At 72.0% G+C, this 55,516-nt stretch carries 58 protein-coding genes (1 of these 58 cut by a window edge); 31 read left to right on the top strand and 27 right to left on the bottom strand.

Going from position 1 to position 55,516, the window contains the following annotated elements:
* On the bottom strand, positions 1–3,053 hold the 5' portion of the coding sequence (locus MT346_RS12695) for a bifunctional proline dehydrogenase/L-glutamate gamma-semialdehyde dehydrogenase (RefSeq protein ID WP_243563443.1). 505 nt of this gene lie to the left of the window's left edge; 3,053 of the gene's 3,558 nt are visible here — the first part of the coding sequence; it begins with the start codon at positions 3,051–3,053; its stop codon lies beyond the left edge, outside the window.
* 115 nt (positions 3,054–3,168) lie between these two features.
* Here MT346_RS12695 and MT346_RS12690 point away from each other — a divergent pair, with 115 nt between their 5' ends.
* Complete coding sequence (locus tag MT346_RS12690) at positions 3,169–3,633, top strand: MarR family winged helix-turn-helix transcriptional regulator (protein ID WP_243563442.1); 465 nt, start codon at positions 3,169–3,171, stop codon at positions 3,631–3,633.
* A 122-nt stretch (positions 3,634–3,755) separates the two neighbouring features.
* Here the strand turns inward: MT346_RS12690 and MT346_RS12685 are convergent, their stop codons facing one another.
* From MT346_RS12685 to MT346_RS12675, 3 genes are all read right to left on the bottom strand, one after another.
* On the bottom strand, positions 3,756–3,935 hold the full coding sequence (locus tag MT346_RS12685; protein WP_243563441.1) for a hypothetical protein: 180 nt from the start codon (positions 3,933–3,935) through the stop codon (positions 3,756–3,758).
* A 34-nt stretch (positions 3,936–3,969) separates the two neighbouring features.
* Positions 3,970–4,713 carry a M23 family metallopeptidase gene (locus tag MT346_RS12680; RefSeq protein WP_243563440.1) on the bottom strand — a complete coding sequence of 248 codons (744 nt, stop codon included), beginning with the start codon at positions 4,711–4,713 and terminating at the stop codon, positions 3,970–3,972.
* Between the two features lie 116 nt (positions 4,714–4,829).
* Positions 4,830–5,780: a DNA-3-methyladenine glycosylase gene (locus MT346_RS12675; protein WP_243563439.1), complete on the bottom strand. Its 951-nt coding sequence runs from the start codon at positions 5,778–5,780 to the stop codon at positions 4,830–4,832.
* 73 nt (positions 5,781–5,853) lie between these two features.
* Between MT346_RS12675 and MT346_RS12670 the strand changes: the two genes are divergently transcribed.
* The 6 genes from MT346_RS12670 (at position 5,854) to MT346_RS12645 (ending at position 12,155) form a co-directional block, all read left to right on the top strand.
* Positions 5,854–6,882, top strand: a complete 1,029-nt coding sequence (locus tag MT346_RS12670; RefSeq protein WP_243563438.1) for a 6-phosphofructokinase — start codon at positions 5,854–5,856, stop codon at positions 6,880–6,882.
* A gap of 65 nt (positions 6,883–6,947) precedes the next feature.
* A complete protein-coding gene (locus MT346_RS12665) occupies positions 6,948–7,925 on the top strand; it encodes an acryloyl-CoA reductase (RefSeq protein WP_243563437.1) in 978 nt (325 codons plus the stop codon).
* Between the two features lie 87 nt (positions 7,926–8,012).
* Positions 8,013–8,681, top strand: coding sequence for a GntR family transcriptional regulator (locus MT346_RS12660; RefSeq protein WP_243563436.1), 669 nt, complete (start codon positions 8,013–8,015; stop codon positions 8,679–8,681).
* 2 nt (positions 8,682–8,683) lie between these two features.
* A complete protein-coding gene (locus MT346_RS12655) occupies positions 8,684–10,045 on the top strand; it encodes a hypothetical protein (RefSeq protein ID WP_243563435.1) in 1,362 nt (453 codons plus the stop codon).
* Complete coding sequence (locus MT346_RS12650; protein WP_243563434.1) at positions 10,042–10,836, top strand: ABC transporter ATP-binding protein; 795 nt, start codon at positions 10,042–10,044, stop codon at positions 10,834–10,836. The genes MT346_RS12655 and MT346_RS12650 overlap by 4 nt, the downstream gene beginning before the upstream one ends.
* Positions 10,837–10,931: 95 nt before the next feature.
* Positions 10,932–12,155, top strand: coding sequence for a hypothetical protein (locus MT346_RS12645; RefSeq protein ID WP_243563433.1), 1,224 nt, complete (start codon positions 10,932–10,934; stop codon positions 12,153–12,155).
* Positions 12,156–12,248: 93 nt separating this feature from the next.
* Here the strand turns inward: MT346_RS12645 and hemL are convergent, their stop codons facing one another.
* From hemL to hemE, 11 genes are all read right to left on the bottom strand, one after another.
* Positions 12,249–13,592 (bottom strand): glutamate-1-semialdehyde 2,1-aminomutase, encoded by a 1,344-nt coding sequence (gene hemL, locus MT346_RS12640; RefSeq protein ID WP_243563432.1) that lies wholly within the window; start codon positions 13,590–13,592, stop codon positions 12,249–12,251.
* Positions 13,589–14,644: a porphobilinogen synthase gene (gene hemB / locus MT346_RS12635; RefSeq protein ID WP_308221900.1), complete on the bottom strand. Its 1,056-nt coding sequence runs from the start codon at positions 14,642–14,644 to the stop codon at positions 13,589–13,591. The genes hemL and hemB overlap by 4 nt, the downstream gene beginning before the upstream one ends.
* The gene (locus tag MT346_RS12630) at positions 14,641–15,300 is read right to left on the bottom strand and encodes a uroporphyrinogen-III synthase (RefSeq protein WP_243563528.1); all 660 of its coding nucleotides are present in this window, start codon (positions 15,298–15,300) and stop codon (positions 14,641–14,643) included. Before MT346_RS12630 ends, hemB begins: the two co-directional genes overlap by 4 nt.
* A 114-nt stretch (positions 15,301–15,414) precedes the next feature.
* Positions 15,415–16,392 (bottom strand): hydroxymethylbilane synthase, encoded by a 978-nt coding sequence (gene hemC, locus MT346_RS12625; protein ID WP_243563431.1) that lies wholly within the window; start codon positions 16,390–16,392, stop codon positions 15,415–15,417.
* On the bottom strand, positions 16,389–17,624 hold the full coding sequence (locus MT346_RS12620) for a ferrochelatase (protein WP_243563430.1): 1,236 nt from the start codon (positions 17,622–17,624) through the stop codon (positions 16,389–16,391). The genes hemC and MT346_RS12620 overlap by 4 nt, the downstream gene beginning before the upstream one ends.
* Positions 17,621–18,364 (bottom strand): hydrogen peroxide-dependent heme synthase, encoded by a 744-nt coding sequence (hemQ, locus tag MT346_RS12615; protein ID WP_243563429.1) that lies wholly within the window; start codon positions 18,362–18,364, stop codon positions 17,621–17,623. The genes MT346_RS12620 and hemQ overlap by 4 nt, the downstream gene beginning before the upstream one ends.
* 90 nt (positions 18,365–18,454) lie before the next feature.
* Positions 18,455–18,691: a DUF3618 domain-containing protein gene (locus tag MT346_RS12610; protein ID WP_243563428.1), complete on the bottom strand. Its 237-nt coding sequence runs from the start codon at positions 18,689–18,691 to the stop codon at positions 18,455–18,457.
* A gap of 41 nt (positions 18,692–18,732) precedes the next feature.
* Complete coding sequence (locus MT346_RS12605; protein WP_243563427.1) at positions 18,733–19,191, bottom strand: phage holin family protein; 459 nt, start codon at positions 19,189–19,191, stop codon at positions 18,733–18,735.
* The gene (locus MT346_RS12600) at positions 19,188–19,442 is read right to left on the bottom strand and encodes a hypothetical protein (protein ID WP_243563426.1); all 255 of its coding nucleotides are present in this window, start codon (positions 19,440–19,442) and stop codon (positions 19,188–19,190) included. The genes MT346_RS12605 and MT346_RS12600 overlap by 4 nt, the downstream gene beginning before the upstream one ends.
* 95 nt (positions 19,443–19,537) lie before the next feature.
* Positions 19,538–20,854 carry an NAD(P)/FAD-dependent oxidoreductase gene (locus tag MT346_RS12595; RefSeq protein WP_243563425.1) on the bottom strand — a complete coding sequence of 439 codons (1,317 nt, stop codon included), beginning with the start codon at positions 20,852–20,854 and terminating at the stop codon, positions 19,538–19,540.
* Positions 20,851–21,996, bottom strand: coding sequence for a uroporphyrinogen decarboxylase (hemE, locus tag MT346_RS12590; RefSeq protein ID WP_279397033.1), 1,146 nt, complete (start codon positions 21,994–21,996; stop codon positions 20,851–20,853). Before hemE ends, MT346_RS12595 begins: the two co-directional genes overlap by 4 nt.
* On the opposite strand from hemE, the gene MT346_RS12585 reads away from it, so the two are divergent.
* Positions 21,995–23,332 (top strand): glutamyl-tRNA reductase, encoded by a 1,338-nt coding sequence (locus MT346_RS12585; protein WP_243563423.1) that lies wholly within the window; start codon positions 21,995–21,997, stop codon positions 23,330–23,332. The two genes, hemE and MT346_RS12585, sit on opposite strands and share 2 nt — an antisense overlap.
* Positions 23,329–23,766: an NUDIX domain-containing protein gene (locus MT346_RS12580; RefSeq protein ID WP_279397038.1), complete on the top strand. Its 438-nt coding sequence runs from the start codon at positions 23,329–23,331 to the stop codon at positions 23,764–23,766. Before MT346_RS12585 ends, MT346_RS12580 begins: the two co-directional genes overlap by 4 nt.
* Here the strand turns inward: MT346_RS12580 and MT346_RS12575 are convergent.
* Complete coding sequence (locus tag MT346_RS12575) at positions 23,763–24,059, bottom strand: hypothetical protein (protein ID WP_243563421.1); 297 nt, start codon at positions 24,057–24,059, stop codon at positions 23,763–23,765. The genes MT346_RS12580 and MT346_RS12575 overlap by 4 nt on opposite strands.
* Before the next feature lie 111 nt (positions 24,060–24,170).
* Here MT346_RS12575 and MT346_RS12570 point away from each other — a divergent pair, with 111 nt between their 5' ends.
* From MT346_RS12570 to MT346_RS12520, 11 genes are all read left to right on the top strand, one after another.
* On the top strand, positions 24,171–24,866 hold the full coding sequence (locus MT346_RS12570; protein WP_243563420.1) for a DUF4232 domain-containing protein: 696 nt from the start codon (positions 24,171–24,173) through the stop codon (positions 24,864–24,866).
* Positions 24,867–24,890: 24 nt separating this feature from the next.
* Positions 24,891–26,087: an AraC family transcriptional regulator gene (locus tag MT346_RS18445; protein ID WP_243563419.1), complete on the top strand. Its 1,197-nt coding sequence runs from the start codon at positions 24,891–24,893 to the stop codon at positions 26,085–26,087.
* A 160-nt stretch (positions 26,088–26,247) separates the two neighbouring features.
* Positions 26,248–26,703 (top strand): Asp23/Gls24 family envelope stress response protein, encoded by a 456-nt coding sequence (locus tag MT346_RS12560; protein ID WP_243563418.1) that lies wholly within the window; start codon positions 26,248–26,250, stop codon positions 26,701–26,703.
* Positions 26,700–26,891, top strand: coding sequence for a DUF2273 domain-containing protein (locus MT346_RS12555; protein ID WP_243563417.1), 192 nt, complete (start codon positions 26,700–26,702; stop codon positions 26,889–26,891). The genes MT346_RS12560 and MT346_RS12555 overlap by 4 nt, the downstream gene beginning before the upstream one ends.
* Positions 26,888–27,235, top strand: coding sequence for a hypothetical protein (locus tag MT346_RS12550; protein ID WP_243563416.1), 348 nt, complete (start codon positions 26,888–26,890; stop codon positions 27,233–27,235). Before MT346_RS12555 ends, MT346_RS12550 begins: the two co-directional genes overlap by 4 nt.
* Before the next feature lie 8 nt (positions 27,236–27,243).
* Positions 27,244–27,819: a DUF6286 domain-containing protein gene (locus tag MT346_RS12545; protein WP_243563415.1), complete on the top strand. Its 576-nt coding sequence runs from the start codon at positions 27,244–27,246 to the stop codon at positions 27,817–27,819.
* Positions 27,816–28,379: a hypothetical protein gene (locus MT346_RS12540; protein ID WP_243563414.1), complete on the top strand. Its 564-nt coding sequence runs from the start codon at positions 27,816–27,818 to the stop codon at positions 28,377–28,379. Before MT346_RS12545 ends, MT346_RS12540 begins: the two co-directional genes overlap by 4 nt.
* A 93-nt stretch (positions 28,380–28,472) precedes the next feature.
* Positions 28,473–28,646, top strand: a complete 174-nt coding sequence (locus MT346_RS12535) for a CsbD family protein (protein WP_243563413.1) — start codon at positions 28,473–28,475, stop codon at positions 28,644–28,646.
* 75 nt (positions 28,647–28,721) lie between these two features.
* Positions 28,722–29,897 (top strand): Asp23/Gls24 family envelope stress response protein, encoded by a 1,176-nt coding sequence (locus MT346_RS12530; RefSeq protein ID WP_243563412.1) that lies wholly within the window; start codon positions 28,722–28,724, stop codon positions 29,895–29,897.
* Positions 29,894–30,316 carry an MFS transporter permease gene (locus MT346_RS12525; protein ID WP_243563411.1) on the top strand — a complete coding sequence of 141 codons (423 nt, stop codon included), beginning with the start codon at positions 29,894–29,896 and terminating at the stop codon, positions 30,314–30,316. Before MT346_RS12530 ends, MT346_RS12525 begins: the two co-directional genes overlap by 4 nt.
* A gap of 32 nt (positions 30,317–30,348) precedes the next feature.
* Complete coding sequence (locus MT346_RS12520) at positions 30,349–30,540, top strand: hypothetical protein (RefSeq protein WP_243563410.1); 192 nt, start codon at positions 30,349–30,351, stop codon at positions 30,538–30,540.
* Between the two features lie 83 nt (positions 30,541–30,623).
* On the opposite strand, the gene MT346_RS12515 is transcribed toward MT346_RS12520, so the two are convergent.
* Positions 30,624–31,580, bottom strand: coding sequence for a serine hydrolase (locus MT346_RS12515; RefSeq protein ID WP_243563409.1), 957 nt, complete (start codon positions 31,578–31,580; stop codon positions 30,624–30,626).
* Positions 31,580–33,544: a M13 family metallopeptidase gene (locus MT346_RS12510; RefSeq protein WP_243563408.1), complete on the bottom strand. Its 1,965-nt coding sequence runs from the start codon at positions 33,542–33,544 to the stop codon at positions 31,580–31,582. The genes MT346_RS12515 and MT346_RS12510 overlap by 1 nt, the downstream gene beginning before the upstream one ends.
* Positions 33,545–33,602: 58 nt before the next feature.
* Between MT346_RS12510 and MT346_RS12505 the strand changes: the two genes are divergently transcribed.
* Together MT346_RS12505 and MT346_RS12500 are read left to right on the top strand one after the other, a co-directional pair.
* On the top strand, positions 33,603–34,940 hold the full coding sequence (locus MT346_RS12505) for a uracil-xanthine permease family protein (protein ID WP_243563407.1): 1,338 nt from the start codon (positions 33,603–33,605) through the stop codon (positions 34,938–34,940).
* Positions 34,941–35,036: 96 nt separating this feature from the next.
* Complete coding sequence (locus tag MT346_RS12500) at positions 35,037–36,347, top strand: MATE family efflux transporter (protein ID WP_243563406.1); 1,311 nt, start codon at positions 35,037–35,039, stop codon at positions 36,345–36,347.
* Positions 36,348–36,541: 194 nt separating this feature from the next.
* Here MT346_RS12500 and MT346_RS12495 read toward each other — a convergent pair whose 3' ends face one another.
* Positions 36,542–37,717, bottom strand: a complete 1,176-nt coding sequence (locus MT346_RS12495; protein WP_243563405.1) for a LacI family DNA-binding transcriptional regulator — start codon at positions 37,715–37,717, stop codon at positions 36,542–36,544.
* Between the two features lie 55 nt (positions 37,718–37,772).
* On the opposite strand from MT346_RS12495, the gene MT346_RS12490 reads away from it, so the two are divergent.
* From MT346_RS12490 to MT346_RS12475, 4 genes are all read left to right on the top strand, one after another.
* The gene (locus tag MT346_RS12490) at positions 37,773–39,023 is read left to right on the top strand and encodes an MFS transporter (protein ID WP_243563404.1); all 1,251 of its coding nucleotides are present in this window, start codon (positions 37,773–37,775) and stop codon (positions 39,021–39,023) included.
* A 9-nt stretch (positions 39,024–39,032) separates the two neighbouring features.
* A complete protein-coding gene (gene nucS / locus MT346_RS12485; RefSeq protein ID WP_243563403.1) occupies positions 39,033–39,728 on the top strand; it encodes an endonuclease NucS in 696 nt (231 codons plus the stop codon).
* A 101-nt stretch (positions 39,729–39,829) separates the two neighbouring features.
* A complete protein-coding gene (locus MT346_RS12480) occupies positions 39,830–40,570 on the top strand; it encodes an HAD hydrolase-like protein (RefSeq protein ID WP_243563402.1) in 741 nt (246 codons plus the stop codon).
* Entirely contained in the window at positions 40,567–41,835 is a 1,269-nt protein-coding gene (locus MT346_RS12475; protein ID WP_243563401.1) for a CynX/NimT family MFS transporter, read from the top strand. Before MT346_RS12480 ends, MT346_RS12475 begins: the two co-directional genes overlap by 4 nt.
* A 12-nt stretch (positions 41,836–41,847) precedes the next feature.
* Here the strand turns inward: MT346_RS12475 and MT346_RS12470 are convergent, their stop codons facing one another.
* The 3 genes from MT346_RS12470 to MT346_RS12460 all read right to left on the bottom strand — a co-directional run bounded on the left by MT346_RS12470 (position 41,848) and on the right by MT346_RS12460 (position 44,904).
* The gene (locus tag MT346_RS12470; protein WP_243563400.1) at positions 41,848–43,275 is read right to left on the bottom strand and encodes an ATP-binding protein; all 1,428 of its coding nucleotides are present in this window, start codon (positions 43,273–43,275) and stop codon (positions 41,848–41,850) included.
* 134 nt (positions 43,276–43,409) lie between these two features.
* Positions 43,410–44,243, bottom strand: a complete 834-nt coding sequence (locus tag MT346_RS12465) for an SDR family oxidoreductase (RefSeq protein ID WP_243563399.1) — start codon at positions 44,241–44,243, stop codon at positions 43,410–43,412.
* 22 nt (positions 44,244–44,265) lie between these two features.
* A complete protein-coding gene (locus MT346_RS12460) occupies positions 44,266–44,904 on the bottom strand; it encodes a nucleoside/nucleotide kinase family protein (RefSeq protein ID WP_243563398.1) in 639 nt (212 codons plus the stop codon).
* Positions 44,905–44,938: 34 nt separating this feature from the next.
* On the opposite strand from MT346_RS12460, the gene MT346_RS12455 reads away from it, so the two are divergent.
* On the top strand, positions 44,939–45,310 hold the full coding sequence (locus MT346_RS12455) for a VOC family protein (RefSeq protein ID WP_243563397.1): 372 nt from the start codon (positions 44,939–44,941) through the stop codon (positions 45,308–45,310).
* Here the strand turns inward: MT346_RS12455 and MT346_RS12450 are convergent, their stop codons facing one another.
* Entirely contained in the window at positions 45,311–45,751 is a 441-nt protein-coding gene (locus tag MT346_RS12450) for an NUDIX hydrolase (RefSeq protein ID WP_243563396.1), read from the bottom strand.
* Between the two features lie 106 nt (positions 45,752–45,857).
* Here MT346_RS12450 and MT346_RS12445 point away from each other — a divergent pair, with 106 nt between their 5' ends.
* Positions 45,858–46,481, top strand: coding sequence for a GNAT family N-acetyltransferase (locus MT346_RS12445; protein WP_243563395.1), 624 nt, complete (start codon positions 45,858–45,860; stop codon positions 46,479–46,481).
* Positions 46,482–46,503: 22 nt separating this feature from the next.
* Here MT346_RS12445 and MT346_RS12440 read toward each other — a convergent pair whose 3' ends face one another.
* Positions 46,504–47,490 (bottom strand): GTP-binding protein, encoded by a 987-nt coding sequence (locus MT346_RS12440; RefSeq protein WP_243563394.1) that lies wholly within the window; start codon positions 47,488–47,490, stop codon positions 46,504–46,506.
* A gap of 29 nt (positions 47,491–47,519) precedes the next feature.
* Here MT346_RS12440 and MT346_RS12435 point away from each other — a divergent pair, with 29 nt between their 5' ends.
* Positions 47,520–48,863, top strand: coding sequence for a hypothetical protein (locus MT346_RS12435; RefSeq protein ID WP_243563393.1), 1,344 nt, complete (start codon positions 47,520–47,522; stop codon positions 48,861–48,863).
* Positions 48,864–49,249: 386 nt separating this feature from the next.
* Here MT346_RS12435 and MT346_RS12430 read toward each other — a convergent pair whose 3' ends face one another.
* Both MT346_RS12430 and MT346_RS12425 read right to left on the bottom strand, forming a co-directional pair.
* Complete coding sequence (locus MT346_RS12430) at positions 49,250–50,962, bottom strand: carboxylesterase family protein (protein ID WP_243563392.1); 1,713 nt, start codon at positions 50,960–50,962, stop codon at positions 49,250–49,252.
* Positions 50,963–51,181: 219 nt separating this feature from the next.
* On the bottom strand, positions 51,182–52,483 hold the full coding sequence (locus MT346_RS12425; protein WP_243563391.1) for an MFS transporter: 1,302 nt from the start codon (positions 52,481–52,483) through the stop codon (positions 51,182–51,184).
* Between the two features lie 214 nt (positions 52,484–52,697).
* Here MT346_RS12425 and MT346_RS12420 point away from each other — a divergent pair, with 214 nt between their 5' ends.
* Together MT346_RS12420 and MT346_RS12415 are read left to right on the top strand one after the other, a co-directional pair.
* On the top strand, positions 52,698–53,513 hold the full coding sequence (locus MT346_RS12420; RefSeq protein WP_243563390.1) for a sugar phosphate isomerase/epimerase: 816 nt from the start codon (positions 52,698–52,700) through the stop codon (positions 53,511–53,513).
* On the top strand, positions 53,510–54,625 hold the full coding sequence (locus MT346_RS12415; protein WP_243563389.1) for a Gfo/Idh/MocA family protein: 1,116 nt from the start codon (positions 53,510–53,512) through the stop codon (positions 54,623–54,625). Before MT346_RS12420 ends, MT346_RS12415 begins: the two co-directional genes overlap by 4 nt.
* Positions 54,626–54,745: 120 nt before the next feature.
* Here the strand turns inward: MT346_RS12415 and MT346_RS12410 are convergent, their stop codons facing one another.
* Positions 54,746–55,426, bottom strand: coding sequence for a hypothetical protein (locus tag MT346_RS12410; protein WP_243563388.1), 681 nt, complete (start codon positions 55,424–55,426; stop codon positions 54,746–54,748).
* Positions 55,427–55,516 lie beyond the last annotated feature (90 nt).

The following is a 55,516-nucleotide window of genomic DNA, read 5'->3' as shown; positions in this document are numbered from 1 at the left end:
CCCTCGGCCTGCCGCACGATCACCGACTGGGGACGCCACCGCAGCACGTTCCGCTCGACGACCAGGCCGGCGGGGTCACGTGAGACCCCGAACTCGGCCGCCCGGGCCTGCACGTCGCTGAGTGCCCCGGCGCGGACCTGGTCGAACTCCTCGAACGACAGGCCACTGCGCGCTGCCTCGACCACGGCAGTCACGCGGTTCGACAATCCGTGCAGCTGGATGCTCTTGTGGACCGTGCGGGGCGTGGGCTGCCACCGGCCGAGCGTGACGACGGACATCGAGCCACCCGGCCGGGTACCGGTGCCGACGGCGGAGCGCTTCCACCCGCCGAGCGGGTTCCGACCGACGACCGCGCCGGTGGTGGGGCGGTTGACGACGAGGCTGCCTGCCTGGACCCGCTGGACCCACTCACCGACCTCGTCGGCGTCGAGCGAGTGCAGGCCCGCCACCAGCCCGTGGTCGGTGCCGTTCTGGATCGCGATCGCGTCGTCGAGGGTCTCCGCGCGCATGATGCCGAGCACGGGCACCGGCTGCGCGGTCTGGTGGGCGTCGCTGCCCGGCCGGACACCGTCGCGGATGCCCGGCGACCACAGCCGTCCGGAGTCGTCGAGCGGCGCCGGCTGCACCAACCAGGACTCCCCCGGTCCGAGCTCCGTCAGCGCCTGCAGGACCGCACCCGTCGGCTCGGCGACGAGTGGACCCATCTGCGCCGTCGGGTCGTCCGGCCACGCCACCCGGATCGTGCGGGTGGCGTCGACCAGTCCGCGACGGAAGCGTTCACTGTCGGCGAGGGAACCGACCAGCACGACGAGCGACACCGCATCGACTCCCTGCCCTGCCCGACCGAAGGCCGACCGCACAATGTCCTGCACGGCCAGGTCGACGTCCGCCGACGGGGTGACGACCACGACGTTCGTGCCGCCGGTCGCCGCGGTCAGGGGCAGCCCGGCGCGCCACCACGTGAACGACCGGGCGGTGTCGGCAGCACCGGCGAACACGATGCGGTCGACGGCGGCGTGCGCGATGAGCTGCCGTCCGAGGACGTCCTCGTCGAGGTCGACGAGCTGCAGCAGGGAGTGCGGGACTCCGGCGTCCCAGAGCACGTCGGCCACGACCGCGGCGGACCGCTTGGCATGGGGAGCGGGCTTGAGCAGCACCCCGCTGCCCGCGGCGAGCGCCGCCAGCACGCCACTGGCCGGACCGGCGACGGGCTCGGACCACTGCGGGACCACCACGGTCAGGCGGGGCGGGACGAAGGCGGCACCGGTGACGTCCACCAGGTGGCGCGCGCGGTCCGCGAAGTGGTGCGCGAAGTCGACCGCACGGCTGACCTCGGCGTCGGCCTCGGTGAGGGTCAGACCGGTCTCGGCGACGGCGACCTCGACCAGGTCGGCGCGGCGGCCCTCGAGCTCGTGGCCGATCAGCTCGAGCAGCTCGGCGCGGTCGACGGGGTCCTGCCGCCCCCAGTTGACACCGGCCTGGGCGGTGCTGCGGACGATCCGCTCGAGCTTGGTGCGGTCGAGCACCCGCGAACCGCGGATGGTCTGCGCGCCGAGCTGCGACCGGGGCACCCGCCGCAGGACGTCGGCGGCCCACTGCCGGTTTGCCGGGACCGTCGGGTCGGTGACGGGCGCGTTGCGGAAGGCGTCGCGCGGGATGGGGTCGCCCGGGGACAGCCGGCGGTCCTGCGTGCGGTTGGTCGGCGGGACGGGCGCGTCGAGCGCGTCGACGGCAGCCGTCCAGCGGGCGTGCTCGCGGTCGAAGGCGGCGGGGTCGTCGCCGATCGCGAAGGCGGAGGACATGAACCCGTCGGCGCTGGCGTGCTCCTGGAGCCGCCGCGCCAGGTACCCGATCGCGGACCGGAAGTCGTCCGGGTGCACGACGGGGGTCGAGAGCACGACCCGTCCGACGTCGGCGCGGACGGCGTCGGCGTGCGTGGCCGTCATGCCGAGCAGCATCGCGACGTGCACTGCGTCGGTGACACCCCGGCGCTGTGCGAGCGCCCACGCGGTGGCCAGGTCGAACAGGTTGTGCCCCGCGACCCCGATGCGGACGGCGTCGGTGCGCTCTGGCGTCAGCGCCGCGTCGAGCATCCGCAGGTACGCCATGTCGGTCTCGCGCTTGCTGCCCCAGGTGGCCAGGGGCCAGTCGTGCAGGATCGCATCGACGTGTTCGGTCGCCAGGTGCGCGCCCTTGACGAGCCGCACGGTGATCGGTGCACCGCCACGAGCACGTCGCGTGAGCGCCCACTGCGTCAGGGTCTCGAGTGCTGCGGCACTGTCGGGCAGGTACGCCTGCAGCGTGATGCCGGCGTGCAGTGCGTGGAACTCGGGACGCTCGAGCACGGCGCGGAACACGGCGACCGCCAGGTCCGTGTCACCGTGCTCGTCGACGTCGAGGGTGATCGTCGCGGGCTCGGGACGCGCTGCGGCCAGGCGGTACAGGGGCACCAGCCGGTCGACGGCGCGCGCCACGGTCTGGTCGAACGCCCACGGCGCGGGCTGCGGCACGACGGATCCGATGGACACCGACACGCGGTCGACGTCGTCCCGCGCGAGCAGGTCCTGCACGCCCTGCAGCCGACGGTCGCTGTCGGCGCTGCCGAGCACCGGCCCGCCCAGCAGCGAGACGTCGAGTTCGGTGCCGTCGCTGCGGAGCTTGGCGAGCGCCGGTCCGAGCTTGGCGGGCGCGGCGTCGACGACCAGGTGACCGGTCATCCGGCGCAGGATCCGGCGCGCGGTCGGGATGACGGCCCACGGCGCCATCGTCGCGAAACCACCACCGAAGGACACCGCGCCGCGCAGGTACCAGGCGAGCGCGTCGGGCACGCCCTGGCTGAGCTGTTCGAGGTGCCGTGCCGCCACGCGGGGGTCGTCGGGACGGATCACGCGGTCGATGAACCCGAGCGTGAAGTCGAGTCCCTGGTCGTCCTGCAGCACCTCGGCCAGACGGGCTGCACCGGGGTCGGGCTTGACGTCCGCCGATGCCGCGAGCCACCGTCGCACGAGTGCGGTGGCGTCGTCGGTGCAGTCCTTCAGGCGGGCGGTCGGCATGCTCCGATCGTAGGCGGGGGCGCCGACGCCACCTCGGAGCGCGCCGAGTGCTCGCCAAGTGTCAGTGATGTGCCAGCGTCGCGCCGCCTGCGGTCCGCATGGATACGCTGAGGGGATGCCGAAGCAGGGGGCCGACCGTCACGACTGGGCGACGTGGGACGCGTACCACGACGTGTGGCGCCGGTTGGACCGGGCGCTCGACCACGCCGTGCAGCAGGGTGCCGGCATCTCGATCCCGGAGTTCGAGATCCTGATCGGTCTGCACCGACAGCCCGACCACCGGCTGCGGGTCCGCGACGTCGCGGCGGGCATCGGCTGGGAGAAGTCCCGCGTCAGCCACCAGGTCACACGCATGGTCTCGCGCGGACTGGTCGAGCGCGCGGACTGCCCCACCGACGGCCGAGGCAGCTGGGTCGTGATGACCGCGGACGGCCGCCGCGCGGTGCTCGCCGGCATCCGCGCGCACACCGCGGCACTCGAGCACCTGTTCTGGAGGCCCGTGGCCGGTGACGCGGACACGCTGCGGTCCGTCAGTGCACGGATGCAGGACGCGCTCGGCCCCACCGACCCGGGTCTCTGACAAGCCCCGCCCATGCGCGCCGCGCAGGTCCCGCCGCGGACGTCCGTTTCGCACCCTGCTGCGGACATCGCGCCCCGGCAGTACGGGGCGCGATGTCCTCACGCGGGTGCGATGCGAGCCTCTCAGGCTGTGGTGCCCTGCAGGGCGATGGCCTTCCACACATCGAACTCGCGGTCGTTGCCCGTGACCGGCTGCCCCCACGCCTTGATCGCGACCTGCAGTTCTTCCTGGTTCTTGAGGCCGCGGAAGTACCCTGCTCCGACGACGGCGATGCCACGGTTGGTGGACTGGATGAGCTTCATGATGTTCTCCTTGCTGCGTTGATGGGATCGGCCGTCAGGCCTTGGTGCCGCCGATGGCGATCGACTTCCACACGTCGAACTCGCGGTCGTTGCCGATGAGCGGGTCGCCGAGCAGCGCCACGGCGCACGCCTGGAACTCGGCGGTCGGCAGGGCGTTGAAGTAACCGGGGCCCACCACAGCCGCCCCGCGCCCGCTCGACTTGATGATGATCAGCTCGTCATCGAGCTGCTGCGGCGGCGACGACGTGTCGTTGGCGAGCGGCGCATCCTCGATCAGCGGTGCCGGGTCGATGAACGATCCGTCCTTCGTGATGCCGAGGTGCAGGTGCGCACCGGTGGACACCCCCGTGCTCCCGACGAGGCCGATCTTCTGTCCTGCAGAGACCTTCGCCCCGGTGGACACCTGGAAGGCACTCTGGTGTCCGTACCAGCTCACGTACCCGTCGCCGTGATCGATGCGCGTCAGGTTGCCGTACCCGGTGTTCGTGCTGGTCTCGACGACCGTTCCGGACGCGACCGCGTAGATCTGCGTTCCGGTGCCCGCGGCGAAGTCCAACCCCTGGTGGTTGGTACTCCCGATGTCCCCGGGCGACTGACGCGGACCGAACGCCGACGAGATCGTGTGCCGCTCACGGAACGGGTACCGCCAGGCGACCGCGGCGAATGCCGGCGTCGCTCCGAACCCGAGACCGCCGAGCGCCGTTGCACCCGCCGCAATCCCGGCATAGGCGAGGATCTGGCGCCTGGTCGGGCCGTCCTCTCGACGTGATGTGTCCACGTTTCCCCTCTCGGGGGACGACCCCTTCGCCCCCATCCCGACGGTACCGACTTCGGCGAGGAGGTTGCAGTCGGCAACTCGGCCGACCTTTCCTGTACCCTTGTGCAGCCTTTTGTTCAGTGGTGACGGTGGTCCTGGATCGTCATGCGCGGGCCGAACGCGGGCTTGCGGAAGCCGCTCCCGCTGATCAGCCGCACGACACGCTCGCGGTGCCCGCGCCACGGCTCGAGCAGCTCGAGCATGCCGTCGTCGTCGACCGGCCCACCCGTCAGCGCCCACCCGACCAGCGCTGGCACGTGGAAGTCCCCGACGCTCGGCGAGTCCGGGTCGCCGTGCGCGCGCTGCGTGGTCTCGGCAGCGGTCCACCGGCCGATGCCCGGGATCGACTGCAGCCGTGCAGCGACGACCGACCCGCCGCGGCCGAGCGTCAGCGTCCGTTCGAGCGCGGGCGCGACCTTCACCGCCCGCATCACCGTCGCGGAACGCCCGGGTTCGATGCCCGCACGGTGCCATTCCCAGCTCGGGATCCGCGCCCACTCGTCGGCGGCGGGCGGCACGATCATGCCGACCGGCGCAGGGCCGGGCGCGGGCGTGCCGTACCGCCGCAGCAGGTACCGCCACGCGCCCCAGGCCTGGCGCGATGTGACCTTCTGCTCCAGGACGGCCGGCACGAGCATCGCGACGACGGTGTTCGTGCGGCACAGCCGGAGTCCGGGCTGCCGGTGCCGGGCGTCGGCAAGGAACCCGTTCCCCGACACGTCGAGGTCGGACCAGTCGTCGCCGCGGCCGACCAGGTCCGGCCCGTGCTCGATCGCCCACGCGGCGCCGTCTCCCCACGCGGAGATCGCGATCGTGTCCCCGGCGGGCCGGACCGCGACCGACGCGGGACCCTGCGGCGTGCGGAGGGCGAGCCACACGTCGGAGCCGACCACGCGGAAGGCCGGGTCGCCGGAGCCGCGCTGCAGGGGCCGCAGGGTCGCTGCCACGTCCACCGGGCCTCCAGGTCGGTACACCGTGTCGAGCCGGGTGTCCCCCGACGGACGCGGGGCGAGACGGACCTGGGGCATGACAGGGATGGTAAGCGAAACCACCGTCGGCCAAGATGGACCTGTCCCACCTCACCCGACAACGGAGTTACCCATGCGTATCGGCATCCTCACGTCCGGCGGCGACTGCCCCGGGCTCAACGCGGTGATCCGGGCTGCGGTCCTCAAGGGCATCGCGATCCACGGCTACGAGTTCGTCGGGTTCCGTGACGGCTGGCGTGGCGTGGTCGAGGGCGACATCGTCCCGCTCGGCCGCAAGGACATCCAGGGCATCGCCAAGCAGGGCGGCACGATCCTCGGCACCAGCCGCACCAACCCCTTCGAGGGCGAGAAGGGCGGCGTCGAGAACATCCAGCGGGTGCTCGAACGCCACGGCATCGACGCCATCATCGCGATCGGCGGCGAGGGCACCCTGGCCGCGGCGAAGCGCCTGACCGACGCCGGGCTGAAGATCGTCGGCGTCCCGAAGACCGTCGACAACGACCTCGGCGCGACCGACTACACGTTCGGGTTCGACACCGCCGTCGAGATCGCGACCGAGGCGATGGACCGCCTGCGCACGACCGGTGAGTCGCACTCGCGCTGCATGGTCGCCGAGGTGATGGGCCGGCACGTCGGGTGGATCGCCCTGCAGAGCGGCATGGCCGCGGGGGCGCACGCGATCCTGATCCCCGAGCAGAAGACGAGCATGGCGCAGATCGCCGCGTGGGTGCAGTCCGCCTACGACCGCGGACGCGCCCCGCTCGTCGTCGTGGCCGAGGGCTTCGTCCCCGACCACGAGGACAACGCGCACACCGAGCGCGGACTCGACGCCTTCGGGCGCCCGCGCCTGGGCGGCATCGGCGAGCGCCTGGCGCCGCTGATCGAGGAGATGACCGGGATCGAGACCCGAGCAACCACCCTCGGGCACATCCAGCGCGGCGGCACGCCCACCGCGTTCGACCGGGTGCTCTCCACCCGGCTCGGGCTGGCCGCGGTCGACTCCGTGGTCGAGGAACGGTGGGGCCGCATGGTCGCGTTGCGCGGGACCGAGATCGTGCACGTGTCGTTCGAGGACGCGCTGGGCGAGCTGAAGACGGTGCCGCAGTCGCGGTACGACGAGGCCGCGATCCTGTTCGGCTGACCGGTCGCGCCCGCCCCGCCGGTGCGTCCGGTCGCGGCCTGGAGGCCCGGGGTAGCGTTCGGCGCGTGACCCGCGCCGTCCTCGTCTCCAGTTCCACCGCCCCCGTCGTCACCGACGTCGACGTCCCCGACCCGGGTGAGGGCGAGGCCCTGGTCGACGTCGCGTTCTCGAGCGTCAACTACAAGGACGGGCTCGCCCTGGCGCGGGACCCCGGCGTGGCGCGGATCGACCCGCTCGTGCCGGGCATCGACGTCGTCGGCACGGTCGCCGCACTCGGCCCGGGGGTCCACGACGTGCGGATCGGCGACCGGGTGGTGCTGAACGGTGCCGGTGCGGGCGAGAACCGGCACGGCGGCTGGGCCGTACACGCCCTGGTGCCGTCGGCATCGCTCGTCGTCCTGCCCGACGAGGTCGCCGAGGACTTCGTCGCGGCCGTCGGCACCGCCGGGTTCACCGCGGCGCTCAGTGTCGTCGCGCTGGCCCGGTTCGTGGACCCGGCGGACGGTCCCGTCCTGGTGACCGGGGCCTCTGGCGGGGTCGGCTCGGTCGCGATCCCGCTGCTGGCGGGGCGGGGGTACCGGGTGACCGCGTCGACGGGTCGCACGGGGAACGCGGATGCGCTCCGCGCGCTCGGCGCGGCCGACGTCGTCGACCGCGCGACGCTCGGGGACCGCGGCCGGCCGATGCAGAAGGCCGTCTGGGCCGGCGCGGTGGACAGCGTCGGGGGTGCGACGCTCGCGAACCTGCTCGCGTCGACGCGGTGGGGCGGCGCGGTGACGGCGTGCGGCCTGGCGCAGGACGCCGAGCTGCACACCACCGTGCTGCCCTTCATCCTGCGTGGGGTGTCCCTGCTCGGCATCAACTCGGTCGATGCACCCGCGGCGCTGCGCCGTCAGGCGTGGGAGGTGCTCGCAGACGAACTCGATCCGGTGCTGCTGGCCGGGGTGACCCGGACGGTCGGCCTGTCCGAGGCGATCGACGTCGGCCCCGAGGTCGTCGCTGGTCGGGTGCACGGCCGCACGATCGTCGACGTCCGCCGGTGACCGGCGTCCCGCTGGACATAGCAAGCGTTTGCACATCAACACGTTAGGATCGGCATGTCAGACACCCGTTGCTGAGTGGAGTTCGTGATGCCGGTACCCAAGTCCTCGATCGAGACCTCACCGCGCAAGCTCCTGCGTGACGTCGTGTACGAGAAGATGCTCGCCGCCCTGCGCGACGGCACCCTGCAGCACGGCGAGCGCCTGAACGACGACGAACTGGTGCAGTGGCTGGGCGTCAGTCGGACCCCGATCCGCGAGGCCATCGCGAAGCTCGTCGACATCGGCCTGGTCGAGATGGAGGCGAACCGCTACACCCGCGTGGCGACGCCCACCCTGGACGACTGGGTGACCGCGACCCGCGCGATGGTCGGGTTCTTCGAACTCAGCCTGCGGTGGGGCGTGCCGGAGTACGACGACGCGACGGCGGACCGGATGGAGCAGCTGCTCGACCGCGCCGACGGCCTGCGCAAGGTCCGCGACAACGGCTTCAGCGGCGCTGTCACCGACATCGTCGAGTTCGCGATCGCGCACTCGGGCAACCCGCTCGTGCAGACCGCCGCGCAGGGTGCCCTCGAACGGGTGCGCTTCACGCTCAACCCGACCCCGGCGTTCGAGCAGTACGGCTCCGAGGCGTTCTTCTCGATCCTCCGCGAGGCCCTGCCGGAGCGCGACGGCGAGACCGCCGCCGAGGCTGGTCGCGCCCTGACCCGCAACTTCGAGCAGCACATCGAGTCGGTCCGCGCCGCGCGCGCCTGACCATGCTGCCCGTCGGCGAGGACGCGGAGCCCCAGCCGTACGAGCAGGCGTACCGCCGGATGCTCGCCGCGATCCGTGACGGCACCCTGGCGCGCGCGCAGGACCACGACGAACTCGAGCTCGGGCACCGCTTCGGCGCCAGCCCCACCGAGCTGCGCGGTGCCCTCTACCGACTGACCTACCTCGGCCTGGCACGGCGGACGGGTGCGACGACCGTGCGCATCGAGTCCCTCGCACCCGAGCGGTGGGCCGAGGGCAGCTGGGCGGTCCTCGACCTGCTCGAGATCGCCGTCCGGGCCACCGTCCCGGAGATGACCGACGAGCAGGTCGCGCGCCACGGCGAACTCGTCGCCGCAGCCGGACGCGACGCCCGGCTGCGCTCGGACGCCCTGGACACGTCGATGCTCGCGACCGTCGCGTTCTGGGCGGACGAGACCCCGAACCACTTCGTCGGACGGCTGCTGCACCGCGTGTTGGAGCAGTACCGGTACGGCCTCGAGCCGTCGCCCCGGTGGCGCGTGGCCGGGATCGACCGCTGGCTCGCCGCCTCGGCACAGGCGGTGCAGCTCGGCGACCCCGTCAGCGCCCAGCAGGCCGTCCACGTGCTGGCGCGGATCTGGCCCGAGCACCTGCGGGACGTCGCGGTCGCCAGGGGGATGAACGATCCCGATGCGCTCCGAGCGCCCGCACCAGCGACGGACGCGACGATCCTGGTCGACGACGAACCGGACCCCGCCTGGTTCGACCTGCTCGGCGCAGTCCGCGACGGCACGTGGGCGCCCGGTGAGGTCGTCACGACGGCGCGCCTCGCCCGGCAGTTCCGCGTGCCCGTCGCCCGGCTCGTCCCGATGCTCCGGCGACTCGAGCTGACGCGCCTGGTCCGTGCCGTCCCGGGCACCGATGACGCCGTCGTCGTGCACACGCCGGACCTGCGCGACTGGTCGGACTCGGTGCAGCTGGCGACGGGCATGTTCGAGGCCGCGTTCCGGCAGCGCGTCACCGACCTGTCCGACGCGGACGCCGAGGTGGTCCTGGCCTCGCTGCGGCGGATCGGGCAGCTCGGTCGCGCCCGGGACTACGGGTACGTCGTCGCGCTGCTGTCGTTCGCGCGCTCGTGCATCGACGGCCTGCGGAACTCGTTCCTGCGCGACTCGGGCCGGATCGCGATGGACCGGACCGCGTACATCATGGAGCGCCAGACGCCCTTCCGGCAGTGGGAGCTCGACGACTTCCTCGCGATGGCGGCGGACGCCGTCCGGGCACGCGACCCCGGGCTCGCGACCGAGGCCATGCACGCGTACGGCCGGCACATCGACGCGCACGTCGCCGAGGTCCGCGCGCGGTACGGCACGATGGAGCGATGACCGACGTCCTCGTCCATGCCACCGGCGTCCGCGTCACCCGCTCGGGTCGCGACCTGCTGCACGACGTCGACCTGACGGTCCGCGCCGGCGAGCACTGGGCGCTGCTGGGACCGAACGGCGCGGGCAAGTCGACCCTGCTCGCCGTGCTCGGCGCGACCGGGCACCCGTCGGCCGGCACCGTCGAGCTGCTCGGACACCGGCTCGGCCGCGTCGACGTGCGATCGCTCCGCGAACACATCGGCCACGTCGACCCGCGACACCGGATGCTGTCCCCGCTGACCGTGCACGAGACCGTGCTGACCGGCCGGACCGGGACGACCGACCTGATGCCACGGTGGGAGCCGAGCGCCGACGACCTGGCCCGGGCCGAGCAGCACATCGCCGACGTCGGGCTCACCGCGCGTCGGGACGCCCGGTGGCCGGTGCTGTCGCAGGGCGAGCGCGGCCGGGCCCTGATCGCCCGGGCGCTGATGGCCGACCCCCGCCTGCTGCTGCTCGACGAGCCGGCGACCGGGCTCGACGTCGCGGCCCGCGAGCACCTGCTCGACACCGTGGACGCCCTGCGGCACCGGCACCCCGACCTGGGCAGCGTGATGGTGACGCACCACCTCGAGGACCTGCCCACCTCGACGTCGCACGCGATGCTGCTGCGGGACGGCGCGGTGGTTGCCCGGGGAACGGCCGACCAGGTGATCACGTCGTCCGCGGTGTCGCACGCCTTCGACTTCCCGCTGGCGGTCGTCCGCACCGAGGGTCGCTGGCACGCCCGTCGGTCCACGCACGCCGTGTGATGCCGACCGTCGCGCGTCCGGTCGGCACGGGAGCGTGACGCGGGCGGTACCCAGGTGCCACGTGACTGGAATGCGACGTCTCGTATTCTGCATGCGTGACGATCGCCGACACCCAGTCCACCACCACCGCGCACCGGCCCGCAGCGCTCCCGGCACCCACCCGGTCGATCTCGGTCCACACCCGTGCCGTCGCGGTCGTGCTCGCCGGGTACGCTCTCGCGCGGCTGGTGACCGTGAGCCTGCTGGCGGTGGGACACGTGCTCGCGCGGACCGGGTGGTGGCCCTGGACCAACTACGACGCCAGCCGTTCGTTCGGGGGCTTCCTGCAGTGGTGGGACGGCCACGCGTACCAGGTCATCGCGACGACGGGGTACCCGAGCACGCTGCCACGCACCACTGACGGGCTGGTCCAGCAGAACGAGTGGGCGTTCCTGCCCGGTTACCCGGCCGTCACACGCTGGGTGATGGACTGGACGGGGCTGGACTTCCCCGCCGCGGGCGCGTTGGTCAGCATCATCGCCGGTGCCGCCGCGGTGGTCGCGCTCTACGCCGTGGTCGTGCACCAGTTCGGCGTCGACCGGGCCGTCCGTGCCGGAATGCTCTTCGCGTGCAACCCCCTGGCGATCGTCTTCCACGTCACCTACGCCGAGACGCTGTTCCTGGCGCTGTCGTTCACCGCCCTCGCCCTGCTGGTGCGCGGACGGTGGCTCACCCTGGTGCCCCTCGCGGTCGCGGCTGCGGCGGTGCGCCCCGGTGCGCTCTTCATCCCCGCCGCGCTCGGCGCGGTCTTCGTCGACGCCGTCCTGCGTCGCCGCCGGATGCCGTGGACACGATGGGTGGCCCTGGTCGGAGCGGGCCTGGTCACCGCCGCTGCCGGCCTGGCCTGGCCCGTCGTGGTGTCGGCGGTCACCGGGACCCCGGACGCGTACGTCCTGACCGAGCTCGCCTGGTGGCGGGACATCATCGGGGTGGTCGAGTTCGTCCCGCTGACCCCGTCGTTCCTGCTCGGCTGGTCGCTCGGTGGAGTGCTCGGTGTCGCCGTGGTCGCGGTCGCACTCGGCACCGTCACCGTCGTGGCGGTCCGACGCTCACGGGGCGCCGCACTCCCCCTGCGGGCCGCGGTGCTGTCGTACGGGCTGTACGTGGTCGCGGTGTTCCTGCCGCAGCAGAGCCTGTTCCGGCTGCTGCTGCCCGCGGCGCCGGCGCTCGGGTCGTCGACGTTCACCGGCACCCGCAGGCGGTTCGTCGTCACGTGCGGCGTCTTCGTCGCGCTGCAGCCCGTCGCGATCGTGTTCCTCTGGCTGACCTGGCCGCTCTGAGCGACGTCGGCCCGGCCGCTGGACCCGGACCCGCATCGGACGGGAGGCCCGTGGCGGCGTCGCCACGGGCCTCCCGTCCGATGTGGACCGCGGCTAGGGCCGCGCGCTCGCAGCGGCGCGCGCCGCTGCCGGCAGCGCCTGCAGCACCCGGTCGACGGCACGCTCGTCGTGGGCAGCCGTGACGAACCACGCCTCGAACACGCTCGGCGGCAGGGTCACGCCGGCGTCGAGCATCGCGTGGAAGAACGGCGGGTACCGCCAGGTGTCCTGCGCGCGGACGTCGTCGTAGTTGCGCGGCGCCGTCTCGGTGAAGGCGAACGAGAACAGGTTGCCGGCACGCTGCACGGTGTGGGCCACACCCGCTGCGCTCAGCGCCTCGCTGGTCGCGGTCGAGATCACCGACGCCGTGCGGTTCAGCGACTCGTACACGGCCGGGGTCGCTGCCCGCAGGGTCGCGATGCCCGCGGCGACCGCCAGCGGGTTGCCGGAGAGCGTGCCCGCCTGGTAGACGGGACCGAGCGGTGCCAGGAAGTCCATCACCTCGCGCCTGCCGCCGAGCGCGGCGAGCGGCATGCCCCCGCCGATGACCTTGCCGAACGTGATCAGGTCGGGCTTCCACCCGGCCCCGTCCGGCACGGTGCGCGAGGCCTCGAGCCCCCACCAGCCGGCGGACCCGACCCGGAACCCGGTCAGGACCTCGTCGACGATGAGCAGCGCGCCGTGCGACTGCGTGATCTGCGCCAGCGCGCGGTTGAACCCGCGGTCCGGTGCCAGCACGCCCATGTTCGCGGCGGCGGCCTCGACGATGACGGCAGCGATGCGCTCGGAGTGGGTGTCGAACGCGGCGCGGACGGCATCGAGGTCGTTGTACGGCAGCACCAGGGTCTGCGCGGCGGTCTCGGCGGTGATGCCCGCACTGCCCGGCATCGCCAGGGTCGCGACCCCCGAGCCGGCCTCGGCCAACAGGGAGTCGGAGTGGCCGTGGTAGTGGCCGGCGAACTTCACGAGCAGGTCGCGGCCGGTGTAGCCGCGCGCCAGGCGGATCGCGGTCATGGTGGCCTCGGTGCCGGTGGACACCATGCGGATCTTCTCGATCGGCCCGTCACCGTCGACGGACACCCGCTGCTTGACGAGTTCGGCGAGCTCGGTCTCGCCGGGGGTCGATGCCCCGAAGGACAGTCCCCGCGCTGCGGCCTGCTGGACAGCCTGGACCGTCTCGGGGTGCGCGTGCCCGAGGATCGCGGGCCCCCACGACGCGACCAGGTCGACGTACTCGCGCCCTTCGGCATCGGTGACGTAGGGGCCCTTCGCCGACACCAGGAAGCGCGGGGTCCCGCCGACCGAGCCGTACGCGCGCACCGGGGAGTTCACGCCCCCCGGGATGCTGTTCTTCGCGCGCCCGAACAGCTGGTCGTTGGTGGTCGCTGTCGTGGTCATTCGGGGGCCTTCCCAGTCGAGGCGATGCCGGCGACGGCAGCGGTGGTGCCGGCGGTGCGCAGGCCGGCTTCCTGGTTCAGTCTGCGTGCGATGTCCACGGCGAAGTACGTCAGGATCGCATCGGCTCCGGCGCGCTTGATGCCGACGAGCGACTCCATCGCGGCGGCGTCGCGGTCGATCCACCCGTTCTGCGCTGCCGCGGTGATCATCGCGTACTCGCCCGAGATCTGGTAGGCCCAGACCGGCACCGGCGAGGTGGCAGCGGTCTCCGCCAGCACGTCGAGGTAGCTCATCGCCGGCTTCACCATGACGATGTCGGCACCCTCGTCGACGTCGAGTGCGACCTCGCGCAGCCCCTGCCGACCGTTCGCGGCGTCGATCTGGTAGGTCCGCCGGTCCCCCACGAGCGAGGACGACACGGCTTCGCGGAAGGGGCCGTAGAACGCCGACGCGTACTTCGCCGCGTAGGCCAGCAGCGCGGTCCCGGTGTGCCCGGCGGTGTCGAGCGCGTCACGGGCCGCCGCGATCTGACCGTCCATCATGCCGCTCAGGCAGACGAGCTCGGCACCCGCCTCGGCCTGGGCGACGGCCATGTCCCGGTAGCGCAGCAGCGTCGCGTCGTTGTCGACCGAGCCGTCGGCCGCCAGCACACCGCAGTGCCCGTGGTCGGTGAACTCGTCGAGGCACAGGTCGGACTGCACGACGAGCGCGTCACCGACCTCGGCTCGCGCGACGCCGATCGCGACGTTGAGGATGCCGTCCGGGTCGGTCGCCCCCGAGCCGGTCGCGTCCTTGTGCTCGGGCACGCCGAACAGGTTCACGCCCCCGATCCCCTGCTCGGCCGCCTGCACGAGCGCCCGGCGGAACGAGTCGAGCGAGTGCTGCTGCACACCGGGCATGCTCGCGATGTCGATGGCCTGGGTCGCTCCTTCGCGGATGAACATCGGCAGCACGAGTTCGGCGGGGTGCAGGCGGGTCTCGGCGACCAGGCGTCGCATGGCGGGGGTCGCGCGCAGTCGACGCGGGCGGACCTGGGGGAAGCGTCCAGTCACGGGTGGCCTTCCTGATCGGGAGTGGATGGGTCGAGGGCCTCGACGACGGCGTCGAGCAGGGCTTCAGCGGACCGCGACTCCGCGGTCGCGTGCACGGGGAGTCCGGCGGCACGGGCATCGGTCGCGGTGCCGGGACCGATGCACGCCACGACCGTGCGGGGGTCGAGCGGGGCCATCCGGCGGGCGATCTCGCGGGCGACACTGCCGCTCGTCACGAGCACCGCGCGGGGCACTGCGTCGAGGACGACCGGACCGTCGCCGGTCCCCACGGTACGGTACGCCACCGGGTCGTCGACCTCGATGCCGCGGGCACGCAACCCGTCGACGAGCGTCGTCGCGGCGATCTCGGAGCGGGGGAACAGGACGGCGCCGTCGGTGTCCGGCAATGCGTGCACCAGCCCGGCCGCCGACGTGTCGTCCGGTACCAGGTCGACCCGCCAGCCGACAGCACGTGCGGCTCGCGCAGTCGCGTCGCCGACCGCCGCCACCCGCAGGTCGGACGGGAGGCTCGGGGTGCGTCCGGCCAGGACCGTCACGGCCGTCGCGCTGGTCACCACCAGCCAGGCGTACCCGCCCCCGGCGGCTGATCCGTCCGCATCCAGCCGTGCCAGTGCACGGACGAGCGGCGCGTCGTCCAGCGGCGGCTCGGTCCGGATGAGCGGGACGATCCGGGGGTCGAGGCCCCGCGCACGGGCGGCCCCGGCGACGCGCTCGCCCCAGTCGCCATCCCGCGGGATGACGACGACGGGCGGGTGCGTGTCCGTGTCGACCTACTTCGTGGAGTCGGCGAGGTCGGCGAGGTCACCGGCGCCGTTCTCGAGCAGTTCGGCGGCGACACGGGTGCCGACCTCGAGCGCCTCGGCCAGACGGTCTGCCGGCGAGCCGTCGAGCACCGCGGCGTGCGACGCCGTGCGGTACTCGGAGCCGTCGGGACGGTACACCGTCGCCGAGACCAGCAGCATCTCGGCGTCGACGATGGCCGTCGCGCCGATCGGGGCCGAGCACCCGGCTTCGAGCTTCGCGAGCACCTGCCGCTCGGCCGACACGGTCAGCCGCGTGGGCGCGTGCTCGATCTTGCGGAGCGCCGCCACCAGGTTCCGGTCGGACTCGTCCGCACGGGTCTCGATCGCGAGCGCGCCCTGCCCCGGGGCACTCGGCCAGAAGCCCAGGTCGAGCAGCTCGGTCGCCTCGGACAGGCGGTCGATGCGGCTCAGCCCGGCGGCGGCGAGCACCACGGCGTCCAGGTCGTCGTGCACCCGAGCCAGCCGGGTGTCGATGTTGCCGCGGATGTCCACCACGTCGAGGTCGGGACGCTTCGCCTTGAGCTGCGCGGCACGACGGGGCGACCCCGTGCCGACCTTGGCGTGCTCGGGCAGCGTGTCGATCGTCGCGGCGTTCCGGGCGACCAGGACGTCGCGGGCATCGGCGCGCTTGGGGACGGCGGCGATGGTCAGCCCCGGGTACGGCGCCGTCGGCAGGTCCTTCAGCGAGTGCACCAGGACGTCGACATCGCCCGCGACCAGTGCTTCACGCAGGGCGGACGCGAACACGCCCGTCCCGCCCAGGCTGGCGAGACTGGCGCGGTTGGTGTCGCCCTCGCTGGTCACCGTGACGAGCTCGACTGGGCGCCCGGCTGCCTTGGCCAGGCGGTCGGCCACGTCCTGGGACTGGGCGACCGCCAGGCGGCTGGCACGGGTGCCGAGGCGGATGGGACGGACGGGGTCGCTCTGGTGGGCGGCCGCGGTCACGGGGCGACGCCGGCGGCGGCCGGCTTGAAGCCGGCGCGCTCGTTCTCGCAGCACCCGGGACGGCAGACGTCGTACCAGGGCCCGATGTCGGTCAGGTGCGGACGCTCGGCCTTGGACAGACCGTTCACCCGCTCGAGCACCAGGTCCACGAGCCCGGACACGTACGCCGGGTCGACACCGGGCGTCTGGGTGCGCAGCGACCACAGCCCGAGTTCACCAGCGGTCTCGGTGGCTTCTTCGTCGAGGTCCCACATGACCTCCATGTGGTCGCTCACGAAGCCGAGCGGCACGATGAGCACGGCGCGGGTCGGGCCGCCCTTGACGTCGTCGTTGAGGTGGTCGTTGATGTCGGGCTCGAGCCAGGGCTGCGTCGGGGGGCCCGACCGCGACTGGTAGACGAGCTTCCACGCGGGCTTGGTCGTGCCCCGCAGGTGCGCGTGCTCGGGCTGCTCGACGAGCTCGGACCAGGCCTGGTCCAGCACCACCTGCGCCACCGCCTGGTGTTGGGCTGCATAGGCACCACCGTCGCCGAACCCGCGGAAGTCCGGGCCGGACTTGGCAGCGTCGGACGAGGGGATGGAGTGCGTGGAGAACAGGATGCGCAGCTCGGTCGCGACGTCGAGCCCGTCGTTCTCGGCGATCGCGCGGGCCATGCCGTCACGCACGCCGTCGACGAAGGGCCGGACGAAGCCGGGGTGGTCGAAGAACTGCCGGACCTTGTCGATCTGGATGGTGTCGATCAGCCCGGTGGCGTCGAGCACGCGGGCGTAGTCCTCGCGGTACTGGCGGCAGCTCGAGAACGACGAGTAGGCGCTGGTGGCGATGGCGATGAGCTTGGTGTAGCCCTTCTGCCCGGCCTCGGTGAAGGCGTCTTCCAGGTAGGGAGCCCAGTTGCGGTTGCCCCACAGCACCGGCAGGTCGATGCCGCGCGCGGCCAGTTCGGCCTCGAGTGCGGCCTTGAGCGCGCGGTTCTGCGCGTTGATCGGGCTGACCCCGCCGAAGTGCCGGTAGTGGTGCGCGACTTCTTCGAGTCGCTCGTCCGGGATCCCGCGGCCACGGGTGACGTTGCGCAGGAACGGGATGACGTCGTCCTGACCCTCGGGGCCGCCGAAGCCGGCCAGCAGGATCGCGTCGTACGCGGTCGGGGTCTCGACGTGCTCGGGGCCGGACGCCGCCGCGGGGGTGGCTGCCAGGACGGGCTGTCCGTTGGTGATCAGGCTGGTGTCGGTCACGACAGGATCTCCGGGAGTTCGGCGGTCGTCACGCGACGACCGGTGTAGAAGGGCACTTCTTCGCGGACGTGCATGCGGGCCTCGGTGTAGCGGAGGTCACGCATCAGGTCGACGAGGTCCACCAGGTCGGGGCTCTCGAGCGGCAAGATCCACTCGTAGTCGCCGAGGGCGAAGGACGCGATGGTGTTCGTCAGGACCCGACGGTACTTGGCACCGGCGACACCGTGGTCGCGGAGCATCTTCGAGCGCTCGTCCTCGGGCAGCAGGTACCACTCGTAGGACCGGACGAACGGGTAGACCGTGATCCAGGCCTCGGGGTCCTTGCCGCGCAGGAACGCCGGCGTGTGCCGCTTGTTGAACTCGGCCTCGCGGTGCATGGCCATCGCGTGCCACACCGGCTCGGCGTCCTGGAACACCGCGGTGCGGCGGACCTGACGCAGCACCGCCTGGATTGCCTGCGCGTCGTCGCCGTGCAGCCAGATCATGACGTCCGCATCGGCGCGGAAGCCGGAGACGTCGTAGAAACCGCGGATCGTGACGCCTCGCTCGGCACCGGCGGCCACCACGGCGTCCAGCTCGGACACCCCGTCGGCGCCGACGGGGTCGACGTGACCGGTCGGCCGGCGGAACACGGCCCACAGCGCGTACGCCGTCATCAGGTTGGGGTCGATGCCCGAGTCCGGTGCGGTCTCGTGCGGTGCGGTCTCGTGTGCTGGTGTCGTCGGCTCGGTGGAGCTCATCTGGTCCGTGGTCCCATCAGTTGCAGAACGTGGTCCGCCGGTCCCCGACACCGGCGAGCACCCCTGTGACCGCGGCCGACCCCTTCGGATCTACCGCCGTCGGAGCACCGTCACGACGATACCCCCGACGACCACCGCGCCCGCTGCGAGCCCGACCAGGTACGGGGGACGCTTCTCGCTCACACCACGCTTCACCTTCGCGGCGGCGATGCCGAGCTGCTTCGGGACGTTGAGCTTGTCCTCGATCGCGTCGAGCGTGTCGAAGAGCTGCGCGCGCGTCGACGCGACGTCGGCGGCGAGCTTGTCGTGCGGGTGCTGGTCGGTCACTGGTCCTCCGTGGATGGTGCGTGGGTGCTGACGCGGGAGCGTCAGAACCGGCCGCCGACGTCCGGCGTCCGAGACGCGTGCTGGGTCTCGGGGGTCGGCTTCTTGCCCATGCCCCGGACCGCGCGGATGTCGTTCTTGACGCTGTCGATCGTGCGCTCGGGCGTGATCGGCAGGCCCTTCTTGAAACGCTTCCACCCGACCAGGCCGAGGATCGCTGCGACGACGAGCATCACGAAGGCGACCACGAGCGCCGCCAGCCAGGCCGGCATCACGGTCGCCAGGCCCATCACGGCCGCGGTCAGCAGGACGCCGATCGCGTACAGGACGATGACGAGCGCCACGACGAGCAGCGCTGCCGCCAGGGCGAAGACCTTCGCCTTGCCGACGAGCTCGGCCTTCAGGAGCGCGATCTCACCCGTGACGAGGTTCTTGACGAGCTGGGGCACGTCCCCGACGAGACCGAACAGCGATCGCGGCTTCCGGTCACGTGTGTCCGTCATGAGGTCGCGGCGTCCTTCTTCTGGCCGACCTTGCGGACGACCTTCTTCGTCTGCTCGCCGACGAACTCGGCGACGTCCGGCGTCTTGTCGGCGACGAACTTGTCGACGTTGTGCACGCCCTTCTGGACGCCGTTGCTGTTCCAGATCTTGCCGCTGACGGTCTTGATCTGCTCGTACCGCGCCCGTCCGGCTCGCGATCCCAGGACGTACCCGAGTGCTGCGCCGGCGACGAACAGGAGCCTGCCTCGCATGGTTCCTCCGAGAGTTCAGTGTGCGGTGGTCATACGTCGAGCGGAATGTCTCGGCGTGAAGACCAACAGTAGCCCTCGGCCGGTGCGGGGTCCGCTCAGGAACCCAGGAGGTCCCGGATGCGCGACCGCGTGGTGCCGACGATCCCCGCCAAACCGCGCCCGTTCGAGGCTTCGCCGATGCCGACGACGCCCTCGTCGAGCCCGGCCGGCTCGGTGTCCGGCCCGTGCCAGCGGACGCTCGCTGCGCCGAGCACCTGGTCGGCACCGATCGGCACCCCGAGCAGCGTCGCCGCGTCCGCTGCGGCACGCGTGCCGGTGGCGTCCGACGGGTCGACCAGGAGGCTCGTCCCGACGTCCGCCGCGTCCGCTGCGGTCGTGCGGTAGCTGAGTCGCAGGACGTGCCGACCGTCGGCCGCCTCGGCCAACCACGGCCACTTGGCGCTCGCGTGGGTGATCGCCTTGGCCCGCACGCCGGTGGCGTCCGGGTGCACGAGGACTCCGGTGCCACGGGGAGCGGCGTCGAGAGCCGGTTGGTCCACGACGAGCGTGACGAGCTCGATGCCCGTCCGCGTCGGGCTCGCCGGACGGCGGGGGTCCGGCACCGTCGACAGGACGTGGTCGGCGACCAGGCGCTCGGTCGTGCCGTCCGCGCCGGTGACCTCGACCGCGGCCCGTTCGATGCGGGTGGCGCGCGTGTGCAGGCGGACGTCGACGTGCCAGGTCTCGAGGTCGGCGACCAGCTCGTCGACCAGTCGGACGATGCCCCCACGGATGCCCTGCACCGCGGAGCCAGCGGTGGCGCGGGCACGCAGGGCGATGACCGCACGCGCGAGCGAGCCCTCGCGCTGGAGTGCCGCGCGGAGCCCGGGCGCGACCCGGTCCGGGTCGAGGTCGTCCGGGTGCGTGGAGTGCACGCCGGCCACGACGGGGGTCACCAGGTCGTCCAGGACCTTCGCGCCCATCCGCTTCCGGACGAGCTCGCCGAGCGAGGTCGCACGCGCGCCCACCGGCGACGGCAGCAGCGAGTCCATCTGCGCCCGGAGCGCGGCGCCCTGGCCCACGACGGCGATCACGTCGGCGGCCATCGGGGTGCCGGGGATGCCGAGCAGACCGGTCGCGGGCATCTTCGCCGTGCGGCCGTCGCGCGTCGTCAGCCAGGCGCCGCGGGGGTCCGGGTCGACCAGGTCGTTGCCCAGGCCGAGTTCGACCGCCAGCGCGGCGACGGCGTCGGTGCGGGTCGCGAACGAGTCGGCCGCCATGTCGAGGTCGATCCCGGCGACCGTGTGCCGACGGACCATCCCGCCCAGCTCCCCGGACCCCTCGACCAGGACGACGTGCACACCGGCCTTGGCGAGGTCGCGGGCGGCGAGCAGGCCCGCGACCCCACCGCCGACGACGACCGCCTCGGTCATGCGGCCGCTCCGCTGCCCAGGGAGTGGACGAGCTGCACGACGCGGGTCAGGACGTCGGGATCGGTCTCCGGCGGGACCCCGTGCCCGAGGTTCACGACGTGTGCGCGGGCTGCGCCACCCCGGCGGACGACGTCGCGCACGTGCTGCTCGAGCACACCCCACGGTGCGGCGAGCATCGCCGGGTCGATGTTGCCCTGCACGGTGACGTCGTGGCCGACCCGCTCGACGGCGGTGTCGAGCGGCAGCCGCCAGTCCACGCCCACGGCCTCGACGCGGGGACCGGGCGCCTGGTCACCGAGTGTGGTCATGTCGGCCAGGACCTCGCCGCTGCCGACCCCGAAGTGGATGCGGGGCACCCCGAGGTCCGCGACGTGCGACAGCGCCCGGACGGAGTGCGGCGCCACGTGGTCGAGGTAGTCACGTCGGGACAGCGACCCGACCCACGAGTCGAAGAGCTGGGCCGCCGAGGCCCCGGCGACCACCTGCGCGCGGAGGAACTGCCCCGACACGTCGGCCGCCCAGGACAGCAGACGCGACCAGGTCTCCGGCTCGGCGTGCATGAGCGTGCGGGCGCGGATGTGGTCCTTCGACGGGCCACCCTCGACCAGGTAGGCGGCCAGCGTGAACGGTGCGCCCGCGAACCCGATGAGCGGGGTCGACCCGAGTTCGGCGACGGTGCGGGCGACGCCCTCGTGGATCGGTGCGAGCGCGGTCGGGTCGAGTTCGGGCAGCGCGTCGACGTCGGCCGCGGTGCGGACGGGCGAACCGAGCACCGGACCGCGACCGGGGACGATCTCGACGTCGACGCCCGCCAGCTTGATCGGCACGACGATGTCGCTGAAGAAGATGCCCGCGTCGACCCCGTGCCGACGGACCGGCTGCAGGGTGATCTCCGAGGACATGGCCGGATCGAGGCACGCGTCGAGCATGGCTGTGCCGACTCGAAGGTCGCGGTACTCGGGCAGCGAACGCCCGGCCTGGCGCATGAACCAGACCGGCAGCGTCTCCGGGCGATCACCGCGGAGCGCCCGGACCAGCGCGGATCCGGCGGTGCGCCCGTCGGCCAACGGATGCGTGGACGGGAGGGCGGTGGTGGGTGCATCGGTCACCCGCTGATTGTCGCAGCAGCGACTGTCGGACATGCGCGGTACCATCGAGTACGTGCTCATCTGTCTCACGGCGTCGCATCGCAACGCCAGCTTCGACCTCCTGGAGCGACTGAGCATCGGCGCCCCCGCGGCGGCCTCGCATCTGGTCACCGGATCGGACGTCCTCGACGGCGCCGTGGTGCTCGCCACGTGCAACCGGTTCGAGGCCTACCTCGACATCGCGGGCGATGACGGCGACTCCGCGGTCGCGACCACGGTCGACGCGGTGGCCACCGCCAGTGGCCTGGCCCCGTCGGACGTGCTCGACTCCGTGACCGTGCTCGACGGCAAGGACGTCGTGCAGCACCTGTTCGCCGTCTCGAGTGGCCTGGAGTCCGTCGTCATCGGCGAGACCGAGATCTCCGGGCAGGTCCGCCGCTCGCTTGAGGACGCGCGCGCCAACGGGACGACCACGTCGGACCTCGAACGACTCTTCCAAGAAGCGGCGCACACGTCCCGCGGCGTCAAGACCCGCACCCGCATCGGTGCCGCCGGCCGGTCGCTCGTGCGTCTCGGCCTCGAGCTGGCGTCCTCGCGGGTCACGGACTGGGGCCGCGCGCACGTGCTGCTGGTCGGAACCGGCAGCTACGCCGCCACCACCATCGCAGCGCTGCGCGACCGCGGTGCCACGCGCATCCAGGTGTACTCACCGTCCGGGCGCGCAGCGTGGTTCGCCACCAAGCACGACCTGGTCGCCGCACACGACCTGCGCCAGGCCATCGCCTCGAGCGACGTCGTGATCACGTGCACCTCGAGCGAACAGCCGGTCATCAGCGCCGGCGACCTCGACGACGGGATCCGCCGCATCGTCATCGACCTCGGCCTGCCGCGCAACGTCGACCCCGAGGCCACCCACGTGGGTGGCGTCGAGTTGCTCGACCTCGAGACCATCAGCATCCACGCCCCCGTCGCCGAACTGAACGCCGAGTCCGAGGCCCGCGCGATGGTCGACGACGCGGTGTCGCGCTTCCGGGCCCAGGCGCTCGAACAGTCGACCACCCCGGCACTCGTGGCCTTCCGCAAGCACGTGTTCGGCATCCTCGACGACGAGATCGAGCGCTCCATCCGGCGCGGCGACGTCACGCCCGAGGCGGCCGAGCAGACCGAACGGGCGCTGCGGCACCTGGTCGGCGTCCTGCTGCACCGCCCCTCGGTCCGCGCCCGAGAACTCGGTCGTGCCGGGCGGGGCGAGGAGTTCGTGGGTGCGCTCGACGCGCTGTTCGGGGTCCGTCCCGAGCCGCAGGAAGTCGCCGACGTCGCGGTGCCGGTGGTGCCGTTGACCGACCGGTCCACCTGCCCGCGTGACACGCCCGAGGCGGACGCGAGCTGAGCCTCCCGTCCGTCCTGCGGGTCAGCGCGCTGCTGTTGCTGCGTGAGGGCCACGTGCTCATGGTCCGCGCCCGTGGGCGCGACGTGCTGTACCTGCCCGGCGGCAAGGTCGAACCCGGGGAGACCGCGGTGCAGGCGGCGATCCGCGAAGCCCACGAGGAGACCGGGCTGGTGGTGACCGCCGCCGACGTCGACGAGTTCGCCGTGGTCACCGAACCCGCGCACGGACAGGCGCCGGGCACGGTGGTCGCGATGACGCTGTTCCTCGCCCGGTCACCGGGCACGCTGGACGCGGCAACGCCGGTCGCGTCGGCCGAGGTGGACGCCGTCGAATGGGTGACTGCCGACGATGCGGACCGGTGCCCACCCGCCGGCGTGGCGACGCTGCGCCTGCTCGTGGATGCGGGTCTGCTCGACGGACCGTCGCGCGGCTAGCCGTTCTCGGTGTCGTCGGTGCCGGTCCCGGAGTCGACGTAGTGACCGACCTCGTCGGAGAGACGCGGCTCGTTCTCGCCCGGGATGTCCGACTCGACGTACTCGCCGTCGGTGCCGGTGGTCGTGGGGACGTCCTCGCCGGGGATGTCGCTGCCGACGAACTCGCCCACCGGTTCGTCGGAGTGCACCGTCGGCTCGCCGGGGATGTCGCTGTCCGTGAAGGCCCCTGCTCGCGTCTCGACACCGTCCGACCGGTCCGATTCGCCGCGGATCTGCTCGTGCTTGCCTGCCATGGTGGATCCTCCAGGTCTGGGACGGCCACTGCGCCGTCCGCTCGCGAGTGTGCTCGTGGACCCTGAGTGCGCCCTCGGACGTACCGCGGTGGAAGTGGTTTCGTGTGGGACATGCACCGCAGCAGACGACCACTCGTGACCGGACTCCTCGCCCTGGCGGCCGCCGGGGCCCTGGCCGGCTGCTCGTCGGGCGGCAGCACCGGCGGCACGCCCACCGCCACCGCGACGACGACGGTGACCGCGGCCCCGTCGGCGGGGGGATCGCCGACGGGGGGATCGTCGGCGCCGTCCCCGTCGCAGGGCAGCGCGACGAACGGCGGGGACGGGGCGTCCGGCGGTTCGGGAACGTCGGGTGGCTCGGCGTCCGGTCGCTGCGCCACCGGGGACCTGACCGGATCCATCGCGCCGGGCGGCGGTGGCGCGGCCGGCAGCGTGGACGTCCACCTCGTGCTCACCAACACCGGGTCCACGACCTGCACGCTGCAGGGGTGGCCGGGCGTCTCGTTCGTCGGCGGGGGCAACGGCACCCAGATCGGCGCTGCGGCGACCCAGGAGCAGGGGTCTCCGCACCCGACCGTCACCCTGGCCAGCGGTCAGGCGGCCGTCGCCCCGCTGAAGATCGGGCAGGCCGGCAACTACGACGTGGCGGACTGCGGCCAGACGTCGCCGGACGGCTTCCGCGTGTACCCGCCCGGCTCGAAGCAGTCGCTCTTCGTCAAGGAGACCGCGTACACCGCGTGCCGCGGGTCCGGCGCCACGCTGCTGTCCGTCCAGGCACTCGTTCCCGAGGGACAGGCGACATCCTGACGACCGGGATGTGAAGATGTCGGTGTGAGCACGTCGTCCAGCAACGGATTCCGCAAGCAGCGGTTCACGGACGACGACGGCTCGGGCTACGACACGATCTTCACCTCGGAGTACGGCGGGTCGGACTTCGCGTCCGACACGTACGTCGCGCCGGGCACGCACTACGAGTACCTGGTCGTGGGCGACGACGACCTGTCGCTGCGGACGATGCGCGCCACGGGCGGTCGTCGGACGGGCGTGATCGGTCCGCGCGAGGACCACGTCGTCTTCTGGCTCGCACAGGGACACCTCGAGATGCACTTCGCCGACCGGGTCCGTGTCGTGCGGCCGGGATCGCCGTACATCGCCTCGGCGTCCGAGGCGTACCGGTTCGAGTCCGAGGAGACGATCTACAACGGCGTGCACCTGGCGGATGCGTTCCTGCGACGCGTCGGGCGCGAGCTCGGGTACCACCAGCCCGAGGGCCCGATGCTGTTCGAGCAGCAGGACGAGGTGATCGCCCGCCGCGAGCCCCTGCGTCGGCTGATCCGCGAGCTGAGCCCCGCGCTGATGGACGACCGCGTGCAGGGCGCCATGCGGACCGCGTTGAACCGCCGGCTCGCGGTCGTCGTCCTCGACACCTTCCCCCTGCGCGACCGCGGCGACGACGTCCCCGTGGCCAACCGCCTGCGCGACGCGATCCGGTTCATCGAGGAGCACGCGCGCGAGCGGCCGGCCGTCCGCGCGATCGCCGACGCCGCGGGGCTGTCCGAACGCAGTCTGCAGGACGTCTTCGTCCGCACCCTCGGGGTCACCCCGAGCCGCTTCCTGCGCGACCACCGGCTGGACGAGGCGCGCCGGTCCCTGCTGCACGGTGTGGGGGAAGGCGGCGTGGCGGACGTCGCGAGCGCGTGGGGGTTCTCGAACCCGGGACGCTTCGCCACCGCCTACCGCGAGCGGTTCGCCGAGAGCCCCAGCGCGACCATCCGCGCGGCACGAGGCCCCCGGCCGGAGAACGGCACCGTGTCCGCCCGGGTCCGCCGAGCCCTGTCGTTCATCGAGGACCACGCCGACGAGGCACTCACCGTGGAGCGCATCGCCGATGCCGCCGGGGTACGTCCGCGCCGGCTGCAGCAGCTGTTCCAGGCCGAGTGCGGAACCAGCCCGATGGCCCGGGTGCGCCATGTCCGCGCGGAACGTGCAGAGCGCAACGCGGCGGACGAAAAACGCGTCGACCACTGACCCCTCCGGCATCCGGGGGACAAACCAGCGGCGGAACGGCCCGAGTCTGGCAGGTCCCTGGGAAGCGTGACGGCGGCGTGACTTCTCTCTGAGTCAGCCCGTCTCATCCGTGAACAGCAACCGCTGGGAACACCCGGCGGGCACATCGGAAGGAGACCCCATGGCCGACACCACGAACACCACCGCCACGACCGCCACCCCGGCGACGCGTGCGCAGAACACCACCGGCACGACCACCGGCAAGACCGTCATCGACGACACCGTCGTCTCGAAGGTCGCCGGCATCGCCGCCCGTGAGGTCAACGGCGTGCACGGACTCGGCGGCGGCGCAGCCCGCGCCATCGGCGCCATCCGCGACGCCATCGGCCAGCGTGACCTGGGCCAGGGCGTCAAGGTCGAGGTCGGCGAGAAGCAGGTCGCCGCAGACATCGTGATCGTCGCCGAGTACCCGGTGCCGCTGCAGCAGGTCGCCGACGGCGTCCGCTCGTCGGTCGCCCGTGCGCTCGAGCAGATCGTCGGCATGGAGGTCGCCGAGGTCAACGTCACCGTCCAGGACGTCTACATCCCGGGTGACGACGACAACGACGACGACAAGAAGGAGTCGCGAGTCGCATGAGCAACACACTGAGCGGCGCCCTGATCGGCGCCATCCTGGCAGTCGTCGCACTGCAGTTCGGGTTCTGGGGCTTCGTCCTGGTCATCGTCTTCGGTGCGATCGGTGCGCTCGTCGCAGCCCTCGTGTCCGGCAAGATCGACCGCGGCGCCCTGACCGACGTGCTGACCGGACGCCGGAGCTCCCGGTGACCGGCGGCCCGGTCGTCCCGGGCCGCGCCGAGATCGGTGGTTCGGACGTCCCGGGCCGCGTCGAGATCACGGCGCGGGCCCTGACCTCGTGCGCCCGCGCCGTCGCCGCCGAGCGCCTCGGCGCTCCGGCCAAGCAGGTCCGCGTCGCCCTCGGCGACCACCGTGGCCTCCTCGCCCTCGACATCACGGGGCCGATCGCGGCGTCCGACGACATCGTCGGCCGATCGATCGCTGCCGCGTCCGAGGTCAAGGACCGCGTGGGCGCCCTCACCGGCCGTCAGGTCGGCAGTGCCCACATCGAGCTGACCGGGATCGTGCGCGAGCGCGACACCCGAGTCCGGTAGGAGACATCATGAGCAACAACAGCGTCGAGCGTCGCATCCGTCGCCGGAGCATCCACAGCTCCCGGTCGACCGCGGTGTCGATCGCGCTCGTGGTCCTCGTCCTGGTGGCCGCCTGGATCGGCACCGAGTCGGTCCTGCGCGCAGTCGGCTCGGCTCCGCTCCTGGCGGACCCGCAGACCGCCGTGGACGCGGCACTCCGTCCGGATGCCACGTTCGTCACGATCGCCGAGGTGATCGCCGTCGTCCTCGTGGTCCTGGGCATCGTCCTGATCGTCCTGGCCCTCAAGCCCGGCCGTCAGCACCGATCGGTGGTGCCGCACGACCGCGGTGCCGTCGTCATCGACACCCGCATCATCGCAGCCACCGCCGCCAACGCCGCGAGCTCCGCCGCCGGCGTGCCCGAGGGCAACACCTCGGCCAGCTCGCGCGGCACCACCACCGAGGTCCGGGTCGTCCCGGTCTCCGGCATGGCCGTCAACGAGTCCGCGGTGCAGTCCGCCGTGCAGGAACGCCTCTCCCACCTCGACGAGCGCTTCGGTCGCCGCGTCAAGGTCCGGGTCGCAGAACAGGGGACGCTGTCATGACCAAGAGCAACCGCACCATGAACCGCATCATCCTGTTCGTCCTGGGTCTGGTGGCCGTCCTGGTCGGGCTCGCCATGGGCGCCGGCGTGCTGCCGGCGGTCCGCGACGCGACCAAGCAGTACATCACGTTCCCCAAGAGCGTCGACGTCCCGTCGGCATCCCTGTGGATCGTCGCGGTCGTCTGCGCCGTCGTCATCGTCCTGTCGCTGCTCTGGGTCTTCACCCGCGGTGGCGGCGGTACCTCCGTCGCCGTCCGGGAACGCTCCGGCGACGACGCGGTCACCATCAACGTCGCACTCGTCCGTGACGTCGTGGACCACGAACTGCGCGGTGTCGGCGACGTCGTCAACGCGAAGGTCGACGTCTACCAGGTCAAGAAGCAGCGTGCCGCCCGCATCCGCGTCGCGGTCCGCCGCGGCGGCGACGCGGTCGCCGTGCTCGACGCAGTGGACCACGCCCTCAGCGTGCTCGACCGCACCCTCGGCCGCCCCGTTCCGGTGCTCGTGCACCTGACCGGCGGGACCCGCTCCGCGCTGGCGAAGTCGGTCCGCGTCCACTGACACCGGTCATCGGACGCACCCCGGGCCTCCCGGCCCACCCCACCCTCATCTGACACACCGGGCAACCAGCCCGACCGACGGAAGGAACCCACCATGGGTCTCGACGACAAGATCAAGAACGCTGCTCAGGACATCGCCGGCAAGGCCAAGGAGGCCCTGGGCAACGCGACCAACGACGACTCCAAGGTCGCCGAGGGCAAGAAGGACCAGGCCGCCGCGAGCGCCAAGAAGACGGGCGAGGACGTCAAGGACGTCTTCAAGAACTAGGCAGCTGCAGTGACGACGACGGGGCATCCGCCAGCGGGTGCCCCGTCGTCTCCTGTCCGGACCGAGGAGGACATCATGGAGAACGAGACCCACGCCCGCACACACGTCACCGATGTGGCGCTGCCCGCGTCGCTGACCGAACCACTGCCCGAGGACGCCAGCGCCCTCACCGTCGCAGCACGCACCGCAGCAGTCACCGCGATCGGCGTCGACGGCGTGCACCACCTGGGTGGCGTGCTCGAACGCGCGGCCGACCAGGTCCGCTCCCGACTCGGCCGGACCGCCAGCGCCCTGGGCGTCAAGGTGGACGACGCCGACGGCACGCTCGACGTGCAGGTGTCGCTCGTCGTCACCTACCCCGAGCCCGTCACGAAGGTCGCCGACGAGGTCCGCGCACAGGTCGCACACGCCGTCGCGCAGGTGGTCGGCCAGCCGGCGACCGTCGACGTGCGGGTCACCGACGTGCACGGCCCGTTCGACGACGAGCCGTCGAAGGTCTCCGAGGCCCTCGACACCGTGCGCGAGAAGGCCACCGAGGCGACCGACCGGGTCAAGGACGTCGCGTCCGACGCGGCCGACAACGTCAAGGCCGCGGCCTCCGACGCGGCTGCGAAGGCGCAGGAGGTCGGGGCCGACGTCGCCGACCGCATGCGTGACGCCGCCGACCGGACCCGCGAGGCCGCCGCCGAGGCGCTCGACCAGGTGCGCGACACCGCGTCCGAGACCGCCGACCGTGCCCGCACGGCAGCGGCCGAGGTGCGCGATTCTGCGTCCGAGACGGTGGACCGTGCCCGCGAGGCCGGCTCCGACGCGGTGGACCGTGCCCGCGAGGCCGGATCGGACGCGGTCGACCGTGCCCGCGAAGCCGGATCGGACGCGCTCGACCGGGCGTCCGATGCTGCCGGCGAGGCCGCTGACGCCGCCGAGGACGCAGCCGACTCTGCGAAGCAGGCGGCCCAGCACGCACGCCACGCGGCCGAGGACGCCGCCGAGGTCGTCGCCGACAAGACCGGTGACGCGGTCGACACCGCGACGGCGAAGGCCGACGACGCCGCGGAGGCCGTGGCCGACAAGGCCGACGACGCTCGAGACGCCGTCAGCCCCCAAGCCGAGGACGCCGTCGACGCCACCGAGCGCGCCGCGGACGACCTGGCCGACGCCGCTGCCCACGCCGCGGACGCGACCAAGGCCGCAGCGCACGACGCACACGACGCCGCAGCGACGGCGCACGACACGGACGCACGCGCATGACCGTGTGGTCCGGCCGCCGCGGGATGCGATCCGGCCGGGAACGTCCGCCGCGCGCCCGCGGCGTCTGGATCGCGACGGTCGTCGGCATCCTCGCCGTCCTGCTGCTGTTCGTCGGCGCGTTCCTGCCGCTGACCGGGTTCCTGGCCGGCGTCACCGCCACCACCGCGGGACTCGTGCCGTTCCCGTTCATCCGCGTCACGCTCGTGACGATCCTGGGTGGGGTCATCGTCCTCGCCCTGCTGATCCTCGCCGTGACCCGGCGACGGAGCGTGGCGGCATGGGTACCGGTCGTGTTCGCGATCCTGGTCACCCTCGCCGTGACGGCCTACCCGCTCGTCACCGTCGCGATCGGCTCGGCCGACCGGGCCGGCGACGTGTGGCCGATCATCACCGACCTCGTACGACGGATCACCGGCTGACCGGCCGGGATCCGACACTGAAGGGACTCACCATGCGCAACCGTCTGCTCGTCATCGCCGCCATCGTGCTCATCGGCTTCTGGTTCGGCTCGCGGTCCAACCGGACCGTCGTCAAGCAGTCCAAGGGCGAGACCGCCCGCAAGATGTGGAACGACCCGCACGCCCGCAAGGCGCGCAAGAAGCTCCGCGAGAAGATCGAGAAGGCCGCCAAGAAGCACAGCTGACGGCCTGGAGGCCCAGATCGCCTCCGCCACGAACGCCCCGACCGACATCCGGCCGGGGCGTTCGTGCGTGTGGTCGCGTCCGGTCAGCGCGTCACGGTCACGTGGACCGCGTCGAGCACCTCGGTGCCCATGGTCCGGAGCGCCTCGACGACGGCGAGACGCCGGTCGAGCGTGTCGTCCTCGAACGTCACGGTCACCGCGTAGCTGACGCTCGACCCGGGCCCGCGCAGCACCCCGGCCTCGGACCGGACACCCGGCCCGGTGCCCGTCACGGCGACCGCCTGCAGTCCGTGGTCGAGCGCCCGGTGCGCCAGGGGGTCCAGACCGAACGCCCCGGCGACCAGGGTGAGGTCGGTCGCCAGGGACAGCCACCCGAGGACCCGGTTCGACACGCCTTCGTCGACGACCTCGCCGAGCGCCAGACCCCGCATCACCCAGCTGAGCTCGCCGGCAGCGGCCACGGCGACGTCCGGGGCGTCGTCGGGGCCCCGGCGGTCACGGACCCGGTCGATGAACGCGGACCGCTCGACCCCGAGCGACTCGGCACGTTCGCGCACGGCGTCGATGCCGACCGTCGACAGCAGCGCGTTCGTCGCCCACGCGTCCGCGGTCGCCCCGACCAGCGTCGCCAGGTCGGACACCTGCATCGTCGGCTCCTGCAGGAACTGCCACAGCCCGGGCCCGCCGGCGGTGTCGCGGGCCATGCGCTGCAACCGGTCGCCGTGCAGCCGACCGTCCTCGAGCCGCGCGGCGACCTCGATCAGCAGCAGGATCCGCCCGAGGCCGCCGACGGACTGCACCAACCGGTCGTCGACGGCCAGCAGGGCCTTGCCGCTCGACGTGTCGATGACGGACGCGCTGACACCCGCACCGTCGAACGCGAGCGCGCCGAGGGCCTCGACCGTCGCCGAGAACCGTTCCTCACCGCCGCCGCGATGCCGCCCTCGGGCACGGCTGCCCGCGCCGGCACGGCTGCCCGCTCCCGCGCGGCCGTCCTGGCGTCGCCGCCGCGAGGACGGAGCCGCGTCGGGTTCGACCATCACCAGATGGCGACGCGCTCGGCCGGGTCGAGGTACATCGCGTCCTGCTCCGTCACGCCGAAGGTGTCGTAGAACACGTCGATGTTCTGCACGACCTGGTTGCAGCGGAACTCGTTCGGCGAGTGCGGGTCGATCGTCAGCAGCCGCTCTGCCTCTTCCGGACGGATCGCCATCCGCCAGGCCTGCGCCCAGCTGAGGAAGAACCGCTCGGCGCCGGACAGCCCGTCGATCACCGCGGGCTCCTGCCCGTCGAGCGACAGCAGGTAGGCCTTCCACGCGATGGACAGCCCGCCCAGGTCGCCGATGTTCTCGCCGATCGTCAGCGCACCGTTGACGTACCCGTCGGGGACCTCGGTCGGCACGAGCGCGTCGTACTGGGCGATGAGGGCCTTCGTGCGCTCCTCGAACGCGGTGCGGTCGGCCTCGGTCCACCAGTTCTGCAGGCGTCCGTCGCCGTCGTACTGCGAGCCCTGGTCGTCGAACCCGTGGCCGATCTCGTGCCCGATGACGGCGCCGATCGCCCCGTAGTTGGCCGCGGCGTCGCGGTCGGCCTCGAAGAACGGGAACTGCAGGATGGCCGCCGGGAACACGATCTCGTTGAAGCCCGGGTTGTAGTACGCGTTGATGGTCTGCGGGGTCATGAACCACTCGTCGCGGTCGATGGGCTTGCCGATCTTGCCGAGCTCACGGTCGACCTGGAAGTCCGCGACCGCGCGCACGTTCCCGAGCAGGTCGTCCGCGGTGACCGACAGCGCCGAGTAGTCGCGCCACTGCACCGGGTAGCCGATCTTCGGCGTGAACTTGTCGAGCTTCTCGAGAGCACGGGCGCGGGTCTCGTCGGTCATCCAGTCGAGGTCCGTGATGCTCTGCCGGTACGCCTCGACCAGGTGCGCGACGAGGTCGTCCATCGTCGCCTTCGACGTCTCGTCGAAGTGCTCCTGCACGTAGATCCGGCCGACGGCCTCGCCCATGGCGCCCTCGACCAGCGAGACACCGCGCTTCCAGCGGTCTCGCTGCTTCGGAGCACCCGTGAGCGCCGTGCCGTAGAACGAGAAGCTCGTCGCCGAGAACGCCTTCGTCAGGTAGGGCGCCGAACCGCGGATGACCTGCCACGCCAGCCAGTCCTTCCAGACCTGCAGGTCCTCGGACTGCAGGAGCTCGGCCAGGCCGGTCAGGAACGAGGGCTCGCGGACGACGACGGTCTCGAACGCGCCAGCGGGGGCGTCGATCGCCTGCCACCAGCCCTGCAGGTCGATCCCGGGCGCGAGTGCCGCGACCTCGGACCACGGCAGCTTGTTGTAGGTCTTCTGGCTGTCGCGCGTGGCGACGTTGTCCCAGTGCTTGCCGGCCAGGGCGGTCTCGAGTGCGATGACGTGCTCGGTGCGTTCGGCGCCGTCGTCGAACCCGGCCAGGGGGAACATCGCGGCGACGAACTCGCGGTACTTCTGGCGGATGTCGGCGAAGCGGTCCTCGCGGTAGTACGACTCGTCGGGCAGACCCAGTCCGGACTGCTCGAGGAAGACGACGTAGGACTCGGGGTCGCCCGGGTCGTTGTCGACGAACAGCTGCAGGAAGCTCGGCAGGCCCAGGCGCTCGAACCGGCCGACCAGGCTGATGACGTCGGCGGGACTGGCGACGGCGGCGACCTCGGCGAGCAGGGGCTCGATCGGCGCGGTGCCGAGCGCCTCGAGCGCGGCCTCGTCCATGAAGGACGAGTACAGGTCGCCGACCTTGCGCTCCTCGGTGCCCGGGTCGGCCTGCTGCGAGCGCTCGATGATGTCGCGGACGGCGACCTCGGCCGCCTCGGCCAGCACGGTGAACGAGCCGTACCGGGCCTTGTCGTCGGGGATCGGTGTGGCGTCGATCCACTTCCCGTTGACGTGGCGGTACAGGTCGGTCCCCGGCTGCACCGTCTCGTCGAGTTCGTCGGTCTGGATCCCTGTGGTCGCTCGGACGTCGGTCATGCGATCCACGATAGTCACCGAACGGCACCGGGCATCGGGCTGCCGGTACGGTGCTGCCATGGGACTTCCGTGGAAGCTGCACGGTGACGGCACGACCGTCTCCGCGACGACGATCGTGGCGCCGGACGAGCGCCTGACCTGGCCACGGACGATCGGCCTGGGGGTGCAGCACGTCGTGGCGATGTTCGGCGCGACGTTCCTGGTCCCGCTGCTAACAGGCTTCCCGCCGTCGACGACGCTGCTGTTCAGCGGCATCGGGACGATCCTGTTCCTGCTGATCACAGGGAACCGGCTGCCGAGCTACCTCGGGTCGTCGTTCGCGTTCATCGCGCCGATCGGTGCCGCGACGAAGATCGGCGGCATCCCGCTCGCCCTGTCCGGCATCATCGTGGTCGGTGCGCTGCTGGCGGTGGTCGGTCTGGTCGTGCACCTGGCCGGCGCCGGGTGGATCGACCGTCTCATGCCCCCGGTCGTGTCCGGCGCGATCGTCGCCCTGATCGGGTTCAACCTGGCCCCGGCCGCGCGCGACAACTTCACGAAGTCCCCCGTCGTCGCGCTGATCACCCTGCTGTCGATCATCCTGGTCACGGTCCTGTTCAAGGGGCTGCTCGGACGCTTGTCGATCGTGATCGGCGTCGTCATCGGGTACGTCGCCGCGCTCATCGGCGGCCAGGTGGACTTCAGCGCCGTGTCCGACAAGCCCTGGATCGGCCTGCCGACGTTCACCGCGCCGGCGTTCGACCCGGCACAGCTGCCGATCTACCTGGCGTTCGTGCCCGTCGTCCTCGCACTGGTCGCCGAGAACGTCGGCCACGTCAAGGGCGTCGGGCAGCTCACGGGCCGCGACCTCACCCCGCTGACCGGGCGGGCCCTGATGGCCGACGGCATCTCCACCGTGCTGGCCGGGGTCGGCGGTGGCTCGGCGACCACCACGTACGGCGAGAACATCGGCGTGATGGCCGCCACCCGGGTCTTCTCGACCGCCGCGTACTGGGTCGCCGCGATCGCCGCGGTGCTGCTCGGGCTGTCCCCGAAGATCGGCGCGGTCATCTCGAGCGTGCCGGCGGGCGTGCTCGGCGGTGCCACCACCGCGCTCTACGGCCTGATCGGCGTCATCGGCATCCGCATCTGGGTCGAGAACCGCGTCGACTTCGCCAAGCCCAAGAACCAGCTGACGGCGGGCATCGCGCTCATCATCGGCATCGCGGACTTCACGTTCTCGTTCGGGCAGGCGAGCTTCAGCGGCATCATCGTCGGCACCGTCGCCGCGATCGTCGTCTACCACCTGATGGACCTGATCGGCCGTGCCCGCGGGACCGACCCGGCCGAGCCTGCGGCGTCGGAGACGGCGCACGCCGCCACCGGCGGCGTGCCCGCGGAACCGCGCGCGGATTGACGGTCGGACGGGAGGCCGTGGTCGGTCCGTCTGCGCACCGCACGCTGCGTGGACGGCGCGACCAGGGCCTCCCGTCCGGTCCGGCATGATGTCCTGATGCCCTCGTCACGTCGCGCCGTCGACCGCGACATCGTGCGGTTGGCACTGCCGGCGCTCGGTGCGCTCGTCGTCGAGCCGCTGTTCCTGATGACGGACACCGCCCTGGTCGGGCACCTCGGGGCGACGCCGCTGGCGGCCGTCGGCCTCGCGAGTGCGGTGCTGCAGACCGTGACCGGGCTGCTGGTGTTCCTGGCCTACTCGACCACGCCCGCCGTCGCCCGGGCGCTCGGCGGCGGTGACCGTCGCGCCGCGGTGCACGCGGGCATCGACGGGATGTGGCTCGCGCTCGGGCTCGGCGTGCTGCTCGCGGTGGTGGGCTGGCCGCTCGCCGGGCCGCTCGTGTCGCTGTTCGGTGCCGACGCTGCCGTGTCCGACGCGGCGACGGCGTACCTGAGCGTGTCGCTGATCGGTCTGCCCGGCATCCTGGTCGTCACCGCGTCCACCGGTCTGCTGCGCGGGCTGCAGGACACCCGGACGCCCTTGGTCGTCGCGACGATCGGCTTCGTGGCGAACGGCCTGCTCAACGCGCTGCTCATCTACGGGCTGGGGTGGGGCGTGGAGGGCTCGGCCGCCGGCACCGTCATCGTGCAGTGGGCGATGGCCGCCGTGTACGTCGTGATCGCGGTGCGCGCGGCCCGGGCGGTGGGTGCGCCGTTGCGGCCCGGGACCTCGGGCGTCGCACGGGCACTGCGCTCGGGCGCCTGGCTGTTCCTGCGCACGGCGTCGCTGCGTGTGGCGATGCTCGCGACGATCGGTGTCGCGGCCGGGCTCGGGACGACCGGGCTCGCCACCACCCAGGTCGGGCTGACCGTGTTCAGCACGTTGGCGTTCGCGCTCGACGCCCTGGCGATCGCCGGGCAGGCACTCGTCGGGCATGCGCTCGGCGCACGGGACGCCGACCGGGTGCGGCTCGTGACGACGCGGCTGGTGGTGCTGGGGATCGGCGGCGGTGTCCTGCTCGGAGCGCTGACGCTCGCCGCCAGCGGTGTGCTCGGGCCGGTGTTCTCGGACTCGGGCGCGGTGCGGGGTGCGCTGCCGCTCGTACTCGCGCTGATCGCGGCGGGGATGCCGATCGCGGGCTACGTGTTCGTGCTGGACGGGGTGCTCATCGGCGCCGGGGACGCGCGGTACCTGGCGCTCGCGGGCGGGCTGAACCTGGTCGTGTACCTGCCGCTGCTGTGGGCGTTCGGGGACGGGCTCGCGGCGCTGTGGGCGGTGTTCTCGTTCGGGTACATCGGGGTTCGCGCGGTGACGCTCGGCGTGCGGGCGCACCGGCCGGGGTGGATCGCGGTGGCGCTGGCGCGCTGAAGCGGCGCGCACGGCGGCGTGAGCACGGTGCGAGGTTCGGCGCGCGGTGCGGAGTTCGGCGGCGCACGCACGGTGCGAGGTTCGCTCCCGGTGCGAGGTTGGCGACTCGGTGCGAGGGAACAATCCGGCACCGAGCGGGCAACCCTGCACCGGAGCCCGGGCAACCAGCACGGTGCGAGGTCCGCCGGCCGGGGTCAGGACGCGCGGGGCGGCCCCGTCGTGTCGCCGATGCGGAGCTCGGAGCGGAAGGACGCCGGGCTCGGCGCCGCACCCTCGAGCATGGCCAGGGCAGCGCGGGCGGCCGCCTGCCCCTTCTGCACGAAGGGCTGCACGAGCGTGGTCAGGTGCCGGATCGGCGACCGGTGCAACAGGCTGTCGTCCACGTGGATGCCGTCGAAACCCACGACGCTGACGTCCTCGGGAACGCGCAACCCGGCCTCGAGCGCTGCCGAGATCACCCCGACGGCGAGCAGGTCGCTCTGCGCCACGACGGCGGTCGGTCGGCTGCCACCGGGGCCGAACAGGGCGTCACCGGCGATGCGCCCCTCTTCGACCGAGCTGCCGCCGGCCTCGATCGCGACGGCGTCCGGGAACACGCCCCGCACGCCGCGCAGCCGCTCCATCGTCGTGTGGGCGGCACCGGCGGCGAACCGCTCGTCGGACATCGGGCCGCGGTGCCGCGAGGCGTCGAGCGGCAGCGTGACGACCGTCACCGCCTGGTGCCCGAGGTCACGCAGGAACGCGGCCGCGCGGCGCGAGGCCTCGCGGTTGTCGAGCTGGATGGGGACCGCACCCGCGATGTCGTCGGCCTCGATCGCGACGACGGGGATGCCACGGCGTCGCAGGACCGCGACCGCGGGGTCGACACGGACGTTGCAGCCCACCAGCACCACCGCGTCCATCGGGGCGTCGACCAGCGGACCGGCGCCGCGCTCGTCGTCGAGCGGACTGCGGACGAGCAGCAGGGACACCCCGGCCTCGCCCGCGACCTCGGCGATGCCGTCGAGCGTCAGCACGTTCACCGGGTCGCGGAAGGCGTCGCTCAGCCGTTCGTCCATCACGACGCCGATGACGCCGGAGCGGCCGCGGCGCAGGGACCGGGCGCGGGGGTCCGGTCCGTCGTACCCGAGTTCGGCAGCGGCGGCGAGGACGCGCGCTCGGGTGTCCTCGGACACCGGGCCGGTGCCACTGAAGGCGAGTGATGCCGTGGACGGTGCGACCCCGGCGGCGCGGGCGACGGCGACGAGCGTCGGCCGAGAGCGCCGTGCGCCGACAGCGCCGGCAGCGGCAGGCGCGCCGGAACCAGCAGCGCCGGGCGCGCCAGCGTCGGGAGCGCCCGACGCGCCGGGAGGTGTTGCCGTGTCGTCCATCGCCGGTTAGCGTATCCGACAACCCCACTCGAATCGATTCGACAGGATCAGCACCATGACGACGGCGTCAGCCACCCGGACCACCCCGAGCACCACCGCCTGGCGCAACGCGGTGTTCGTCGTGTTCACCCTGTCCGGCCTGGCGATCGCGACGTGGCTCGGCCGGATCCCCAGCGTGCGCGACGAACTCCACGCCAGCACGTTCGAGATGGGCCTGCTCGTGGTCGGCATGAGCGTCGGCTCGATCGCCGGCCTGACCTTCGCCGGGCACATCGTCGGTCGACTCGGCGCGAAGCGAGGCGTGCAGATCGCCGCCGTCTGCCTGGCACTCGGTCTGGTGATGGCCGGTGTCGCCGTCAGCTCCGGGTGGGGCTTCGCCGCGATCTGGGTCTGCCTGATCGCCTTCGGCTTCGGCAACGGCCTGTGCGACGTGTCGATGAACGTCACCGGGGCCACCGCCGAGCGCCTGGGCGGCCGCACGATCATGCCGCTGTTCCACGCCGCGTTCAGCCTCGGCACGCTCGCCGGCGCCGGCCTCGGAGCCCTGGCCGAGGGGCTCGAGGTCCCCGTCGCGCTGCACTTCATCCTGATCGGCGTCGTCACCTGCGTCGCGCTCGGTACGGCCGTGCGGTGGTTCGGCGACGAGCGGATCACCGAGCCCGAGCCGACCGAGACCAGCCCGGTCCCGCTGCCCATCTCGCGCTGGGCCGTGTGGAAGCAGCCGTCGACGCTGCTGATCGGCGTGATCGTCCTCGGCATGGCGCTGGCCGAGGGGTCCGCCAACGACTGGCTGCCCCTGGCCATGATCGACGGGCACGGGCTCGACAACGCCAGTGGCTCGGCGGTGCTGACCGTGTTCCTGGCCGCGATGACCGTCGGCCGCGTCGCCGGCAGCCCGCTCATCGACCGGTTCGGACGCGTCCCCGTCCTGCGCACCAGCGCGGCCGTCGCCGTGGTGGGGCTGGGCATGCTGATCTTCGTGCCGAGCATCCCGCTGGCGATCGTCGGCGTGGTGCTCTGGGGGCTCGGGGCCAGCCTGGGCTTCCCGATGGGCATGTCCGCTGCGGCCGACGACCCCCGCACCGCGGCCGCGAAGGTCAGCGCCGTGGCCACCATCGGCTACGTCGCGTTCCTGGCCGGCCCGCCGATCATCGGGTTCGTCGGCGAGCAGTTCGGGCTGCTCAACGGTCTGCTCATCGTGTTCGTGTTCATCGTCGCGGCCGGACTGGCATCCGGGGCCGCACGCGAGTCGACGCCGGACGCGACGCGGACGACGGAAGCCGAGCCGGGCCTCCAGGGCCGTTAGGCTTCCCGGGTGCGTCTCGTCATCGCCCGCTGCTCCGTCGACTACGCCGGTCGCCTGTCGGCCCACCTGCCCCTGGCCACCCGGCTGCTCATGCTGAAGGCCGACGGCTCGCTGCTGGTCCACTCGGACGGCGGCAGCTACAAGCCGCTCAACTGGATGAGCCCGCCCTGCTCGATCGAGATCGGCGAGCCGACCGACGACCAGGCCGAGGCCGGCATCGAGCAGGTGTGGACGGTCACGCAGAAGAAGACCCAGGACAAGCTCGTCGTCGCGATCCACGAGGTGATCGCCGACCAGACCCACGACCTGGGCGTCGACCCGGGTCTGGTGAAGGACGGGGTCGAAGCGCACCTGCAGCAGCTGCTGTCCGAACAGATCGAGCTGCTCGGCGACGGCCACACCCTGGTGCGTCGCGAGTACATGACCGCGATCGGGCCGGTCGACATCCTGGCGCGCGACGACGCCGGGGCCAGCGTGGCCGTCGAGATGAAGCGCAACGCCAACATCGACGCGGTCGAGCAGCTCACCCGGTACCTCGAGCTGATGAACCGCGACCCGATGCTGCGCCCGGTGCAGGGCGTGCTGGCCGCGCAGACCGTCGCACCACAGGCCCGCACGCTCGCCGAGGACCGCGGCATCCGCGTGCTGGTGCTCGACTACGACGCCATGCGCGGCATCGAGGGCGGGCACACCCGCCTGTTCTGACCGTCGTTCCGTCCAGGCGGACTGGAGGCTCGGCGTGCCTCCGCCCCGCCCGTCCGGCCCCTGGTCGGCCGGTCCACGGCCCCGGATAGGCTGGGGAGGTCATGACAAGCCCGTTCAGCGCCATCCTCTTCGACCTCGACGGAACCATCAGCGACTCGGCGCCGGGCATCCTCGACAGCCTGACGTACACGTTCGGTCAGGTCGGCGTCCCCGTGCCGGACCACGAGACGCTGCTGTCGTTCGTCGGTCCGCCGATCCTCGACACGTTCCACATCGCGATGGGCATGGACGACTCGCTCGCCGACCGCACCCTGTCGGTGTACCGCGAGCACTACCTGTCGCACGGCGCGCTCGACTCGGCGATGTTCCCGGGGATCGACGTCGTGCTGCGCACCCTGCACCAGGCGGGCCTGCCGATCTCGACCGCGACGAGCAAGCCCGAGACCCCGGCGACGTACATCCTCGACCACTACGGCCTGACCGGGGACATCGACATCATCACGGGTGCCAGCGACGACGAGGTGCGGTCGTCGAAGGCCGACGTGGTCGAAGAAGCGCTGCGACGGCTCGAGGCCCGCGGGTTCGACGTCTCGCGTCCGGTGCTCGTCGGCGACCGGCGGCACGACGTCGAGGGCGCGGCCATGCACGGTGTCCCGACGGTGTTCGCGGCGTGGGGCTACGGCTCCCCCGCCGAGGCCGAGGGCACCATCGCCCAGGCCGCCACCCCGCTCGACCTGCTGCCGATCCTGCTGCCCGGGTCGGTCCCGGACGCCGCTGAGTCGAGCGGGGCCGGGTCGACTGCGACCGGTTCGACCGACGCCGACCTCGCCGGTCAGGCGTGACCGGCGCCACCGCCCTCCGCCGTGCCGGGTGGGTCCTGCCCGTCGCGATCGTCCTGGTCGCGCTCAACTTCCGCGGGCCGATCGTCGCGCCCGCCCCGGTCATCGGTGACATCAGGCTCGACCTCGGCCTGACCACGACCGTCGCCGGGCTGCTGACGACGATCCCCGTGCTCTGCTTCGCGCTGGCGACCCCGCTCGCCAGTTGGGTGATCGCGAAGGCCACCCCCGAGCGCGCGGTGTCGCTGTCGCTGCTGGTCGTGCTGATCGGCACCGTCGTCCGGTCACTGCCGAGCGCCGGCGCGCTGCTGGTCGGCACCGCGGTGATCGGCATCGGCATCACGATCGGCAACGTGGTGATCCCGGTCGTCATCCGCCGCGACACCTCGCCCGAGCGTGTGGGGATCGTCACCGGCGTGTACACGTCGGCGCTCAACGTCGGGTCGATGACCACCTCGCTCGGGACCGCGCCGATCGCCGCGCTGTGGGGCTGGCCCGTCGCGATCGCGCTGTGGGGCGTGCTGGCCGTCATCGCTGCCCTGGCGTGGTCGTACGCCGTCGGCACCCGCGCCGCCTGGCTCGGTCCGCGTCGGGGTTCCTCCGCCGAACCGCTGCCCGTCACCGGGCCGATCGACCAGGTGCTCGACACCGGCTCGATCCGGACCCAGACCCACACCACCGTCACCGCCGCGGGCACGGCGCAGGCTGCTCGTCCGGCGCGGTGGGTCACCATCGGGCTGACGTTCGCCTTCGGCGGCCAGGCGTTCTCGTACTACGCGCTGACCGCCTGGATCCCCACGCTGCTGCACGACGAGATCGGCTTCTCGAAGGCGTCGTCCGGGGCCAGCTCGTCGGTGTTCCAGATCTTGGCGGTCGTCGGTGCGCTCGGTGTCCCGGTGCTGGCATCCCGCTGGCGCCCCCGCGCGATCCTGTCCCTCGTCGCGTTCTTCTGGCTCGCGATGCCGCTCGGCCTGCTGTTCGCGCCGCAGCTCTGGCTGCTGTGGTCGGTCCTGGGCGGAGCGGCCCAGGGCGGCGGCATCACCGTGATCTTCATCATCATCGTGCGGCTGGTCTCGAACGACGTCGACGCCCGCCGGATGTCCGCGTTCGTGCAGGGCGGCGGGTACCTGCTCGGGTCGGCCGGGCCGCTGGTCGCCGGAGCCCTGCACGACGCCACCGGCGGGTGGACGGCCACGCTGCTGACCGTCCTGGTCGCGGTGCTCGTGCTCGGCGTCGTCGGCACGGTGGCCGCCCGCCGGGTGCCCTGACAGCGTCGTCGATCAGCTGACGAGCCGCCACACAGCGCGGGGGTCTTTCGCAGCCTTTCCGACCCAGAGTACGAGGCCTTCTGTCGCGAGCGCGTCCAGACGGGCTTTCGTCGCAGGCTTGCTGAGCCCGATGCGCTCTGCGATCTCGCCGGTCCCGAGGTCGCGCTCTGCGGCGCGCAGGGCATCTAGGACGTCTTGCGCACGGGTCGGCAGTCGCGCGGCGACGTGCGGCTCGATTCGCGGGAGCGCGAGGAGGGTGAGCTTCACTGAGCTCTGCCCTTGCTCGTAGACGGGGTCGGTGAGGCCAACTCGTCGCATCTCGTCGAAGATGCGTTTGATCCCTTCGCCGAGTTCCTGTCCTATTCGGAGATCGGCACAGACCCGCGCTATCCGAGGGTTTCGAGCGAAGCGATCGATGTCGAGGGGTCGCCTCGGATCCGCCAGGCCGGGGAAGCGACCCGGACTCGTGATCTCGACTCGGTCCGGATAGATCTCGACGCGGATGTGGTCACCAGCAAGGCTGTACGAACGGTGTATGACTGCATTGACCATCCCCTCGAGCCAGGCATCTCGTGGAACGATGGGCGCAGGCTCGAACAGGCCAGATCCTCGGAGCGAGCGCCGCTGGGGTACCCAATCCTCGATGACTCGCGCGGCGTTCTGCACGGCGTAGGGGATGGGACCCTCGACACGCACGTCGTGACCTTCCTCGATCGAAAGGCGCGATCCGGTGCCGCGCTCGCGATCGAGGTACTTGATCACTCGGATGTACGCCTGCGGGAACTCGTCCTGAGGATGTTCGCCGAACAGGAGATAAGCGGCGTTCGTGAGCAGGCCCCGCCGAGTCGTCAAGCTCCGAGCCGCGAGTAGGCGAGTGTGCGTCCCGCTCGCATTCGTCGCAGTTCTGAACTGATCGAGGAGCGCCCGGTGCAGATCGTCCACCTGCAGGTCAGCGAGTGGTTGCCCGTCCCACTTGTTCTGGCCTCGGTCGTAGGTGAGTTCCTGACGTTGATCGTGTTTCAGCTTCCTCGACTCGTCGCCGACGCGCAGGTAACAGTCGCCGTTCTTCAATTCGTGCACGACATCACAAGGATCGATCCGCATCACGACGAGGGCATCGACCTCGCCAGCCTCGTTGATGCAGGGAACTTGCTCGGTGCGGGCTCGCACCGGTGGCTCCGTGTGGTCGATCGCCGCTTGTTGGAAGTCGTTGAGGCGGTGAGCTGAACGCTTGAGGCCTTCGACCTGGCCGCTCCGGAGCCCGAGAACGATGACGCCTCCCTCGGCGTTCGCGAACGCGACCAGGTGCTCGGCGAGGTCCTTGGCAGCGATCCGGATCGACTTGCGGTCGAACCACTGGTCTTCGCGGAGCGTACACAGCCGTGGTCCGACTTCTTCGATCGGCGCAGCAAGTGCCTTGTCAACGTCCAGAGCAGTCATCACCGGGAGCCTACGGGCCTTTGTAGTAGCTTTCGAGTACAGCCCCGTTGTTTGTGGATAACTCCGAAAAACCCAGATCAGAGGTCCGTAGCGCCCTTCGGGACGAGCGATGCCCGATGTTGCAGTAGGGGTCGTCAGCCCGCGCGCAGCACGTCCTGCAGGGTCATCGGGGGGCGTCCTGTGACCCGCTCGACGTCGCCAGACACCCGTGCGAGCGCACCCTCGGCGATCGCCGTGTAGGTGCTCACCCACGCGTCGGCCTGCCAGGGCTCCGGGTCCCACTGCGCCCGCGATGCGTAGGCCTCGTCGAGCGTCTCGCGGTGGTACGTCACGGCGCGGCCTCGTTCGGCGCTGACCGTGGCCGCCGCCTGCTCGAGGGTGATCGCCACGGGCCCGGTCAGCTCGTACGTCCGGTCCAGGTGCGCGGTCGGGTTCGCCAACACCGTGGTCGCCACGCGGGCGACGTCGGCGCGTGCGACCGCTGCCATGGCCCCGTCGCCGGCCGGTCCCCGGATCACGCCGTCCTCGCCGACCAGGTCCTCGACGAAGTCCAGGTAGAAGTTGTCCCGCAGGAACGTGTGCGCCATCCCCGTCGCGCGGACGGCTTGCTCGGTGGCCCAGTGGTCGCGCCCGAGGGTGAAGGTCGCGTCAGCGGCCGCGCCGGAGAACGACGTGTAGACGACGTGCCGCACCCCGGCGGTGGCCGCGGCACCCACGAACGTGCGGTGCTGCTGCAACCGGTCCTGGGCCTCCGCTCCGGACACCATGAGCAGGACGTCGACGCCCTCGAGCGCAGCGCGCGACGCCTCGGCGTCGGCGAACGTCGCGGTGCGGACCTCGGTGCCGGGCAGTTCCGGGGCGCGTGCGGCGTCCCGCACGATCATGCGGAACGGCACGCCGTCCGCGGCGAGCGCGCGGGCGACGGCGCCGCCGATGTTGCCGGTGGCTCCGGTGATGGCGATGGTCATGCGGGGGTCCTCTCGCAGGTGGTCAGGTCCGGATCGTCCAGGAGGCGCGGCTCACCGTGGGTGCGACGCGTGCGGCGTTCACGCCGTCGACCTCGACCGCCCAGCTGCGGGCCGCCTCGTGGTCGCGGCCGTGGCGCATGTGCCGACCGACCAGGCGGTCCACGCGCACCCGGTCGTCGACCGCGCAGAACCACGTCTCGGTGAACAGGGTGGGGAGCGCTGCCCAGGGGTCGCTGTCGTCGAGCAGGTAGTTGCCCTCGGAGACCACCAGCCGGGTACTGCGCGGGACGGCGATGCTGCCCGCGACGGGCTCGTCGACCCGGCGGTCGAAGTCGGGTGCCCAGACGACGGGCTCCGTGGCGGCGACCAGGCGCCGGACCAGCGCGACGTAGCCGTCGGCGTCGAACGTGTCGATCGCGCCCTTGCGGTCGTGCCGGCCCAACGCGTCGAGGGCGCTGTTGGCCAGGTGGAAGCCGTCCATCGGGACCTGCACGGCGACCCCGGTACCCAACCGGGCGTCGACCGCGATCACGATGCGCCGTGCGAGCGTCGACTTGCCCGTGCCCGGTGCCCCGGCGATGCCGAGCACGGTGCGCTCGCCCGACGAGGCCAGCTCGACCGCGCGTTCGACGGCCTGGTCGACCGTTCCCTCCGCGCGCACACGGACATCCTGACAGAGGTGTTCACTGTCGGTCATGAGCATCGATGCGACGAAGGCGTTCAGCGGGTTCTCGGTCCGGGACCCCGCCCAGGCGAAGGCGTTCTACACGGACGTCCTGGGCCTCGAGGTGACCGAGGAGCACGGCATGCTCTGGATCCAGCTCGGTGACGGCCACCAGGTGCTGGTCTACCCGAAGGGCCCGTCGCACGAGCCCGCCGCGTTCACCGTCCTGAACTTCCCCGTGCCGGACGTCGACGCCGCGGTGGACGAGCTCGCCGGCAAGGGCGTGACCTTCCTGCAGTACGAGGGCATGACCGACGAGAAGGGCGTGAACCGCAAGGGCGGCCCGCTCATCGCGTGGTTCACCGACCCCTCGGACAACGTGTTCAGCGTCGTCGCGGAGTAGTCAGGGGGTGAGCTCGCCGGCCCATCCGAGCGCGATCGGCACGATCAGGCCGTGGCGGTGGTGCGGCAGGTCGGCGATCGGGATCCACTCGGCGCGCTCGGTCGAGCCGTCGGTCTCGTCACGGAGCTCGCCGCCCGTCACCGTGACCCGGAACACGACCTGCACGGCCTTCATCGGCCTGCCGTTCTCGTGCATGCGGCGCTCGGCGGGCACCAGGTGGTGCCGCACCCCGAGGAGCTTCCCGACAGAGACCTCGTACCCGGTCTCCTCCATGAACTCGCGGACGACGGCGCGCTCGACGCTCTCGTCGTAGTCGACACCCCCGCCGGGCAGCGCCCAGGTTCCGGCCTCGGGGAACCGCTGCATCGCGAGCAGGACGCGCCCGTCGTGCGTGGCGACGCCGTAGGCCGCGAGGCGCGTGTCGTAGTCCGTGTACTCCATCGAGTGACCATCCCAGCAACGGGAGACATCCTCGGGATGCCGCGCCGAGCCTCCAGGCCGTGGTCGGACTACCCTGACGGCCAACCGAGCCGAGGAGGCGGACGTGATGGCGACCACGGTGGACACCGAGGCAGGGGCGGTGTCGTTCAGGCCCGGCAACGATGTGCCCTGGGCGGACCTCGACCTGGTCTTCGGCGAACGGGGCGACCCGGCGAGCTGTCACTGCCAGTGGCTCAAGACCTTCGACCGCACGTTCACGGACATGCCCCGCGAGGAGCGTACCCGGCGTTTCCGAGCCGAGGTCGGGTGCGACGACCCCGACGCGCGCGAGACCACCGGCGTCGTGGCCTACCGGGACGGCGAGCCCGTCGGGTGGGTCGCGGTCGAATCCCGTCCGGCGTTCGTGCGCCTGCGCAAGACGCGTGTCGCTTGGGCCGGACGCGACGAGGACCGGACCGACGAGGGCGTGTGGGCGATCCCGTGCTTCGTGGTGCGGAAGGAGTACCGGCGGCAGGGGATCAGCCACGCACTGGTCGTCGGCGCCGTCGAGCACGCCCGGCAGCACGGAGCCCGCGCGGTCGAGGGGTACCCGATGCAGTTCGCGGCCGGCAAGGAGGACGTGTGGGGCGAGCTGTTCGTCGGACCGCGTTCAGCGTTCGTCGCGGCAGGGTTCCGCCAGGTGACGCACCCGACCGTGCGCCGGTACGTGATGCGCCTCGAGTTGCGCTGAGTCCAGCGGGCCCGGCCGTCGCTCACCGGCTGAGACGGATCAGCCGTCTGAGCCGTCGGAGACCGTCACCGGTGCCCTCGTCGCCGCCGTGCAGCGCATCGTGGAGTGCGACTCGTGCCCGAGCGACGTCGAGGTCGTAGCCGATCGCGACCAGGGCGCGCTGGTCGGTCGCTGATCCGAGCGGTGCCACGTGGGGAACGGTGCCGACCACGTGGACGACGAAGGGCCGCGTCGCAGCCCCCACGCGAACGTCGACGACGCCCTTCACACGACGCACGCCGTCCGGCACCCCGTCGATCAACCGCATCAGGGCAGCAGCGCTCGTGGGTCCGCGCTGGTCGACGGTGACCGCGGTCGCGTGTCGGTGCGGCGGCCCGTCCCCCATCACCGCGGCGAGGTCGAGCACCGTCGGGTCGACCCGGTGCGCGACGTCGAACACCATCACCGGGTCGATCCCTCCGTGGACCGCCGCCACGACGGTTGCGCCACGACTCAGTGCCCTGACCTGCCGCAGGAGGGGACCGACGGCCCGCACGCGGTCGGCCTTGTTGACGACCACGATCGTCGCCGACCGGAGACGACGGTGGTCAGCGCGATCCCCCGGCGACGCATGGACGAACTGCGCGGCGTCGACCACCTCGACGACCCCACCCCACCGTGCCCGCGGCGCCCCGGAGAACCGGATGAGCCGGGACAGCGCCGCCGGGTCAGCCACGCCGCTGGCCTCCACCAGCACGGCGTCGAGTGTCAGACGCGGATCGGTCAGACGCGTCAGCGCGTCGTCGAGCCCACCCGAGTCCGGCAGGCAGCAGATGCACCCACCGGTGATCGAGGCCACCTCGTCGACCTGCCCGATGACCAGGCCGGCATCCACGTTGACGGCACCGAAGTCGTTCACGACGACGCCGATCCGCGCCCCCGGGGCCCGTAGCAGCGCGTTCACGACGCTCGTCTTCCCCGCGCCGAGCGGTCCGGTCACGGCGATCACCGGGACGGTCGTGGCTGCCATCGTGCTCCTCGGGTACTAGTGTGTTGAGAATGATTATCAACAAGGTACGGCACTCGGTCGTGGTGCGGGCATCGGTTCGGGTCGCCGCCGCGGTCCTCCTCACCAGCACGCTCACCACGCTCGGGCTCGCCCAGCCGGACGTCGCCCACGCCGCGCGCACCGACCGACCGGACTGGTTGCTCGTCGCGGACGCACCTGCTGCAGTGCTCTCGGTCGTCGACGAACACACCGGCGCCCGGCGCGACCACCTGGACGGCGTGCGGCTCGGCACCCACGCCGGGGTGATCCAGCTCGGACACGGGCACGTCGCCTTCGTCGACGAAGCCCGACGAGCACTCGACGTCCTCCGGATCACGCAGTCCGGACGCGTGCGGATCGTCCAGTCGTTCGCGATCCCCCAGGTCGCCGGCCCGTGGAACCGTGCCGGGTGGATCTCGACCGACGTGACGCGGCGCTACATCGCGGTCGGGTCCGACGTCGACGACTCGACGCGCCAGCAGGTCACGCTCGTCGACCGGACGCGCAACCAGGCACACACGGCGTCGATCACGACGCACCGGGTGCAGCTGGCGACGACCGGCAAGCCGGGCACCGAGGAGATGGAGACGTTCCTGGTCGGCCACCCGCTCGAGCTGGTCGTGACGGCAGGTGGGGTGTTCGACGCCTACTCCGCACGGTCCGTCCTCGCTGGCGACACGGCACCGGGGGTGATCGCCTCGACACCGCTCGGGCAGTACCCGCACGGACCGATCGTGGACGCATCCGGCACGACGATCGGCTCGACCCTGCACGACGGCATCGAGACCGTCCGGGTCGACCAGCACGGGTTCAGGCCGGCGACCACCGCCCCGTACCCGGTGCCTGCGGCCCAGAGCTTCCGCCCGCGGATGGCTCCGGACGGCACGACAGCGGTCGGCACGCAGGCAGGGAGCTCCCCGACGGCGCCGGCCCTGCTCACGTCGTCGTCGACGGTGCACCCGGGCGTGCGGACCGTGCGGTTGCAACCGGGGACGGTCACGCGGTCCGTGGTGACTGCGACGTGGGCCGCCGCCGTGGTGACCAGTGCGCAGGGTACTGACACGCTGGACGTCGTGGACCGCGCCGCGGACGGGTCGTTCACCGGGCACGTCACCCGGATCGCGGTCGACCGGGCACGGACGCCGACCACGGGAGCACGGTTCCTCGCCGCCTCGGCGGACGGCACCAGGCTCTTCCTCAGCAGAGCCGGGGACACGACCGTCACCGTGGTCCGTGTCCAGGGTCACGCGGCGACGGTGGTCGCGCACCTGTCGGCAGGCTCGGCCATGTCGGACGGCGGCTACCTGGCGACGGTCGACGCCGGGGTCCGCCCCTTCGACCTCATCGGCCGGTGACCGAACGCGCAGACGGTCGTGGGCACGGACAGAGGTGTCCGTCGGCGCAGCGCGGTTTCCTCGCCCGTCGGCGCAGCGCGCTGTCCTCGCCGGTCAGCGCAGCGCGGTGTACTCGTCCGTCAGCGCCGAGCGCCAGCCGACCCGCATCCGGGCGACGGCACGGTCGAAGCCCGGCAGCACGTCGGCGTCGTCGCGGAGCAGCGACTGCATCTGCAGGCCCTCGTACAGCGCCAGGAGCTGCTCGGCCGCGATCCGCGGGGACACCCCTCGGCTCTCCCGCCCGCGCACGACGTCACGGACGAGTGCGAGGGTGAGGTCCTCGTAGGTCAGGGCGTACTGGCGACGGAACCACCCTGCCGCCGCGTGGCCGGGGTTCGACGCCGCGCTCAGCAGCGCCAGGCGCAGACGGACGAGCGCGGGGTCGGCCAGGCCGGTCTCGAGCCGGGCGCGGACGTGGGCGACCGCGCCGTCCTGTTCCGCGATCTGCCGGAAGGCCGTCTGCTGCGCGGTGGACCAGCGGTCGATGACGGCGATGATGAAGAGCTCCCACACCGGGTAGGCGCGGTGGAACTCCTCGACCGTGACGTCGGCGTGCTGGGCGACGGCCCCGACGGTGACCTGGTGGAAGTCGGCGGCACGGTACGCGAAGATCCCCGCCGACACGATGCGGTCGCGGAGGTCGACCTCGGTCGCTGACATGCGTCGATTCTCCTGTCTGGGCTCGCGGCACGCGACCGCCCGTTCGGGGGATCGCGCCGGACGGGTGGTGGCGACGCCCTGGAGGCCCGGTCGAACGTCAGCGTCTCGTCGTCGGCTGCCGTGACCCGACCCGTCCGCGCGAACTCCGCCCAGATCGCCCGGATCCGCGGGCCGCGGCGCTCGACCTCGGGCCAGTCCCGCTCCGGCACGAACCGGCTGCCGGCCCAGGCGTCCCTGCGACCGAGCAGCAGTGGCAGGTCGCTCATGTGCACCGCCCCGGTCGGCTCGACGGTCGCACCGCGGAGCAGCCGGTAGACGATCGCGGTCCCGCCGGCCTGCCGGTGCCGTTCCGCGAAGGCCCGGGCGTCGCGGCCGTAGATCACGGCGGTCAGCGGGCGGACGACCCACCAGCGCACGAGGGACCGGACCAGGCGGTCGTGGACGATGCGCTTGAGCACCGGAGTCACGGGCACGTACATGCCGGCCTCGTCCGACCCGGAGCCGATCAGCACGTCGTACTGCGCAGCCACTCGGCGCCAGGCGTCCTCGCGGTCGCGTTCGGCCGGCAGCGGTGCGTGGCCGTACTGCGGGCCGTACGGCATCCCCGCGCGGAGCCCGTACGGCGCGGCGGCCTTGGTACCGAGTGCCTGTCGCGCGAGCAGTTCCGGCACGGGAGTGTCGTCGGAGAGTTCACCCACTGCCCGCAGCATCGCCGCATTCATCCGGGACCGACCGCGCGACAGCCCGAGCGGCGCGCTCTGGATCACCGCCCGACGGAACAGTCCCTCGACGCCGTCACTGATCATCAGGTTCGCGATGGCGTCGGCGCCGGCGGACTGCCCGAACGCGGTGACCGTGTCCGGGTCACCGCCGAACGAGGCGATGTTCGCGCGGACCCACCGGAACGCCTCGATCAGGTCGAGCAGTCCGAGGTTCGCCGGCACCCGCACGCCGTCGCCCAGGAACCCGAGCACGCCCAGCCGGTACGTCACCGTCACGACGACCACGCGCTGCTCGGTGACCAGGTCGTACGGGTCGTTGATCGGCAGGTCCCCGCCGCCGATCACGTACGAGCCGCCGTGCACGTAGACCATCACGGGCAGGCGCTCGTCGGCGCGGGCGTCTGCCGGGATCGTGATCGAGAGCGCCTGGCAGTGTTCGTCGACCGCGGCGTCGACGACGTGCAGGAGCTGGTCGATCACGTCGACGCTCGGCTGCGGGGCGACCGGGGCGGGGACGTGGGCGTCGAACACGTCGGGGAACGGCGGCACCGGCTGCGGCGGGCGGAACCGGTCCGCCCGCGCGTAGGGCACGCCGAGCACCCGGATCACGGCGCCGTCGCGGATCCCGCGGATCCGGCCGGCTGGGCTGTCGAAGGTCGGGGTCGCGTCGTCGAGCACCCGGCCACGCTAGCCCGGGAGGCTCGGTGCGAGCCCGGCGCGCCGGTGCCGGCGCGGTGCGGGTCCGGTGGGCCGGTGCCGGCTCGGCCGGGTCCGGTCGGGTCCGGTCCGCACCCCGTGACCGACATCGCGCCCCGTGGAGACGGGGCGCGATGTCGGCGAGGGGGTGCGGAGCAGCGAGACCGGCCGGCCGGGTGGGGTGACCTCGCGGCCGCGAGCTCAGCGCACGCGCTTGATCGGCAACACCACGAGGGCGCCCACGATCGCGACGGCTCCGGCCGCCCAGCACATGAGCTGGTAGTTGTCGGCGGTGCCGTCCGATCCGATCTTCAGGAAGAACAGTGCCGCGGCGGGCGCCAGGGACTGCGGCAGCGCGTTCGCGATGTTGATGACGCCGAGGTCCTTGCCCGGACGGTCGGCGTTGGGCAGGACGTCGACGACCAGCGCCGTGTCGATCGCCGAGTAGATGCCGTAGGCGAAGCCCATGATGACCTCGGCGACGTAGAACCCGTTCACGGTGTCGGCGTGGGCCAGGACGACCAGGCCGACGGCGAACAGCGCGGTCGAGCCGGCGACGAAGACCTTGCGGCGCCCCAGGCGGTCCGACAGCCAGCCGGAGATCGCCGCGCTGACCAGCAGCGCGATCGTGTAGAGCAGCACGCCGAACGCGACGGCCGCGGTGGCGTCACCCGCATCGGCGATCCCGATGTGCTCCTGCATGTAGAGCAGGCGGTACGTCGTGAACATGAACGTCGCGAAGATGATCAGGAAGCGCGACCACCACGCGAACGCGAAGTCCGGGTTCTTGATCGGGTTCGTCCAGAACGAGGCGACGAGGTTCAGGAACGTGAACTTCTTGAGCGGGTAGCTCGGCAGTTCGTCGCGGGCCACCAGGGCGTAGACGACGACCAGGACGATGGCCAGGATGCCGGGTGCGATGAACAGCACGGGCAGGTTCGCGACGAAGAACACCGACAGGTAGGTTCCGGCGAGCACGGCGATGTTCTGCGCGAGGGCGATGATGCTCGACGACTTGCCGCGCTGGAACTCGGGGACGTTGTCGGCGAAGCTCGCGGTCAGCGTGGAGAGCACGGTGTTGGCGGCCAGCTGGGCGAGCAGCCACCCGAGGGTCAGCTGGAGGGTGTCCGGCGCGAACGCGATCCACGCCAGGGCGATCGCGAAGACGACCACGCCGGTCAGCATCCACGGGCGACGCCGTCCCCAGCGGGTTCGCGTGCGGTCGGACAGGGCGCCGGCCAGCGGGTTCATGATGAGCGCACCGAACGCACCGATCGGCAGCACCGTGCCGATGACGTTCGCGGCGTCGTCCCCGACCAGGGCCTGCGCCTTGAGCTGCATGCTCACGTACACCGGCGCCATGAGGGCCACGAACAGGCCGAACTGCCCGAGGAACAGGGCGACCTGGTAGCCGATCCCCACCTTCAGCGTGCTGACCGGCTGGGTGATGCCCGCTTCCGGGTGCACCAGGGTCGGGGTCTCCGCGGGTTCAGGTGTGCTCATGACGCCTCCTTGAGTCGATGAAAACCATGCTGTGCAAGGTTTTACCTGCGTGAGCCTACATCGGATCCACGTTCCGCGACACACGTCGTCGAACTTCGGGCGTCAAAAACTACACACCGGGTGGTTTTCCGTGTAGCGTCGTCCTCGATCTCGCCGTGGAGCATCGCTCCTCGACGGGCCGCGACACCCAGTCAGGACCGAAGGAGCCTCTGCAATGCCCACCACCTCTGTGCAGCTGTACTCACTGCGCGACGCGATCGCCGCCGACCTCGACGCGGCCATCGCCCGTGTCGCCGAGATCGGCTACGAGAACGTCGAGCCGTACGCGTTCGTCGAGCGCGCCGCCGACCTCGAGCGCGCGTTCGCCGCCACCGGCCTGAAGGCTCCGTCCGGCCACGTGGCCGTCATCGACGCCACCGACACCGCGCCGATCTGGGACGCCGCGGAGCGCCTCGGCATCCGCACGGTCATCGACCCGTTCATCCCGACCGACCGCTGGCAGACCGCCGACGACGTCGCGAAGATCGCCGAGCGCGTCAACGAGCTCACCGCCGAGGCCACCGCCCGTGGCCTGCAGTTCGGCTACCACAACCACCAGTGGGAGTTCACGAACAAGGTCGACGGCCGCACGGTCTACGACCACTTCGTCTCGCAGATCAGCCCGGAGACCGTCCTCGAGCTCGACACCTTCTGGGCGACCGTCGGCGGCGCGGACGCCCCGGCCGTCCTGAAGGCCCTGGGCGACCGCGTCGTCGCGATCCACGTCAAGGACGGCAAGGTCGACGGTGACATCCGCACCGCGCTGCCCTCGTCCGAGAGTGCCCTCATCGTCCCCGAGGCGCTGCAGCGTGCGTTCGAGAACCAGACGCCGGCCGGCCAGGGCGACGTCGACGTGGCCGCCATCCTCGCCGCCGCGCCGCGGGCGATCCGTGTCGTCGAGTTCGACGCGTACTCCGGCGACGTCTTCGAGGGCATCACCGAGTCCCTCACCTGGCTGCGGGCCAACGACACCGCCGGGACCGCCGCGTGAGTCGCGTCGGGATCGGCATCATCGGTGCCGGCAACATCTCCACGCAGTACCTGACCAACCTGACGCAGTTCGCCGACGTCGAGGTCCGTTTCGTGGCCGACGTGCTGCTCGACCGTGCTGCGGCCCAGGCGGCGGAGTACGGCGTGCCGAACAGCGGGTCGGTCGACGAACTGCTGGCGCGTGACGAGGTGCAGATCGTGATCAACCTGACGATCCCGGCCGCGCACGCCGAGGTCGACCAGCAGATCATCGACGCCGGCAAGCACGTGTGGAGCGAGAAGCCGATCGCCACCGACCACGACTCCGCTGCCGCGGTGCTCGCGTCGGCGGCGGCGAAGGGGCTGCGCGTCGCGACGGCACCCGACACGGTGCTCGGTGCCGGCATCCAGACGGCCCTGCGCGCGATCGCTCGCGGTGACATCGGCGAGCCGCTCACCGCGACGACGATGTTCCACGTGCCCGGACCCGAGGCGTGGCACCCGAACCCGGACTTCCTGTTCGCGACCGGTGCAGGGCCGCTGTTCGACATGGGTCCGTACTACGTGACCACGCTCGTGCACGCCCTCGGTGCAGCCACCCGCGTGCAGGCCGTGTCGTCGAAGTCGTTCGACCGCCGGACCATCGCGTCCGGTGACCGCGCCGGCGAGACGTTCCCGGTCGAGGTCCCGACCCACCACGCCGCGCTCATCGAGTTCGCCGGCGGGCAGTCCGCCCAGTCGACGTTCTCGTTCCAGCACGCACTGCCCCGCATGGGCTTCGTCGAGATCAACGGCACGCTCGGCACGATCTCGCTGCCCGACCCGAACACGTTCGAGGGCGACTCGACGCTGTGGCGCTACGGCCAGGACGAGCCGGAGACGATCGCCGCCGTCGGGTCGACCTGGGGCCGCGGCACCGGTGTCGTCGAGCTCGCCCGCGCCATCGCCGAGGGGCGTCCGGAACGCGCCTCGGGTGCCACCGCGCTGCACGTCCTCGACGTGCTGCTCGGCATCCGCGACGCTGCCGCCAACGGGTCGGCCGTCGACATCACGTCCACCGTCGAGTCGATCCCACCGCTGCCCGAGGACTTCGACCCCTCGGCCGCGGTGCTGACCGCCGGCATCGACGCGTAGTCGGACGCAAGGACAGTCGCGGAGTCGCACGCAAGGACGAACGCGCAGTCGCACGCGTGACATGCGAGAACGGCCGGTCCCCGGGGTGGTGGGGACCGGCCGTTCTGGTGGTGCGGGGTGTTACTTGATCTGTGCGGTGATGGTGGCGGTGCCGACGAGCAGGCCGCCCTTGACGGCGTCGGTCTTGAAGGTGCTGTTGAGCAGCTTCGCGGCGTCGTCGGAGACGTGGACGGTGGTGCCGGTCAGGATCGCGTTGTCGCCCTCGAGCTGCAGCGGCTTCAGGGTGCCACCGTGCAGGGAGAACAGGTACGCGTTCGACGCGGCGACCTGGCCGTTGACCAGGACGTCACCGGAGAGCTTGGACGAGCCCGGGTTCACCACGAAGTTCTCCAGCGTCACCGTGGTGTCGCCGGCCTTCAGCGTCAGGCCGGAACCGTTGTGGTTCAGCAGACCCTGCACGTAGGGACGGTACGACCCATCCGGCGACCAGTACGTGACGGAGCCGGCGGTGATCGGGAACGACACGGCGCCGTTCTCGAGCTTCGCGGTGCCGGAGACACCCGGGGTCAGCTTCAGGCTGGTGAGGGCGTCGGTGAAGCCCTTGTCGAGGGCGACGGAGGTGTTCCCACCGAGCACGTTCGGGACCGAGGCGACGGGGGCGGGGATCTTCGACGAGGACGACGCGACGGTGTGGACCGTGGGGGTCGCAGCGTTCGCGGCGGAGATGCCGAACCCGGCACCGCCCAGGATGATCGCGCCGGCAGCGGCGAGGGAGACCGTGGTCTTGGTGAACTTGCGCATGAGTGAGTCCTTCTGCTGTGAGCACGCCGAACACACCCCCCAAGAGGGTGGAGAACCAGCTACCTGCGGCTGGTGAGCGCTCCGGGTGTT

This window comes from Curtobacterium sp. VKM Ac-2922 (assembly GCF_022815645.1).
Classification (GTDB): Bacteria; Actinomycetota; Actinomycetes; order Actinomycetales; family Microbacteriaceae; genus Curtobacterium.
Note: the sequence above shows the minus strand (reverse complement) of the source record. Positions and strands in the feature narration are given on the sequence as shown.

What these genes read in the sequence shown, in the direction of transcription:
- MT346_RS12690 (WP_243563442.1), top strand. Translation starts at nt 3,169, where the DNA reads ATGCCGAAGCAGGGGGCCGACCGTCACGACTGGGCGACGTGGGACGCG.
- MT346_RS12685 (WP_243563441.1), bottom strand. Translation starts at nt 3,935, where the DNA reads ATGAAGCTCATCCAGTCCACCAACCGTGGCATCGCCGTCGTCGGAGCA.
- MT346_RS12675 (WP_243563439.1), bottom strand. Translation starts at nt 5,780, where the DNA reads ATGCCCCAGGTCCGTCTCGCCCCGCGTCCGTCGGGGGACACCCGGCTC.
- MT346_RS12670 (WP_243563438.1), top strand. Translation starts at nt 5,854, where the DNA reads ATGCGTATCGGCATCCTCACGTCCGGCGGCGACTGCCCCGGGCTCAAC.
- MT346_RS12660 (WP_243563436.1), top strand. Translation starts at nt 8,013, where the DNA reads ATGCCGGTACCCAAGTCCTCGATCGAGACCTCACCGCGCAAGCTCCTG.
- MT346_RS12655 (WP_243563435.1), top strand. Translation starts at nt 8,684, where the DNA reads ATGCTGCCCGTCGGCGAGGACGCGGAGCCCCAGCCGTACGAGCAGGCG.
- MT346_RS12650 (WP_243563434.1), top strand. Translation starts at nt 10,042, where the DNA reads ATGACCGACGTCCTCGTCCATGCCACCGGCGTCCGCGTCACCCGCTCG.
- hemL (WP_243563432.1), bottom strand. Translation starts at nt 13,592, where the DNA reads ATGACCACGACAGCGACCACCAACGACCAGCTGTTCGGGCGCGCGAAG.
- hemQ (WP_243563429.1), bottom strand. Translation starts at nt 18,364, where the DNA reads ATGAGCTCCACCGAGCCGACGACACCAGCACACGAGACCGCACCGCAC.
- MT346_RS12605 (WP_243563427.1), bottom strand. Translation starts at nt 19,191, where the DNA reads ATGACGGACACACGTGACCGGAAGCCGCGATCGCTGTTCGGTCTCGTC.
- MT346_RS12600 (WP_243563426.1), bottom strand. Translation starts at nt 19,442, where the DNA reads ATGCGAGGCAGGCTCCTGTTCGTCGCCGGCGCAGCACTCGGGTACGTC.
- MT346_RS12595 (WP_243563425.1), bottom strand. Translation starts at nt 20,854, where the DNA reads ATGACCGAGGCGGTCGTCGTCGGCGGTGGGGTCGCGGGCCTGCTCGCC.
- MT346_RS12585 (WP_243563423.1), top strand. Translation starts at nt 21,995, where the DNA reads ATGCGCGGTACCATCGAGTACGTGCTCATCTGTCTCACGGCGTCGCAT.
- hemE (WP_279397033.1), bottom strand. Translation starts at nt 21,996, where the DNA reads ATGTCCGACAGTCGCTGCTGCGACAATCAGCGGGTGACCGATGCACCC.
- MT346_RS12575 (WP_243563421.1), bottom strand. Translation starts at nt 24,059, where the DNA reads ATGGCAGGCAAGCACGAGCAGATCCGCGGCGAATCGGACCGGTCGGAC.
- MT346_RS12570 (WP_243563420.1), top strand. Translation starts at nt 24,171, where the DNA reads ATGCACCGCAGCAGACGACCACTCGTGACCGGACTCCTCGCCCTGGCG.
- MT346_RS12560 (WP_243563418.1), top strand. Translation starts at nt 26,248, where the DNA reads ATGGCCGACACCACGAACACCACCGCCACGACCGCCACCCCGGCGACG.
- MT346_RS12555 (WP_243563417.1), top strand. Translation starts at nt 26,700, where the DNA reads ATGAGCAACACACTGAGCGGCGCCCTGATCGGCGCCATCCTGGCAGTC.
- MT346_RS12545 (WP_243563415.1), top strand. Translation starts at nt 27,244, where the DNA reads ATGAGCAACAACAGCGTCGAGCGTCGCATCCGTCGCCGGAGCATCCAC.
- MT346_RS12540 (WP_243563414.1), top strand. Translation starts at nt 27,816, where the DNA reads ATGACCAAGAGCAACCGCACCATGAACCGCATCATCCTGTTCGTCCTG.
- MT346_RS12535 (WP_243563413.1), top strand. Translation starts at nt 28,473, where the DNA reads ATGGGTCTCGACGACAAGATCAAGAACGCTGCTCAGGACATCGCCGGC.
- MT346_RS12530 (WP_243563412.1), top strand. Translation starts at nt 28,722, where the DNA reads ATGGAGAACGAGACCCACGCCCGCACACACGTCACCGATGTGGCGCTG.
- MT346_RS12525 (WP_243563411.1), top strand. Translation starts at nt 29,894, where the DNA reads ATGACCGTGTGGTCCGGCCGCCGCGGGATGCGATCCGGCCGGGAACGT.
- MT346_RS12520 (WP_243563410.1), top strand. Translation starts at nt 30,349, where the DNA reads ATGCGCAACCGTCTGCTCGTCATCGCCGCCATCGTGCTCATCGGCTTC.
- MT346_RS12515 (WP_243563409.1), bottom strand. Translation starts at nt 31,580, where the DNA reads ATGGTCGAACCCGACGCGGCTCCGTCCTCGCGGCGGCGACGCCAGGAC.
- MT346_RS12510 (WP_243563408.1), bottom strand. Translation starts at nt 33,544, where the DNA reads ATGACCGACGTCCGAGCGACCACAGGGATCCAGACCGACGAACTCGAC.
- MT346_RS12505 (WP_243563407.1), top strand. Translation starts at nt 33,603, where the DNA reads ATGGGACTTCCGTGGAAGCTGCACGGTGACGGCACGACCGTCTCCGCG.
- MT346_RS12500 (WP_243563406.1), top strand. Translation starts at nt 35,037, where the DNA reads ATGCCCTCGTCACGTCGCGCCGTCGACCGCGACATCGTGCGGTTGGCA.
- MT346_RS12495 (WP_243563405.1), bottom strand. Translation starts at nt 37,717, where the DNA reads ATGGACGACACGGCAACACCTCCCGGCGCGTCGGGCGCTCCCGACGCT.
- MT346_RS12490 (WP_243563404.1), top strand. Translation starts at nt 37,773, where the DNA reads ATGACGACGGCGTCAGCCACCCGGACCACCCCGAGCACCACCGCCTGG.
- MT346_RS12480 (WP_243563402.1), top strand. Translation starts at nt 39,830, where the DNA reads ATGACAAGCCCGTTCAGCGCCATCCTCTTCGACCTCGACGGAACCATC.
- MT346_RS12470 (WP_243563400.1), bottom strand. Translation starts at nt 43,275, where the DNA reads ATGACTGCTCTGGACGTTGACAAGGCACTTGCTGCGCCGATCGAAGAA.
- MT346_RS12465 (WP_243563399.1), bottom strand. Translation starts at nt 44,243, where the DNA reads ATGACCATCGCCATCACCGGAGCCACCGGCAACATCGGCGGCGCCGTC.
- MT346_RS12455 (WP_243563397.1), top strand. Translation starts at nt 44,939, where the DNA reads ATGAGCATCGATGCGACGAAGGCGTTCAGCGGGTTCTCGGTCCGGGAC.
- MT346_RS12450 (WP_243563396.1), bottom strand. Translation starts at nt 45,751, where the DNA reads ATGGAGTACACGGACTACGACACGCGCCTCGCGGCCTACGGCGTCGCC.
- MT346_RS12445 (WP_243563395.1), top strand. Translation starts at nt 45,858, where the DNA reads ATGGCGACCACGGTGGACACCGAGGCAGGGGCGGTGTCGTTCAGGCCC.
- MT346_RS12440 (WP_243563394.1), bottom strand. Translation starts at nt 47,490, where the DNA reads ATGGCAGCCACGACCGTCCCGGTGATCGCCGTGACCGGACCGCTCGGC.
- MT346_RS12435 (WP_243563393.1), top strand. Translation starts at nt 47,520, where the DNA reads ATGATTATCAACAAGGTACGGCACTCGGTCGTGGTGCGGGCATCGGTT.
- MT346_RS12425 (WP_243563391.1), bottom strand. Translation starts at nt 52,483, where the DNA reads ATGAGCACACCTGAACCCGCGGAGACCCCGACCCTGGTGCACCCGGAA.
- MT346_RS12420 (WP_243563390.1), top strand. Translation starts at nt 52,698, where the DNA reads ATGCCCACCACCTCTGTGCAGCTGTACTCACTGCGCGACGCGATCGCC.
- MT346_RS12410 (WP_243563388.1), bottom strand. Translation starts at nt 55,426, where the DNA reads ATGCGCAAGTTCACCAAGACCACGGTCTCCCTCGCCGCTGCCGGCGCG.